Source organism: Streptomyces sp. G-G2, assembly GCF_030063135.1.
Taxonomy (GTDB): domain Bacteria; phylum Actinomycetota; class Actinomycetes; order Streptomycetales; family Streptomycetaceae; genus Streptomyces.
In genome coordinates this window covers 1-56,323 of record NZ_JASISO010000037.1, presented here as the reverse complement: position 1 = coordinate 56,323, position 56,323 = coordinate 1, and the positions used below count along the sequence as shown (strand labels likewise).

The 56,323-nt window shown below is 72.2% G+C and carries 49 protein-coding genes, 1 tRNA gene and 2 pseudogenes (1 of these 52 cut by a window edge); 27 read left to right on the top strand and 25 right to left on the bottom strand.

The genetic code is table 11. The features are described 5' to 3' along the window. Window positions 1-514: the 3' portion of a class I SAM-dependent methyltransferase gene (locus tag QMF80_RS26615; protein WP_283457663.1), read on the top strand. It extends 221 nt beyond the left edge of the window; only the last 514 of its 735 coding nucleotides appear in the window; its start codon lies off the left edge, out of view; the stop codon is at window positions 512-514. Window positions 515-560: 46 nt separating this feature from the next. Here QMF80_RS26615 and QMF80_RS26610 read toward each other — a convergent pair whose 3' ends face one another. The 3 genes from QMF80_RS26610 to QMF80_RS26600 are packed head-to-tail and all read right to left on the bottom strand — an operon-like array spanning window position 561 to window position 3,546. Next, window positions 561-1,541, bottom strand: a complete 981-nt coding sequence (locus QMF80_RS26610; protein WP_283457662.1) for an acyl-CoA dehydrogenase family protein — start codon at window positions 1,539-1,541, stop codon at window positions 561-563. Next, window positions 1,541-2,686: an acyl-CoA dehydrogenase family protein gene (locus tag QMF80_RS26605; RefSeq protein ID WP_283457661.1), complete on the bottom strand. Its 1,146-nt coding sequence runs from the start codon at window positions 2,684-2,686 to the stop codon at window positions 1,541-1,543. Before QMF80_RS26605 ends, QMF80_RS26610 begins: the two co-directional genes overlap by 1 nt. Further along, window positions 2,686-3,546, bottom strand: coding sequence for an enoyl-CoA hydratase (locus tag QMF80_RS26600; RefSeq protein WP_283457660.1), 861 nt, complete (start codon window positions 3,544-3,546; stop codon window positions 2,686-2,688). Before QMF80_RS26600 ends, QMF80_RS26605 begins: the two co-directional genes overlap by 1 nt. A gap of 46 nt (window positions 3,547-3,592) precedes the next feature. Between QMF80_RS26600 and QMF80_RS26595 the strand changes: the two genes are divergently transcribed. The 6 genes from QMF80_RS26595 to QMF80_RS26570 all read left to right on the top strand — a co-directional run bounded on the left by QMF80_RS26595 (window position 3,593) and on the right by QMF80_RS26570 (window position 9,612). Then, entirely contained in the window at window positions 3,593-4,741 is a 1,149-nt protein-coding gene (locus tag QMF80_RS26595) for an acyl-CoA dehydrogenase family protein (protein WP_283457659.1), read from the top strand. Then, on the top strand, window positions 4,738-5,526 hold the full coding sequence (locus tag QMF80_RS26590) for an SDR family oxidoreductase (RefSeq protein ID WP_283457658.1): 789 nt from the start codon (window positions 4,738-4,740) through the stop codon (window positions 5,524-5,526). Before QMF80_RS26595 ends, QMF80_RS26590 begins: the two co-directional genes overlap by 4 nt. A gap of 104 nt (window positions 5,527-5,630) precedes the next feature. Further along, complete coding sequence (locus tag QMF80_RS26585) at window positions 5,631-6,245, top strand: TetR/AcrR family transcriptional regulator (protein WP_283457657.1); 615 nt, start codon at window positions 5,631-5,633, stop codon at window positions 6,243-6,245. A gap of 20 nt (window positions 6,246-6,265) precedes the next feature. Then, window positions 6,266-7,423, top strand: a complete 1,158-nt coding sequence (locus QMF80_RS26580) for an acetyl-CoA C-acetyltransferase (RefSeq protein ID WP_283457655.1) — start codon at window positions 6,266-6,268, stop codon at window positions 7,421-7,423. A gap of 199 nt (window positions 7,424-7,622) precedes the next feature. After that, complete coding sequence (locus QMF80_RS26575) at window positions 7,623-7,829, top strand: cold-shock protein (protein ID WP_283457653.1); 207 nt, start codon at window positions 7,623-7,625, stop codon at window positions 7,827-7,829. 100 nt (window positions 7,830-7,929) lie between these two features. After that, window positions 7,930-9,612 carry a DEAD/DEAH box helicase gene (locus QMF80_RS26570; protein ID WP_283457651.1) on the top strand — a complete coding sequence of 561 codons (1,683 nt, stop codon included), beginning with the start codon at window positions 7,930-7,932 and terminating at the stop codon, window positions 9,610-9,612. Between the two features lie 84 nt (window positions 9,613-9,696). Here the strand turns inward: QMF80_RS26570 and QMF80_RS26565 are convergent, their stop codons facing one another. From QMF80_RS26565 to QMF80_RS26545, 5 genes are read right to left on the bottom strand one after another with little or no spacing between them, the layout of a single operon-like run. Then, window positions 9,697-10,626: a tyrosine-protein phosphatase gene (locus QMF80_RS26565; protein WP_283457648.1), complete on the bottom strand. Its 930-nt coding sequence runs from the start codon at window positions 10,624-10,626 to the stop codon at window positions 9,697-9,699. A gap of 30 nt (window positions 10,627-10,656) precedes the next feature. Then, window positions 10,657-11,706: an NAD(P)H-dependent flavin oxidoreductase gene (locus tag QMF80_RS26560; protein WP_283457686.1), complete on the bottom strand. Its 1,050-nt coding sequence runs from the start codon at window positions 11,704-11,706 to the stop codon at window positions 10,657-10,659. Next, a complete protein-coding gene (locus QMF80_RS26555; protein WP_283457646.1) occupies window positions 11,706-12,476 on the bottom strand; it encodes a CoA-transferase subunit beta in 771 nt (256 codons plus the stop codon). The genes QMF80_RS26560 and QMF80_RS26555 overlap by 1 nt, the downstream gene beginning before the upstream one ends. Continuing rightward, window positions 12,473-13,336 carry a CoA transferase subunit A gene (locus tag QMF80_RS26550; RefSeq protein ID WP_283457644.1) on the bottom strand — a complete coding sequence of 288 codons (864 nt, stop codon included), beginning with the start codon at window positions 13,334-13,336 and terminating at the stop codon, window positions 12,473-12,475. Before QMF80_RS26550 ends, QMF80_RS26555 begins: the two co-directional genes overlap by 4 nt. Continuing rightward, window positions 13,336-14,082, bottom strand: a complete 747-nt coding sequence (locus QMF80_RS26545) for an enoyl-CoA hydratase family protein (protein ID WP_283457642.1) — start codon at window positions 14,080-14,082, stop codon at window positions 13,336-13,338. Before QMF80_RS26545 ends, QMF80_RS26550 begins: the two co-directional genes overlap by 1 nt. A gap of 56 nt (window positions 14,083-14,138) precedes the next feature. Here QMF80_RS26545 and QMF80_RS26540 point away from each other — a divergent pair, with 56 nt between their 5' ends. Beyond that, window positions 14,139-14,903 carry an SDR family oxidoreductase gene (locus QMF80_RS26540; RefSeq protein ID WP_283457641.1) on the top strand — a complete coding sequence of 255 codons (765 nt, stop codon included), beginning with the start codon at window positions 14,139-14,141 and terminating at the stop codon, window positions 14,901-14,903. A gap of 1 nt (window position 14,904) precedes the next feature. Then, window positions 14,905-15,813, top strand: a complete 909-nt coding sequence (locus QMF80_RS26535; RefSeq protein ID WP_283457639.1) for an SDR family oxidoreductase — start codon at window positions 14,905-14,907, stop codon at window positions 15,811-15,813. Between the two features lie 368 nt (window positions 15,814-16,181). On the opposite strand, the gene QMF80_RS26530 is transcribed toward QMF80_RS26535, so the two are convergent. Then, the gene (locus QMF80_RS26530) at window positions 16,182-16,640 is read right to left on the bottom strand and encodes a helix-turn-helix domain-containing protein (RefSeq protein ID WP_283457637.1); all 459 of its coding nucleotides are present in this window, start codon (window positions 16,638-16,640) and stop codon (window positions 16,182-16,184) included. Window positions 16,641-17,662: 1,022 nt separating this feature from the next. Between QMF80_RS26530 and QMF80_RS26525 the strand changes: the two genes are divergently transcribed. Further along, window positions 17,663-18,679: a ferredoxin--NADP reductase gene (locus tag QMF80_RS26525; protein ID WP_283457635.1), complete on the top strand. Its 1,017-nt coding sequence runs from the start codon at window positions 17,663-17,665 to the stop codon at window positions 18,677-18,679. 126 nt (window positions 18,680-18,805) lie between these two features. Here QMF80_RS26525 and QMF80_RS26520 read toward each other — a convergent pair whose 3' ends face one another. After that, a complete protein-coding gene (locus QMF80_RS26520; RefSeq protein ID WP_283457632.1) occupies window positions 18,806-19,693 on the bottom strand; it encodes an IclR family transcriptional regulator in 888 nt (295 codons plus the stop codon). Window positions 19,694-20,017: 324 nt separating this feature from the next. On the opposite strand from QMF80_RS26520, the pseudogene QMF80_RS26515 reads away from it, so the two are divergent. Then, window positions 20,018-20,125: pseudogene (locus QMF80_RS26515) on the top strand (hypothetical protein); the annotation flags it as partial. Window positions 20,126-20,247: 122 nt separating this feature from the next. Here QMF80_RS26515 and QMF80_RS26510 read toward each other — a convergent pair. Then, entirely contained in the window at window positions 20,248-20,421 is a 174-nt protein-coding gene (locus tag QMF80_RS26510) for a hypothetical protein (protein WP_283457631.1), read from the bottom strand. On the opposite strand from QMF80_RS26510, the gene QMF80_RS26505 reads away from it, so the two are divergent. Further along, on the top strand, window positions 20,420-21,052 hold the full coding sequence (locus QMF80_RS26505; protein ID WP_283457629.1) for an FAD-binding protein: 633 nt from the start codon (window positions 20,420-20,422) through the stop codon (window positions 21,050-21,052). The genes QMF80_RS26510 and QMF80_RS26505 overlap by 2 nt on opposite strands. A 53-nt stretch (window positions 21,053-21,105) precedes the next feature. After that, window positions 21,106-21,294 carry a hypothetical protein gene (locus QMF80_RS26500; protein ID WP_283457628.1) on the top strand — a complete coding sequence of 63 codons (189 nt, stop codon included), beginning with the start codon at window positions 21,106-21,108 and terminating at the stop codon, window positions 21,292-21,294. A gap of 59 nt (window positions 21,295-21,353) precedes the next feature. Here the strand turns inward: QMF80_RS26500 and QMF80_RS26495 are convergent, their stop codons facing one another. After that, window positions 21,354-22,265: a hypothetical protein gene (locus QMF80_RS26495; RefSeq protein WP_283457626.1), complete on the bottom strand. Its 912-nt coding sequence runs from the start codon at window positions 22,263-22,265 to the stop codon at window positions 21,354-21,356. Between the two features lie 218 nt (window positions 22,266-22,483). Here QMF80_RS26495 and QMF80_RS26490 point away from each other — a divergent pair, with 218 nt between their 5' ends. The 7 genes from QMF80_RS26490 (at window position 22,484) to QMF80_RS26460 (ending at window position 31,404) form a co-directional block, all read left to right on the top strand. Next, a complete protein-coding gene (locus tag QMF80_RS26490) occupies window positions 22,484-23,254 on the top strand; it encodes a S1 family peptidase (protein WP_283457624.1) in 771 nt (256 codons plus the stop codon). 235 nt (window positions 23,255-23,489) lie between these two features. Continuing rightward, entirely contained in the window at window positions 23,490-24,146 is a 657-nt protein-coding gene (locus tag QMF80_RS26485; protein ID WP_283457622.1) for a response regulator, read from the top strand. A gap of 52 nt (window positions 24,147-24,198) precedes the next feature. Beyond that, window positions 24,199-25,395, top strand: coding sequence for a sensor histidine kinase (locus tag QMF80_RS26480; RefSeq protein ID WP_283457620.1), 1,197 nt, complete (start codon window positions 24,199-24,201; stop codon window positions 25,393-25,395). 11 nt (window positions 25,396-25,406) lie between these two features. Continuing rightward, on the top strand, window positions 25,407-25,727 hold the full coding sequence (locus tag QMF80_RS26475; RefSeq protein WP_283457619.1) for a chorismate mutase: 321 nt from the start codon (window positions 25,407-25,409) through the stop codon (window positions 25,725-25,727). Window positions 25,728-25,905: 178 nt separating this feature from the next. Then, window positions 25,906-28,425 (top strand): aminopeptidase N, encoded by a 2,520-nt coding sequence (gene pepN / locus QMF80_RS26470; RefSeq protein WP_283457617.1) that lies wholly within the window; start codon window positions 25,906-25,908, stop codon window positions 28,423-28,425. Between the two features lie 157 nt (window positions 28,426-28,582). Further along, window positions 28,583-29,983 carry a pyridoxal phosphate-dependent decarboxylase family protein gene (locus QMF80_RS26465; RefSeq protein WP_283457685.1) on the top strand — a complete coding sequence of 467 codons (1,401 nt, stop codon included), beginning with the start codon at window positions 28,583-28,585 and terminating at the stop codon, window positions 29,981-29,983. Continuing rightward, window positions 29,980-31,404 carry a lysine N(6)-hydroxylase/L-ornithine N(5)-oxygenase family protein gene (locus tag QMF80_RS26460; protein WP_283457615.1) on the top strand — a complete coding sequence of 475 codons (1,425 nt, stop codon included), beginning with the start codon at window positions 29,980-29,982 and terminating at the stop codon, window positions 31,402-31,404. The genes QMF80_RS26465 and QMF80_RS26460 overlap by 4 nt, the downstream gene beginning before the upstream one ends. A 131-nt stretch (window positions 31,405-31,535) precedes the next feature. On the opposite strand, the gene QMF80_RS26455 is transcribed toward QMF80_RS26460, so the two are convergent. Then, window positions 31,536-33,356 (bottom strand): bifunctional metallophosphatase/5'-nucleotidase, encoded by a 1,821-nt coding sequence (locus QMF80_RS26455; protein ID WP_283457613.1) that lies wholly within the window; start codon window positions 33,354-33,356, stop codon window positions 31,536-31,538. A gap of 153 nt (window positions 33,357-33,509) precedes the next feature. On the opposite strand from QMF80_RS26455, the gene QMF80_RS26450 reads away from it, so the two are divergent. From QMF80_RS26450 to QMF80_RS26435, 4 genes are all read left to right on the top strand, one after another. After that, window positions 33,510-34,241: an SIMPL domain-containing protein gene (locus tag QMF80_RS26450; protein WP_283457611.1), complete on the top strand. Its 732-nt coding sequence runs from the start codon at window positions 33,510-33,512 to the stop codon at window positions 34,239-34,241. A 190-nt stretch (window positions 34,242-34,431) separates the two neighbouring features. Beyond that, complete coding sequence (locus QMF80_RS26445) at window positions 34,432-36,555, top strand: CASTOR/POLLUX-related putative ion channel (RefSeq protein ID WP_283457684.1); 2,124 nt, start codon at window positions 34,432-34,434, stop codon at window positions 36,553-36,555. A 132-nt stretch (window positions 36,556-36,687) separates the two neighbouring features. Then, window positions 36,688-38,115 (top strand): pyruvate kinase, encoded by a 1,428-nt coding sequence (gene pyk, locus QMF80_RS26440; RefSeq protein WP_283457609.1) that lies wholly within the window; start codon window positions 36,688-36,690, stop codon window positions 38,113-38,115. Between the two features lie 547 nt (window positions 38,116-38,662). After that, complete coding sequence (locus QMF80_RS26435) at window positions 38,663-39,274, top strand: TetR/AcrR family transcriptional regulator (protein ID WP_283457607.1); 612 nt, start codon at window positions 38,663-38,665, stop codon at window positions 39,272-39,274. Here the strand turns inward: QMF80_RS26435 and QMF80_RS26430 are convergent. Continuing rightward, entirely contained in the window at window positions 39,271-40,020 is a 750-nt protein-coding gene (locus tag QMF80_RS26430) for a helix-turn-helix domain-containing protein (RefSeq protein WP_283457606.1), read from the bottom strand. The two genes, QMF80_RS26435 and QMF80_RS26430, sit on opposite strands and share 4 nt — an antisense overlap. A 107-nt stretch (window positions 40,021-40,127) precedes the next feature. After that, window positions 40,128-40,202: transfer RNA gene (locus tag QMF80_RS26425), tRNA-Leu, on the bottom strand. Window positions 40,203-40,300: 98 nt separating this feature from the next. On the opposite strand from QMF80_RS26425, the gene QMF80_RS26420 reads away from it, so the two are divergent. After that, window positions 40,301-40,963 carry an ANTAR domain-containing response regulator gene (locus QMF80_RS26420; RefSeq protein WP_283457604.1) on the top strand — a complete coding sequence of 221 codons (663 nt, stop codon included), beginning with the start codon at window positions 40,301-40,303 and terminating at the stop codon, window positions 40,961-40,963. A gap of 52 nt (window positions 40,964-41,015) precedes the next feature. On the opposite strand, the gene QMF80_RS26415 is transcribed toward QMF80_RS26420, so the two are convergent. From QMF80_RS26415 to QMF80_RS26375, 9 genes are all read right to left on the bottom strand, one after another. Then, window positions 41,016-41,732 (bottom strand): ABC transporter ATP-binding protein, encoded by a 717-nt coding sequence (locus tag QMF80_RS26415; protein WP_283457602.1) that lies wholly within the window; start codon window positions 41,730-41,732, stop codon window positions 41,016-41,018. Continuing rightward, window positions 41,729-42,613, bottom strand: a complete 885-nt coding sequence (locus QMF80_RS26410) for an ABC transporter ATP-binding protein (protein ID WP_283457600.1) — start codon at window positions 42,611-42,613, stop codon at window positions 41,729-41,731. The genes QMF80_RS26415 and QMF80_RS26410 overlap by 4 nt, the downstream gene beginning before the upstream one ends. Window positions 42,614-42,616: 3 nt before the next feature. Next, the gene (locus tag QMF80_RS26405) at window positions 42,617-44,437 is read right to left on the bottom strand and encodes a branched-chain amino acid ABC transporter permease (RefSeq protein WP_283457598.1); all 1,821 of its coding nucleotides are present in this window, start codon (window positions 44,435-44,437) and stop codon (window positions 42,617-42,619) included. 5 nt (window positions 44,438-44,442) lie between these two features. After that, complete coding sequence (locus tag QMF80_RS26400) at window positions 44,443-45,372, bottom strand: branched-chain amino acid ABC transporter permease (RefSeq protein ID WP_283457596.1); 930 nt, start codon at window positions 45,370-45,372, stop codon at window positions 44,443-44,445. Window positions 45,373-45,465: 93 nt separating this feature from the next. Then, window positions 45,466-46,701 carry a branched-chain amino acid ABC transporter substrate-binding protein gene (locus QMF80_RS26395; RefSeq protein ID WP_283457594.1) on the bottom strand — a complete coding sequence of 412 codons (1,236 nt, stop codon included), beginning with the start codon at window positions 46,699-46,701 and terminating at the stop codon, window positions 45,466-45,468. A gap of 300 nt (window positions 46,702-47,001) precedes the next feature. Beyond that, the gene (locus QMF80_RS26390; RefSeq protein WP_283457593.1) at window positions 47,002-47,736 is read right to left on the bottom strand and encodes a Tat pathway signal sequence domain protein; all 735 of its coding nucleotides are present in this window, start codon (window positions 47,734-47,736) and stop codon (window positions 47,002-47,004) included. Then, window positions 47,733-48,281 carry a hypothetical protein gene (locus tag QMF80_RS26385; protein WP_283457592.1) on the bottom strand — a complete coding sequence of 183 codons (549 nt, stop codon included), beginning with the start codon at window positions 48,279-48,281 and terminating at the stop codon, window positions 47,733-47,735. Before QMF80_RS26385 ends, QMF80_RS26390 begins: the two co-directional genes overlap by 4 nt. A 39-nt stretch (window positions 48,282-48,320) precedes the next feature. Beyond that, window positions 48,321-48,797, bottom strand: a complete 477-nt coding sequence (locus tag QMF80_RS26380; RefSeq protein WP_283457590.1) for a PaaI family thioesterase — start codon at window positions 48,795-48,797, stop codon at window positions 48,321-48,323. 73 nt (window positions 48,798-48,870) lie between these two features. Continuing rightward, the gene (locus QMF80_RS26375; protein ID WP_283457588.1) at window positions 48,871-51,165 is read right to left on the bottom strand and encodes an FdhF/YdeP family oxidoreductase; all 2,295 of its coding nucleotides are present in this window, start codon (window positions 51,163-51,165) and stop codon (window positions 48,871-48,873) included. Between the two features lie 138 nt (window positions 51,166-51,303). Between QMF80_RS26375 and polA the strand changes: the two genes are divergently transcribed. Then, entirely contained in the window at window positions 51,304-54,024 is a 2,721-nt protein-coding gene (polA, locus tag QMF80_RS26370) for a DNA polymerase I (RefSeq protein ID WP_283457586.1), read from the top strand. 38 nt (window positions 54,025-54,062) lie between these two features. Here polA and QMF80_RS38400 read toward each other — a convergent pair. Further along, window positions 54,063-54,970 (bottom strand): annotated as a pseudogene (locus tag QMF80_RS38400) (DUF4184 family protein). A gap of 287 nt (window positions 54,971-55,257) precedes the next feature. Between QMF80_RS38400 and QMF80_RS26355 the strand changes: the two are divergent. Then, the coding region (locus QMF80_RS26355) for a lytic transglycosylase domain-containing protein (RefSeq protein WP_283457584.1) at window positions 55,258-56,323 on the top strand (1,066 nt) is incomplete at its 3' end.

The window sequence follows — 56,323 nt, the reverse complement described above, 5'->3', positions numbered from 1 at the left end:
TGACGGCATGGCCGCCGAACTCCGGCGCGCGCACCCCGGGATCCCGCTGGTCCGGGGCGACGGGGACCGGCTGCCGCTGGCCACCGGGGCCTTCGACCTGCTCACCTACGCCCAGGCCTGGCACTGGACCGACCCGGCGCGCTCCGTCCCCGAGGCGCGCCGCGTACTGCGGCCCGGCGGGGCGCTCGCCCTGTGGTGGAACGACGCGGACTGCGCCGTTCCCTGGATCGGCGACCAGGACCGGCGGATCGCCGACCTCTTCGACGCCAAGCCCGGCACCGCGCCGCGCGGCCTGCCCGAAGGGCTCGACTTCCGTACCCGCGAGGTCCGTTGGGTCCGGCGGATCCCGGTCGACGCCCACCTCGCGAACCTGGCCAGCCACTCCGCCTTCCTGGTCCTGGGGCCCGGCGCCGAGGAGTTCTTCGCCGCGGAACGTGCGGCGCTGCTCTCCCTGTTCCCCGGCGGCGAGGTGCTGGAGGAGTACGTCGTCACGCTGTGCGTCGCCCGCCTCTGAGCGGCGGATCATGGCGGCCCGCCGGCCGGGGGGCCGGGGCGGTGTTTCACGGGGTCGGGCGGAGGACCTCCGCTCGGCACTCGGCGGGGGTGCCCCAGGCGTCGCGCAGGGGGCGGGCCTTGCGGAGCCAGAGGGAGAGGTCCAGTTCCTCCGTGTAGCCCACCGCCCCGTGCAGCTGGAGCGCGCTCATCGCGGCCCGGTACGCCGCCTCGCCCGCCGACACCTTCGCCGCCGCGATCTCCCCCGGCGCCAGGTCCAGCGCCGCCGCCCACAGCAGGGGGCGCGCGAACTCCAAGCCGATCAGGGTGTCCGCCAGGCGGTGCTTGACGGCCTGGAAGGAGCCGATCGGCGCCCCGAACTGGGTCCGCTGCTTCGCGTACCGCACCGTCCGCGCCAGCAGCGCCTCGCCCACCCCCAGGCTCTGCGCCGCCGTCAGCAGCCGCGCCCACCGCAGCGCCGCCCCGGCCGCGGCCGCCACTGCGGGCCCGGCCGCCAGCAGTTCGCCGCCCGGCGCCGCCCGGGAGAGCCGCCGCGCCGGGTCCAGCGAGGCCAGCGCCTCCCCGGGCCCGTCCGCCAGCCACAGCTCGGCCGCCGCCGACACCGTGAAGACGTGGTCGGCGGCTTCGGCGTCCAGGGCGTACGGTCCCACCCCGGCCAGGGTCAGCGTGGCCAGCTCCCGGCCCCCGGCCAGCCCCGGCACGAAGCGTTTCGCCAGCGCCCGGTCCCCCAGCTCCGCCAGCAGCACCGCCGCCGCCGCCGTCTCCACCAGCGGCCCCGGCGCCGCCGCCCGCCCCAGCTCGACGAAACCCAGCGCCAGTTCGACCGGGAGGGCGCCCAGGCCCTCGTACTCCTGCGGCGCGGCCAGCGCGAACAGCCCGGTGTCCGCGAGCCGCGACCACAGGGCCCGGCCCGGCCCGTACGCCCCGCCGGACCAGGACCGTACGACGGCCGGAACGTCCGAGGCGCTCAGCAGCGCGCGCAGCGTGCGGGCGAAGTCCGACTGCTCGTCGGTCGGCAGGAAGCGCATCAGCGGCGGCCCTTCGGGAGGCCGAGCAGCCGCTCGGCGATGATGTCGCGCTGGATCTCGTTGGTGCCCGCGTAGATCGGCCCGGCCAGGGAGAAGACCCACGGCTCCGCCCACGGCCCGTCCGCCAGCTCGGCGTCGGCGCCCAGCAGGTCCAGCGCGGTCTCGTGCAGGGCGATGTCGTACTCGCTCCAGAACACCTTGTTCAGGCTGGACTCCGCCCCGATCGTCTCGCCCGCCGCGAAGCGGGAGGCGTTCGTCCAGGTGAACAGCTCGTAGGCACGCGCCCCGATCACCGCGTCCGCCACCCGGTCGCGCAGCGCCGTGTCGGCCGGGTCCGCCGTGTCCCGCCACAGCGCGGTCAGCCGGTCGGCCGCCGCCAGGAACCGGCCGGGGGAGCGCAGGGTCAGCCCGCGCTCGTTGCCCGTCGTCGACATCGCGATCCGCCAGCCCTGCCCCGGCTCGCCGATCACGTCCTCGTCCGGTACGAACACCCCGTCCAGGAACAGCTCCGCGAAGGCGGGCTTGCCGTCCAGGCGCCCGATGGGCCGTACGGTCACCCCCGGTGCCCGCAGGTCGAACATCAGGTAGGTCAGCCCCTGGTGGGGCTTCGGGGTGTCCGGCTCGGTGCGGAAGATCCCGAACGCGCGGTCCGCGAAGGCCGCCCGCGAGGACCAGGTCTTCTGCCCCGACAGCAGCCAGCCGCCCTCCGTACGCACCGCGCGGGACGTCAGCGAGGCCAGGTCGGACCCGGACTCCGGCTCGGACCAGGCCTGCGCCCAGATCACCTCGCCGCCGGCCATCGACGGCAGCACCCGGGCCCGCTGCTCGGGGCTCGCGTGGTCGAAGAGGGTGGGGGCGAGCAGGTTGATGCCGTTCTGCGAGACCCGGCCGGGCGCCCCGGCGGCGAAGTACTCCTCCTCGAAGACCAGCCACCTCACGATGTCCGCGCCCCGGCCGCCGTACTCCTCGGGCCAGGACACCACCGACCAGCGGTCGGCGGCCAGGCGGGCCTCCCACTCCCGGTGCGCGGCGAAGCCCTCCGCCGTCTCCAGCGAGGGCAGCGGTGCGGTGGGCACGTGCGCGCGCAGCCAGGCCCGGGCCTCGGCCCGGAACGCGGTGACCTCCTCGGTGTGGGTCAGTTCCATCAGCCGGTCGCCTCCTTCATGGCCGCGATGTTCATTCCGCCGAGGGAGTCGGCGGCGCTCTCGGCGTTGTGCGCGTGCGCCAGGTGGTGCAGGCCGAAGACGGAGTCCATGCCGGAGTGCAGGCCCTGGAGGTCCTCGGCCTGGTTGACGGCCCGCTTGGTCAGGGCCAGTCCGAAGGCGGGCATCTCGGCGATGCGCAGGGCGAGCCGGGCGGTCTCGGCCGCGAGTTCCGCCCGTTCCACGACCCGGTTGACCATGCCGATCTCGTACGCCCGCCCGGCGGGCATCCGGTCGCCCGTGTAGAGGAACTCCTTGGCGATCCGCGGGGGCATCGCCCACGGGTGGGCGAAGTACTCGACCCCGGGGATCCCCATCCGGACGACCGGATCGGCGAAGAAGGCGTCCTCGCTGGCGACGGTCAGGTCGCACACCCAGGCCAGCATCAGCCCGCCCGCCACGCACGCGCCCTGGACGGAGGCGATCACCGGCTTCGGCAGTTCCCGCCAGCGCCTGCACATGCCCAGGTACACCTCGGACTCGCGGGCGAAGCGGGCTTCGGCGCCGCCGCGCCCGGTGTGGTCCCACCAGAGTCCGGCCCGCCGCTCGAAGGGCAGGTGGGCGTCCCGGCCGGGGGTGCCGATGTCGTGGCCCGCGGAGAAGTGGTCGCCCGCGCCGCCCAGGACGACCACCTTGACCTCGGGGTCGTCGGCGGCCCGGTAGAAGGCGGAGTCCAGGGCGTAGGTCATCGCGCTGTTCTGCGCGTTGCGGTAGCGGGGGCGGTTCATCGTCACGTGGGCGAGCGGGCCGCGGCGCTCGTAGAGCACCACCTCGGCCTCGTCGGCGGTGGGGTGGGCGGGCATCCGGACATCCTTCCCTAACAAGTGTTTGGTAGGTTAACGTACCGCCATGAGCAGCGTCGAGGAGTTCCGCACCGAGGTCCGGGAGTGGCTACTGACCCACCTCACCGGCCGGTTCGCGGCCCTCACCGGCCGCGGCGGACCCGATCGGGAGCACGAGGCCTTCGCCGGACGCCTCGCCTGGGAGCAGCACATGGCGGCCCACGGCTGGACCTGTGTCGGCTGGCCCGTCGAGCACGGCGGCCGCGGCGCGAGCACCGGGCAGCAGATCGCCTTCCACGAGGAGTACGCCCTCGCCGACGCCCCCGCCCGGGTCGGCCACATCGGCGAACAGCTCCTCGGCCCCACCCTCATCGCCCACGGCACACAGGAGCAAAAACGCCGCTTCCTGCCGTCCATCCGGGCCGTGACGGAGCTGTGGTGCCAGGGCTACAGCGAGCCCGACGCGGGCTCCGACCTCGCCGCCGTCCGCACCCGCGCCGCCCTGCGCGACGGCGCGTGGCACATCGACGGCCAGAAGACCTGGACCTCCCTGGCGCACGAGGCCCAGTGGTGCTCCGTGCTGGCCCGCACCACCCCCGGCTCCCACCGCCACGCGGGCCTGTCCTACCTCCTGGTCCCCCTGGACCAGCCCGGCGTGGAGGTCCGGCCGATCGTCCAGCTCACCGGCACCTCCGAGTTCAACGAGGTCTTCTTCGACGGGGCCCGCGCGGACCCGGCCCACGTGGTCGGCGCCCCCGGGGGCGGCTGGGCCGTCGCCATGGCCACCCTCGGCTTCGAACGCGGGGTCTCCACCCTGGGCCAGCAGGTCGGCTTCCGCCGCGAACTCGACGCCCTCGTCGGCCTGGCCCGCGCCAACGGCGCCCTCGCCGACCCGCTGCTGCGCGACCGGCTCGTCCGGGCATGGATCGGCCTGGAGGCGCTGCGGGCCGCCGCGCTGCGCCCGGGGGCCGAACCTTCGCTCGCCAAACTGTCCTGGGCCCGCTGGCACCGCGACCTCGGCGAACTCGCCATGGACGTCCGCGGCGCCGCGTCCCTGGTCGCGACCGGGGACGCCGGGGACCCGTACGACCTCGACGACTGGCAGCGGCTCTTCCTCTTCTCCCGCGCCGACACCATCTACGCGGGCTCCGACGAGATCCAGCGCACCCTCATCGCCGAGCGGATCCTCGGCCTTCCCAAGGAGGTCCGGGCATGAACGCCACGGCACCGCGGTACGTCCCCGGACACGGCCTGCTCAAGGACCGCACCGCCCTGATCACCGCCGCGGCCGGAGCCGGGATCGGCGGGGCCACCGCCCGCCGCTTCCTGGAGGAGGGCGCCCGCGTCGTCATCAGCGACGCGCACGCCCGCCGCCTCAAGGAGAGCGAGGAAGCCCTCGGCGCCGAGTTCGGCGCCGACCGGGTCACCTCCCTGCCCTGCGACGTCACCGACGAGGAACAGGTCCGGGCCCTGTTCGACCTCGCCGGACGCACCCACGGCGGCCTCGACGTCGTCGTCAACAATGCGGGCCTCGGCGGCACCGCCGACCTCGTCGACATGAGCGACGCGCAGTGGTCCAAGGTCCTCGACGTCACCCTGAACGGCACCTTCCGCTGCACCCGGGCCGCGCTGCGCGCCTTCAAGGCCTCGGGCGGCGGCGGGGTCGTCGTCAACAACGCCTCCGTCGTCGGCTGGCGGGCCCAGCGCGGCCAGGCCCACTACGCCGCCGCCAAGGCCGGGGTGATGGCCCTGACCCGCTGCGCCGCTTTGGAGGCCGCCGACTTCGGCGTACGGATCAACGCGGTCGCCCCCAGCCTGGCCATGCACCCGCACCTGGTGAAGGTCACCAGCGAGGAGCTGCTCGGCGAACTCACCGCGCGCGAGGCCTACGGGCGCTACGCCGAACCCTGGGAGGTCGCCAACGTCATCGTGTTCCTGGCCAGCGGCTACTCGTCGTACATGACGGGCGAAACCGTCGCGGTCAGCAGCCAGCACGCCTAGGCCGTGTGTGAGGAGTCCCGTCCGGTCCGCGACGAGAGCGCGCCCTCCGGGTGCCCGACGCTCCGCCCCCCACGCGCCCCAGTCGGCTGGTCGACAATGGGCGCGTGCCAACGAACAAGAAGAAGCAGCCGGTGACGGCCTCGCCGGAACGCAGGCAGGAGCTCCTCGCCACCGCCGCCGAGGTCTTCGCCGCCCAGGGTTACAACGCCACCACCGTCCGTAAGATCGCCGACGCCGCCGGGATGCTCGCCGGCAGCCTCTACTACCACTTCGATTCCAAGGAATCGATGCTCGACGAGATCCTCTCCACCTTCCTGAACGAGCTGTGGCAGGGCTACGACACCGTGCTCGACGCCGGGCTCGGCCCCAGGGAGACCATCGAGGCCCTCGTCACCGAGTCCTTCCGGGAGATCGACCGGCACCGCTCCGCCGTCGCGATCTACCAGAAGGAGTCCCGGCACCTCTCCGCCCAGCCCCGCTTCCACTACCTCTCCGACTCGCAGGTCAAGTTCGAGAAGGCGTGGCTGGGGACGCTGGAGCGGGGGGTCGCCGCCCAGGTCTTCCGGGCCGACCTGGACATCCGCCTCACCTACCGCTTCGTGCGCGACACGGTGTGGGTGGCGGCGTCCTGGTACCGCCCGGGCGGCAGGCACAGCCCCGAGGAGATCGCCCGCCAGTACCTCTCGATGGTCCTGGACGGGATCGCGCTCCGCACCTGACCTCTCACCAAGGAGTCCCGATGCCCGAGGCCTACATAGTCGACGCGGTACGCACCCCCGTGGGCCGGCGCAAGGGAGGGCTGTCCGGGGTGCACCCGGCCGACCTCGGCGCGCACGTCCTGAAGGCGCTCATGGAACGTTCCGGGGTGGACCCGGCCGCCGTCGAGGACGTGGTCTTCGGCTGCGTGGACGCCGTGGGGCCGCAGGCCGGGGACATCGCCCGGACCGCGTGGCTGGCCGCCGGGCTCCCCGAGGAGGTCCCCGGGGTCACCGTCGACCGCCAGTGCGGCTCCTCGCAGCAGGCCGTCCACTTCGCCGCGCAGGGGGTCCTCTCCGGCACCCAGGACCTGGTGGTCGCGGGCGGCGCCCAGAACATGTCGATGATCCCGATCGCCTTCGCCTCCCGGCAGGCGGCCGAACCCCTCGGCCTCACCGAAGGCCCCTACGCGGGCTCGGCGGGCTGGCGTGCCCGCTACGGCGACGCCCCCGTCAACCAGTTCCACGGGGCCCAGCTGATCGCCGAGAAGTGGGGGATCAGCCGTCTGGACATGGAGGAGTTCGCGCTCCGCTCGCACCGGCGGGCGCTCCGCGCGATCGACGAGGGCCGCTTCGAGCGGGAGACCGTCGCCTACGGGGACGTCCGCACCGACGAGGGCCCGCGCCGGGACACCACCCTGGAGAAGATGGCGGGACTGAGGCCCGTCATGGAAGGGGGCACCATCACCGCGGCCGTCTCCTCCCAGGTCTCCGACGGCGCCGCCGCGATGCTGATCGCCTCCGAGCGGGCCGTCCAGGAGCACGGCCTGACCCCCCGGGCCCGCATCCACCACCTGTCGGTGCGCGGCGAGGACCCGATCCGGATGCTGTCCGCCCCGATCCCGGCGACGGCCCACGCCCTGACGAAGACCGGGATGTCCCTGGCCGACATCGACCTCGTGGAGATCAACGAGGCCTTCGCGCCGGTCGTCCTCGCCTGGCTGAAGGAGACCGGGGCCGACCCCGACCGGGTGAACGTGAACGGCGGAGCCATCGCCCTGGGACACCCGCTGGGGGCCACCGGGGTGAAGCTGATGACCACCCTGCTGCACGAGTTGGAGCGCACCGGAGGCCGCTACGGCCTGCAGACCATGTGCGAGGGCGGGGGGCAGGCGAACGTGACGATCATCGAACGCCTCTGATCATCCGGAGCACGCCACAGCGACGGGGATCACACGCTCTCGGCCAAGATCCCCGGCCGTCGTGTGGTACGTTGAAGACGTTGCAGTTGTGGTACCCATGAACTTTATGTGCGCCTGACGGGATTGCTTCCGCAGGCGCTTATTTTGTTTCCGGCATCTTCCGGATGGGGCCCTTGCCACCTATTCAGGAGATTTAAAAATGGCACTTGGCACCGTGAAGTGGTTCAACTCGGAAAAGGGCTTCGGCTTCATCGAGCAGGACGGCGGCGGCCCGGACGTCTTCGCGCACTACTCGAACATCGCCACCCAGGGCTTCCGTGAGCTCCAGGAGGGCCAGCGCGTGTCCTTCGAGGTCACCCAGGGTCAGAAGGGCCCGCAGGCCGAGAACATCCTGCCTGCTAACTGACGCTCTTCGCACGGCCGGGGTCCGCACCGCGAGGTGCGGGCCCCGGCTTGTGTGTTGCTCCGTCGCTTGTTTTTTGCCGGTTCCAGGAGGGCCTTCCCGCATGACCAGCTCCAGCTCCGCACGTCCCAGCCGCCGTCCCGTCAGGGGTCGGGGTGCTGCCCAGGGACGTCCGAAGGCTGGCGGCGGCCGGCCCAAGGGCGGTTCCGCCCAGCCCGCCCGGCCGCAGGAATTCTCCATGCCGGACCCGATCACCCCGGCCCTCCCCCCGGTCGCCGCCTTCGCGGACCTCGACATGCCCGCCGCGCTGCTGAAGACCCTCGCCGCGCAGGGCGTCACCGAGCCGTTCCCGATCCAGGCAGCCACCCTCCCGAACTCCCTCGCGGGCCGTGACCTCCTCGGCCGCGGCCGCACCGGCTCCGGCAAGACCCTCGCCTTCGGCCTGGCCCTGCTGGCCCGCACGGCCGGTCGCCGCGCCCAGCCGAAGGCCCCGCTGGCCCTGGTCCTCGTCCCCACCCGCGAGCTGGCCCAGCAGGTGACGGACGCGCTGACGCCGTACGCCACCGCCGTGAACCTGCGCATCGCGACCGTCGTCGGCGGCATGTCGATCAACCGGCAGTCCGGCGCCCTGCGCCGCGGCGCCGAGGTGCTCGTCGCCACCCCCGGCCGTCTGAAGGACCTCATCGAGCGCGGTGACGCGATCCTCGGCCAGGTGTCGATCACGGTCCTGGACGAAGCCGACCAGATGACCGACATGGGCTTCATGCCGCAGGTCACCGCCCTGCTCAAGCAGGTCGAGCCCGGCGGCCAGCGGATGCTGTTCTCCGCGACCCTGGACAAGAACGTCGACAAACTCGTCAAGATGTTCCTCGAAGACCCGGTCTCGCACTCGGTCGACCCGTCCGCGGGCGCGGTCACCACGATGGAACACCACGTCCTGTACGTCATGGACGAGACCGACAAGAAGGCCGTGGTGACGCGTATAGCCGCTCGCGACGGCCGGGTGATCATGTTCGTGGACACCAAGCGCGGTGTCGACCGCATGGTCAAGAAGCTCCTCGCGGACGGTGTCCGCGCCTCCGGTCTGCACGGCGGGCGTTCGCAGCCCCAGCGCAACCGCACCCTCGACTGGTTCAAGACGGGCGAGGTCACCGCGCTGGTCGCCACCAACGTCGCGGCCCGCGGCATCCACATCGACGACCTCGACCTCGTCGTCAACGTGGACCCGCCCACCGACCACAAGGACTACCTGCACCGCGGCGGCCGTACCGCCCGTGCCGGTGAGTCCGGCAGCGTGGTCACCCTCGTCCTGCCCGAGCAGAAGCGCGAGATGACCCAGCTGATGTCGGACGCGGGCATCAACCCCCGCACCGCGCAGATCCGCTCCTCCGACGAGGAACTGGTCCGCCTGACCGGCGCCCGCGTCCCCTCCGGCATCCCCGTGGTGATGGAGGTTCCGCAGCCCACCCCCGCCAAGCCGCGCACCGCTGCCAAGGGCGGCGGCCAGGGCACGCGCCGTCGCTCCGGCGGCCCGCAGGGCGGCGGCTCCGGCGCTCCCTCGGGCGAGCGTCCGCGCCGCGCCCGCGGCGCGGCCCCGGTCTCCGCGGCCTCCGGCGGCTCCGCCTCCGGTGGCCAGGGCCGCCGCGGCGGTGGCGGCTCCGGCGCCCCCGCGGGCGCGTCCGGCCGTACCCGCACCGGTGGCGCCCAGGGCGCAAGCCAGGGCTTCGGCCAGGGCCGTCGCCGCGCGACCGGCGGCGGAGCGGGATCGGGCCGTCCCAGCGCCTGATCCCTCCCCACGGTCATCCGTACGCAATGACGCCGGGCAGCGCACATCGCGCCGCCCGGCGTCGTCGTACCCGGGGCCGGGTGCCTACGGGCGGACCAGCTTCGCCTGGAGCTTCGCCAGGGTCCGCACGTCCAGGCCGAGGCCGTTGGCCAGATAGCCGTAGAAGCTGCCGTAGTCGGCCTCCATCCGCGCCGTCGCCGCGTCCAGGTAGTCCTGCCGGACCTCCTGGAGCGGGATCAGCAGGTCCGGGTTCTGCATCCGCCCGGACTGCTTGAGCCCCGCGCGCACCTGGGCGTCGTACGCCGCGCGGAAGGTGTTCGACGCCAGGTAGTCCTGCTCGGCCGTGCCCTGCGGCACCGCCAGCGCCCGCAGCAGGACGTAACTCATCCAGCCGGTACGGTCCTTGCCGGACGTGCAGTGGTACAGCACTGGCCCCTGCGCGCCGTCCGCGATCTCCCGCAGGGTCGTCGCGAACTGCGCCCGGTTCTCGGGGCTGGTGACGAAGGTGCGGTAGATGTCGCGCATGTAGGCCTCGGCGCGGCCGCCGCCCAGGATCCGCTCCTGCTGGACCGGGTCGCCCGTGGCGATCGCGCCCACCAGCGTCCCGTACAGGCCCAGGTCGCTGACCGGGCGGGCGGTGGACGTCAGCCCGGCGGGCAGCCGGTCCGCGCCGTCGTACTGGAGCTCCATCGGGATGCGGAAGTCGATGACCTTCGTGAGGCCCAGACCGGCGACCGCGGTGAGGTCGGGCGCGGTCAGCTTGCTCAGTGCGTCGGAACGGTAGACGAGCCCCTGACGGACCTGACCGCCGAGCAGGGTGCGGTAGCCGCCGATGTCGCGGACGTTGACCGCGCCCTGCAGGGGGATCCGGCGGATCGACTGCGCCTGGGCGTGGTGCCGGGCGGTGGCGGCGGGAGCCGTCGGAACGGCGTACGCGGACACGGGAAGGGCGCCCACGGCGAGCGCGGAGAGAAGCACTCCGGTCGCCGCGACGCGGAAGCGGGCACGGCTCATCTGTACGACTCCTGAAAGGGAGAAGGGGGATCACCCTGCGGGAGGCAGGGTGCGGAGCACGTTCTGTGCCTCGGCCATGACGCGGCTGACGAGTTCCGCACAGGACGGAAGGTCCTCGATCACGCCCGCGACCTGGCCGGATGCCATGACGCCGAGGTCCGTACGGCCCTCGACCATGGACGCCCTGAGGAGCATGGGGGTGTTGGCGGCGAGCAGGACCTGGCTCCAGGACAGGTCCTTTCCGTGCTTCATCGCGAGACCGTCACGGACCATCTGCGGCCAGCTCAGGCCCGAGATCCGGCGGAAGGCGGACGCGTGCCGGACCGCCTTGGCCAGCGCCCGGGCCCGGCCCGCCCGCTCCAGGGAGACCACCAGCTCGCTGCGCAGCATCCGGTGCGGCAGCCCGTCCACGGCCGTCGTCACGGTGACGTCCTTGACCCCCGCCGCCAGATAGCGCGCCTTGACCGCGTCCGGCACCGTCGAGTCCGAGGTCAGCAGGAACCGGGTGCCCATCGCGATGCCCGCCGCCCCGAAGGCGAGGGCCGCCACCAGGCCCCGCCCGTCGTGGAACCCGCCCGCCGCGATCACCGGGATGTCCACCGCGTCCACGACCTGCGGCAGCAGGACGGTCGTGGCCACGTCCCCGGTGTGCCCGCCGCCCTCCCCGCCCTGCACGATCACCGCGTCCGCACCCCAGGCCGCGACCTTCTCCGCGTGACGGCGCGCCCCGATCGACGGGATCACCACCACACCCGCGTCCTTGAGCCGGGCGATCAGTTCCTTGGACGGGGCGAGGGCGAAGGACGCGACCCGGACCCCCTCGTCGATGATCAGCTGGGCCCGCTCGGCCGCGTCCCCCGCGTCCGCTCGCAGGTTGACCCCGAAGGGGGCCCGGGTACGGGACTTGACCTCGTGGACCGCCGCCCGCAGCTGGTCCACGGTCATGGTCGCGGAGGCCAGGATGCCCAGCGCCCCCGCGTTGGCGGCGGCCGACACCAGGCGCGGGCCCGCGACCCAGCCCATGCCCGTCTGGACGATGGGGTGCTCGATGCCGATCAGCTTGGTCAGGGCGGTCTCCATCACGCGGGCACCTCGCGCAGCCGGGTCGCGCGCGGATCCAGGTCCTCCCGGATCAGGCGCAGTTCGGCCGGGGTCGGCTCGCGGGTGGACGCGCGTTCCGCCGCGTCGATGCCGCCGAGGTCGAAGCCGGTGGCCGCGCGGACCTCCTCCACCGTCACCCCCGGGTGCAGGGAGGCGATCCGCATCGACCGGTCCGGGGTCTCGAAGTCGAACACCCCGAGGTTGGTCACCACCCGGGGGATGCGGTGGTAGCGGGTCGCGGACGGGCCCGCCGCGGCCGCCCGGTCGTACCCCACGCCCGACACCATGTCCACGCGCTCCACGAACACCCGCGAGGAATGCTTCGGGATCCAGTAACTCACCGGATTGTTCAGGGTGTTGACGGGCGCGCCGCGCACCCCCAGCAACTGGCGGGCGGGCTGCTCCCAGTCGCCGATGCAGGAGATGTTCTGGTTCCCGAACCGGTCGATCTGGCTCGCGCCCATCATCACGTGCCGCTTGCCGCCGGTGACCATGGTCAGGTGCCTGTGGTACGGGAGCCAGCCCTCGGTGGCGCCGTCCGGACCCACCAGGAACGCCTCGCCGTTGGTCAGCAGCAGGTCGGGGGAGAAGGTGCGGCGGGCCAGCCGGGCCCCGATCGAGGGGATCAGCCCCATCGGGCTCGCCAGCACCTCGCCGTTGTCCCGCCAGGCCTCGGCGCAGGCGATCACGCAGTAGTCGGCGCGGGTCGCGGCGCCGGTCGCCGCCCCGGCGGTGGTCGCTGTGGTCACTTCTGCTCCTCGTGCCAGGCCTCGACGGCGGACTGGTAGGCCTTCTCGTTGCCGGACAGGAAGCGGGCGGTGAACTCCGCCCAGACCGCCGGGTCGGCGGCGGCGGTCGCGTACGCCTTCTGGAACGGCTCGTCGCGCTCGTAGTCGGGGGCGCAGGTGGTGAAGTGCGCGCCGTGCGGGGTCTCCACCACCCCGGTGACCGAGTGGCGGCCCACGAGCAGGGTCTGCGGGGCCGCGTCCCGGGTCAGCTCGGCGGTCTCGACGAGCCGCTCGCACGACACGTACGCCGTATCGGCGGCCTCGCAGAAGAGGTCGTCGAAGTACGGGTCGGGGCCCAGGTACTGGCCGTTGCCGAGGCGGTCGGCGCGGTTCAGGTGGACGAGCGCCGCATCCATGCGCAGGGCGGGGGCGGCGACGAACTCCTCGCCGTCGGCGTAGGGGGAGGTGACCGTGCGCAGCTCCGGGTTGACCCGCATCACGTCGGAGCCCAGGCCCGCGCGGACGGGCAGGAACGGCAGCCGGTTCGCGGCGGCGGTCAGGCCCCACATGAACATGGCCTCGTCGATCTCGGTGAGTGCGAAGGCACCGCGCTCGCGGGCCGCCCGGAAGTGCGGCTCCAGGGGGATGGAGTCCAGGGTGGTGAAGGCCGCGACCAGCTTGCGGATCTTCCCGGCGGCGGCCAGCAGACCGACGTCGGGGCCGCCGTAGGAGATCACCGTGAGATCGGTGATCTCGGACCGGAGCAGCGCTCTGACCAGGGCCATCGGCTTGCGCCGCGAACCCCACCCGCCGATCCCGATCGTCATCCCGCTGCGCAGCCGCCCGACCACCTCTTCGGGAGTCATGGTCTTGTCGCTCATCAGCGCTCCTCGCCTGCGAAGGTGTCGCGGACCCGGTCGGCCACCCCGCTGAGATTGGCCTCGAAGGTGAAGCCCTGCTCGAAGCGGTAGCTGCGCCGCACGTCCACGGGGTCGATGCCGTTGATCGCCGCCTTGGCCAGGCGGATCAGATAGCCGTCCTTGAGCGCGATCTCGGCCGCCAGCTCCAGGGCCGCCGCGCGCAGCCGCTCCGGCTGGACCACCTGCCACACCGAGCCGTGCGCGTGCAGCTCGGCGGCCGTCGCGGTGCGCGAGGTGTAGTACAGGGCGCGCATCAGGTGCTGGGGGACCAGCCGGGACAGGTGGGTGGCCGCGCCGAGCGCGCCGCGGTCCAGCTCCGGCAGCCCGAAGGTGGCGTCGTCGGCGGCGACGATGACGTCGGCGTTGCCGACCAGGCCGATGCCGCCGCCCAGGCAGAACCCGTGCACGGCGGCGACGACGGGGACCTCGCATTCGTACACGGCCGCGAAGGCCTCGTAGCAGCCGTGGTTGGCGCCGATGAGCGCGCCGTGCCCCGTGTCGCGCTGCATCTCCTTGATGTCGACGCCCGCGTTGAACCCCCGGCCCTCGGCGGCCAGGACCACGCAGCGGACGGCGGGGTCGCGCCCGGCCGCGCGCAGGGCGTCGGCCAGGTCGTACCAGCCCTGTACGGGAAGGGCGTTGACGGGCGGGAAGTCGACTGTGACGAGTGCGATGCCCTTGCCCGGGCTGGAGGTGGAGACACCCATGAGCGGATCAGCTACCTTTCCACCAAACATTTGTTAGGTGAGGAAGGTAGCAGCCTATGGAGCTGGACGGGAGGGTCGTCGTCGTCACCGGCGGCACCCGCGGCGTCGGCGCCGGGATCGCCCGCGCGTTCCTCGGGGCCGGGGCGCGGGTCGTCGTATGCGCCCGCCGCCCACCGGACGAGCCGGTCGAGGAGGACGGGCGGGTGGCGGAGTTCGGGCCCCTCGACCTGCGGAACCCGGCGGCGGTGGGGGAGTTCTTCGCTGCGGTCGCCCGCCGGTACGGGCGCCTGGACTGCCTGGTCAACAACGCGGGCGGCACCCCCTACCGGCTGCTCGGCGAGGGCGAGGCCGAACGGCACGCGCGCGTCGTCGAGCTCAACCTGGTCGCCCCGATGACCGCCTCGCTCGCCGCGTACCCGTGGCTGCGGGAGGCGGGCGGCTCCGTCGTCATGATCGGCAGCGTCAGCGGCACCCGGCCCTCCCCGGGCACCGCCGCCTACGGGGCCGCCAAGGCCGGGCTGGAGAACCTGGCCCGCTCGATGGCCGTCGAATGGGCGCCCGAGGTCCGGGTCAACACCCTGGTGCTGGGCATGGTCCGCACCGAGCTCTCGCACCTGCACTACGGGAACGACGGCGGGATCGCCGCCGTCGGCGCCACCGTCCCGCTCGGGCGGCTGGCCGAACCCGCCGACGTGGGCGCGGCGGCGGTCTTCCTGGCCTCCGCCCGGGCCGCCTACGTCAGCGGCGCGAGCCTGCTGCTGCACGGGGGCGGCGAACGCCCCGCCTTCCTGGACGCCGCGAACGTCAACAAGGAGAACTGACATGGGAATCGCCGAAGACCGGGTAGTGGTCGTGACGGGTGCGGGCCGGGGGCTGGGCCGGGCCCACGCCCTGGCCTTCGCGGCGGAGGGCGCGCGGATCGTCGTCAACGACCTCGGGGTCGGCCTCGACGGCCTGCCCGAGCCGCAGGGGCCGGCTGCCCACGTGGTGGCGGAGATCCGGGCGCTGGGCGGTGAGGCGGTGGCCCACGGCGGGGACATCGCCACGACGGAGGGCGCGTCCTCGCTGGTCGAGTGCGCCCTCGACAGCTTCGGGCGGCTGGACACCCTGGTCAACAACGCCGGTTTCCTGCGGGACCGGATGCTCGTGAACCTGGGCGAGGACGAGTGGGACGCGGTCATGCGGGTCCACCTCAAGGGCCACTTCCTGCCGCTGCGGCACGCGGCGGCGCACTGGCGGGCGGAGTCGAAGGCCGGCCGGGAGGCGGCGGCCCGGGTCATCAACACCTCGTCGGGGGCCGGTCTGCTGGGCTCGGTGGGCCAGGGGAACTACAGCGCCGCGAAGGCGGGGATCCTCGGGCTGACGCTGGTCGCGGCGGCGGAGATGGGCCGGTACGGGGTCCAGGTCAACGCGATCGCCCCGGCGGCGCGGACGCGGATGACGGAGGCGACGTTCGCGGAGACGATGGCGGCGCCGGGGGAGGGGGACTTCGACGCGATGGCGCCGGAGAACGTCTCGCCGCTGGTGGTCTGGCTCGGTGCGGACGCGTCCGCGGGGGTGAGCGGGCGGGTCTTCGAGGTCGAGGGCGGCCGGATCACCGTCATGGAGGGCTGGCGGCCGGGCCCGACCGTGTCGCGCGGTGCGCGGTGGGCCCCGGCGGAGGCGGGGGAGGCGGTGGCGGGGCTGCTGGCGACGTCGGAGCCGCCGCGACCGGTGTACGGGGCGAGGTGAGACGGGGCTCCGCCGGGGCCCCGGGCTCCGCCCCGGGCCTTGCCCCGGGCTCCGCCCCGGGCCTTGCCCAGAGCCCCGGGCCCGCGCCCCGGGCATCGAGCGTCGGCGGGGTGGTCCACGGGGGTGGGTGTCCGGTGGCGGTGGGTGTGCCTCCGGCGGTGGGTGGGGCCTCCGGCGGGGGGGGGGGGGGGGGGGGGGGGGGGGGGGGGGGGGGGGGGGGTGGATCAGCGGGCGTGGGGTCGCGGGGGCTGAGGTGGCCGGGGTGGATCAGCGGGCGTGGGGTCGCGGGGGCTGAGGTGGCGGGCGCGGATCGGCGGGGGGATCGGCTGGATCGGTGGGGTGGGCGCCTCCGGTGGGGGCGGTCGGGGTTAGGCCTCGGAGCGGGCTACGGATCTCAGGAGGGCGAAGTCCGCGATCTCGTAGTACCGGTTCGACCGGGTACCGGGCGGGAGGGCGGTCAGGACTCCCTCGGCGCGCAGGGAGGCCAGCGCCTTCTCGACCGTGGTCCGGCCGAGCCCGAGGGCGTCGGCCAGGTCGGCCTGACTGGGGCCGGAAACGGTCAGGGCCCCCTCCGGGACCTTGTGGATACCGGACCTGGTCCACCTGATGCGGCCGGCCCCGTGCGGGTTCGTACGGGACTCGGCCAGGTACTCCAGCAGCCGGGCCACCCCGGTGACGGGGTCCGACTTGGACGCCGCGTACACCGACTCGACGGTCATGGCACGGTCGTTGGCCAGCTGCGCGAGCAGGAGCGCGAGCGAGGTCTCCTGCTCGATCAGCAGGGCGAGGGTCCGGGACGTGAGGCCCACGGTGGCGCACGTCGTCATGAAGGTGAGGTGCGGCCCGGGTGGCACGGAGTCACGGCCCCGGGCCGCCTTCCCCTGCCCGTCACATGGCCGAGGTCGCCGAGGACCGCTCCCCGAGTCCACAGCCGTGTCGTTCCGTGCGGCGTCGTTTCCTTGGCGACTCCGTGGACGATGATGTGGATCCACTCCCGGCCGTACGCGGCTACCCGGCCGCGCTCACCTCCCCCCACCCGGGCGGCGGAGGTGAGCATCCCCACCCCGGAGGGCGAAAGGCCCAGGGACGTGAGGTAGGCGGCAGTTGCACCGTGCGCCCAACCGGCCCAACCGGCCCAACCGGCCCTGCCGGCCCTGCCGGTGAGGTCGGCAAGGCCGGTGACATCTGTGATCTCGACGACCTCGGTCACCGGACCCCGTCCCCCTGACGGGAACCAGCCGGGGGGAGTCCGGGGCCGGGGGCTTCGGGACGGACCGGAGCGATGACCGGGGTGGGCGGCTGCGGCGGTACCTCGACGAGGGTCTTGACGACCGGGGCGAGGGCGCCCATGAGAGCGGCGAGGGCGCCGATGACGACCGCGACTTCGGAATGGTCTCTTACGCTCGGCCCATGGAGCACGGACCCTGGCGAGGGGCCGAACCCGGCGCTGGCGAGCAGCGTACGCCAGGGGGATGTTCGGCTCCCAATGAAGCTCCGCCCGGAGGGAATTGCTCCACAGGGCCACTTCGAAGCCGCGCGGAAAAGGAGCGGCGGCCCCGCCCCCGAGGGGGTGGGGCCGCCGTCGCGCATGCTTGGTGAGCGAGGGCTCCTCCGGGGGAGCCGCCCCCGGAGAAGACCACGAAACGCTGGGCGAGACCATTTCCGAAGCCGTGCCAGCTGGAGACAGAGCACACCGCGAGGAGAGAGCGGAATCCCCTCAGGGAGGGGAAGTGCCCCGCGGGGACGCTGAAACCCCTACCAGGAGGGATTGTGCTGCGCACCGATCCGGCTGGTCCCCTCTCTTGGGGGTTCTGGACATCCTGGGGGCGGCGGGCCGGGGCGGGGCGCGGTGCGGGTGCGGGTGCGGGTGCGGGTGCGGGTGGTGGAGCGGATCCAGGAGACCCCGGACGCGGTCTCCCTGGTCCTGGACGCGCAACTCCCGTACCGCCTCGGTCAGTTCCTCACCCTCCAGGTGCCCGGGGGTGGCGCGCGCTGCTACTCCCTGGCCGGGTCCCCGCACACCGGGGACCCGCTGCGGATCACGGTCAAGAAGGTGCCCGGCGGGACCGGCTCGGGGTGGGTCTGCGAGCGGCTCGCGCCCGGGGACGAGATCCTCGTACTCCCGCCCGCGGGCACCTTCACCCCGGCCGACCTGGACCGGGAGCTGCTGCTGGTCGCGGGCGGCAGCGGGATCACCCCGCTGCTGTCCATCGCCAAGTCCGCGCTGGCGGTGGGCCGGGGGCGGATCACCCTGCTGTACGCGAACCGGGGCCCGGACGCGGTGATCCACGCCGGGGAGCTGCGGGCGCTGGCCGAGGCACACCCCGGCCGGTTCACGGTGGTCCACTGGCTGGAGAGCCTCCAGGGGCTCCCGACGGCGGACCGGCTGGGGCCGCTGGTGGCCCCGTACCCGGCGGCCGAGGCCTACCTGTGCGGGCCCGCGCCGCTGATGGACGCGGCGGAGACGGCCCTGCGCGCGCGGGGCGGGGCGCTGGGGCGCGGGATCCACCGGGAGCGGTACTTCTCGCTCTCGGGGGACGTGTTCGCGCCGCCCCCCGACGCCACGGGGGCGGGCGCGGGGTGCGTCACGGCCGAGGTGGAGCTCGACGGGTTCACCCACACCGTGGCCTGGGCCGCGGACGCCCCGCTGCTGGACGCGCTGCTCGGGGCGGGCGTGCGGGCGCCGTACTCCTGCCGCGAAGGTGCTTGCAGCGCCTGCTGCTGCCGGGTGGTGGACGGCGAGGTGACGATGGTCCGCAACGAGATCCTGGACGCGGACGACCTGGCCGCGGGCTACGTACTCGCCTGCCAGGCGCTGCCGCTGGGCCCGCCCGGGACCCGGATCCGGATCAGCTACGCGGGATGAGCGCCGCGGCCGCTGAACCGGCGGCCCGGACGCGGGACGGGACCGGACGCGGGACGGGACCGGACCCGGCCCCCTGGCGGGGGGTCGGCTCCGGTCCCGTCCCTTGCGATGGGGTATTACTACCCACTACATCCACTCGCTGAACCGCAGCCATCCCATCATGTTGTCCATCGCCCGCTCGGGGACCTCCGGGCGCGGACGCGGGGGCGGCGCCGAGCGGCCCGCGCGCCCGGGACCGTACAACTCACGCCACACCGAGCGCGCGCACGCCAGCACCAGCGGAGCCAGCCGGTCCGGCTCGCGGTCCCCCCGGCGCGCGCCCGCCGGGGACGGCCCGGACACCGACACCGACACCGCCGCGATCGCCCGTCCCGCGCCCCGCAGCGGCGCGGCCACGCACGAGATCCCCCGGAAGTTCTCCTCCCGGTCGTGCGCCACCCCGCGCTCGCGGACCGCCGCCAGCTCCGAGCGCAGCGCGAGCGGCCGCACCAGGGTCCGCGCGGTCCGCGGCCGCAGCCCCAGGGCCAGTACGTGCTCCAGCGCGCCCGGATCGCCGAAGGCGAGGAGCGCCTTGCCGCTGGCCGTGCAGTACGCGGGCATCCGGCCGCCGACCCGGGAGGGCACCGCCCCGGACTCGGAGCCGCCGATCCGCTCCAGGCACACCACGTCGGCGCCGTCGAGCACCGACAGGTGCACCACCTGCCCGGTCCGTTCGTGCAGCTCGTGCAGCAGCGCCACGGCGGCCCGGCGCAGCCGGTTGTGGTGCGAGGCGAGCGCGCCCAGCTCCAGCATCCGCATGCCCATGCGGTAGTCCCGGCCCTCCCGGTCCAGCCAGCGCAGCCCCACCAGCTGGTCGAGGATGCGGTGCGCGGAGGAGCGCGGGATGCCGGAGCGGCGCACCACCTCGGTGAGCGAGAGCCGTGGCTCGGCACCCTCGAAGGCGCCCAGGACGGACGCCGCCTTCTCCAGCAGCGACAGCGGTGCGGGCTCGGTCTCCCTGACCTGGTCAAGCACGAGGAACCCCCTGCGTGAGGCGTTGGGGCGACCCTGCCACGGGCCTCCGGACGGGGGGAAGGACCCGGAAGCAGGTATTTCATTCAGTAATACTTCGACTCGTCGTATCCGGGCTTCCCGCTCAGTGGGAAGAGCCCGTTCCGCGCCCGTGGCCCCGGGCGTACGTTCCTCGCCAACGAGCCCGATCCGCACCGGATCCCGTCAGCACCCGATCCGCACCGGATCCCGTCAGAGAAGGGGACACCATGAGCGACGAAGAGGTCCTCGCAGCGGTCCGCGACCTCGGCCCCCGCGCTCCGCGAGCGCGCCGCCGAGGCCGAGACCCTGCGGAAGGTCCCCGAAGCGAGCATCAAGGAACTCGAAGCCACCGGCTTCTTCCGGCTCCTCCAGCCCCGCGCCTACGGCGGCCTCGCCGCGAACCCCGCCGTCTTCTACGCCGCCGTCAAGGAGATAGCCAAGGCCTGCGGCTCCACCGGCTGGGTCTCCTCCGTCGTCGGCGTCCACCCCTGGCACGTCGCCCTCTACGACCCCCGCGCCCAGGAAGAGGTCTGGGGTCAGGACCGCACCGCCCGGATCTGCTCCTCGTACGCCCCCACCAGCACGGTCGTCCCCACCGACGGCGGGTTCACCGTCAGCGGCCGCTGGCACTTCTCCTCCGGCTGCGACCACGCCGACTGGGCCCTGCTCGGCGGCCTCGTCACCGACGCCGACGGCAGGCCCGTGGACATGCGGACCTTCCTGATCCCCCGCTCCCGGTACCGGATCGACGAGGTCTGGGACACCGTCGGCCTGCGCGGATCCGGCTCCAACGACATCGTCGCCGAGAACGTCCTCGTCCCCGAGCACCGCGCGCTCAGCTTCGGCCCGGTCACCGCCCTCCAGGTCCCCGGCCAGCCCTTCCCCAAGCGGTGGCTGGAGAGCGGCTTCGTGAAGAAGGCCGCCACGGTGGAGGAGCTGGCCCGGCTGATCTCCGCGCCCGCCCTGCCCGCCGCGATCGGCCGCTTCAACGGCTTCGCCCGGGCGGGCGTGGACGAGGACTTCGGACGCGGCGAGAGCGTCTACGACCGCTACTACGGCGACCCGACCCTGGCGAACCCGAACCTCGCGCCGATCGAGAAGGGCCCCTTCTACGCCGTCCCGGTGCATCCCGGGGACATCGGCACCAAGGGCGGCCTGGTCACGGACGGGGACGGCCGGGTACTGCGCGAGGACGGCGCGCCCGTCACGGGGCTCTACGCCGCCGGGAACTGCTCGGCGGCGGTGATGGGGGAGACCTACCCGGGGCCGGGAGCGACCATCGGGCCCGCCATGGCCTTCGCCTGGGCGGCGGTCAACGCCATTGCCGCGCAGGTGAGGTGAGGGCGGCCCCGGAGCAGGGTGTTCCGCCCGTCGCGGCCGGGCACACCGGGCGCATGAGTACGAACACCATCATCCTGCTGGGTGTGCTGGCCTCGTTCGTCGCCTTCTTCGTGTTCGACTGGCTGGTGTACGGGGGTGCGGGCGGCGGCTCGCGCCGGGGAGCGGGGTACGGCGACGACGGCGACGGCGACGGCTGCGGGGGAGCCGATGACGGCGACGGCTGCGGCTGCTCGGAGGCGTGAGGCCCGGAGCGGGGTGTTCCGGAGCGGCCCTTCCGGAGCGGGGTGTTCCGGGGCGCGGCTCAGGTGTCGCAGTCCAGCACGCTGCGGCACAGCCCGCAGCGGGCCCGGAGCGGTCCGCGTACCGGGACGCGCAGCCGCTGCCCGCACACCGGGCAGAGGAAACTCACCCGCGCCGCGCCGCCGGGGCCGCCCTCGAAGCGGTACGCCGCCCCGTTCCCGCCTCCGCTCTCGGGCCCGGACCCGGCCCCGGCGCGCCGGTCCTTCGCGTAGCGCCGTCGCTCCAGCGGGCCCGCGCCGGAGAGGGGGGCCCGGCGCCAGTCCCGGCGGGCCCGCTCGCTCCCGCGCACGTAGGCCTCGTACGCCTGGGGGCTGGTGAACCAGGTGGAGAGGTCCTCGCCGAGCAGCGCCCCGCGCTTGGCGAGGACGTACCCGAACTCCTCCGGGGTCAGGTAGCCGAGCTTCTGGTGGGTGAGCGCGTCCTCGCGGTAGGCGTCCAGCAGCAGCCAGCCCGCCCCGAGGTAGGCGGCGGCGGTGTCGGTGAGGATCTCGTTCTCGGCGGTCGTGGGGAAGCCGAGGTCCAGCCGGTGCAGCAGGACATGGGTGACCTCGTGCGCCAGGGCGGCGGCCAGATCGCGGCGGTGGGTGCGGAAGCGGTCGCTCACCTCGATGAAGTACTCGGGCCCGGCGGCCAGTTCGACGCTGGCCGCGTGTTCCATCGGTCGGAAGTTGATGATCATCCGGGCGTCCGGGAGCCGTAGCTGGTGGACCATCGCCGAGGCCACCCGCTGGGCGCCGAGGTGCAGGTCGTCCCCGTCGGGGAAGGCCGCGTCGGCGGGGGCGAAGCTCTGGGCGAAGGCGCGGACGCCCTCGCCCGGCAGGCGGCGGTGCAGCGCGGTGAGCGCGGCGCGGACCGTGGCCAGGTGCGGGAAGCCGTGCTCGACGCGGCTGCCCCGGCCGCCGTGGTGTGTCATGCGTCATCCCTCCGGGTGCGCGTTCGGGTCCGGGCCCGCGCGGGCGTCCGCGTGACCTTGGCCGGATCGGCCTCCTTGTGCCCGCGCGCCCACAGATGTGACATGGACGTGTCATTTCTGGATCCGTCACGTCCGTCGTCCCCGCGACGGCGTGCGCGACGCACCCACGCACCGCCCCACCCCCCACGAAAGGCAGTGTGCCGACTGTGTTGCACCGAATGAACACCTCCCGCCTGATCCGCCGTTCCCTCGCCGCCGCCGCGGTCACCCTCGCGGCCGTCAGCCTCCAGCCCGGCTCCGCCAGCGCCTCCCCGTCCCCCGTCGTCGGCGGAACCCGCGCCACCCAGGGCGAGTTCCCCTTCATGGTCCGCCTCTCCATGGGCTGCGGCGGCGCCCTCTACACCCAGCAGATCGTGCTCACCGCCGCCCACTGCGTGGACGGGTCCGGCAACAACACCTCCATCACCGCGACCGGCGGAGTCGTCGACCTCAACAGCGCCAGCGCCGTCAAGGTCAAGTCCACCAAGGTCCTCCAGGCCCCCGGCTATAACGGCAAGGGCAAGGACTGGGCCCTGATCAAGCTCGCCAAGCCCATCAACCAGCCCACCCTCAAGATCGCCGACACCACCCAGTTCAACAACGGCACCTTCACCGTCGCGGGCTGGGGCGCCACCCGTGAGGGCGGCGGCCAGCAGCGCTACCTGATGAAGGCCACCGTCCCCTTCGTCTCCGACGCCGCCTGCCAAACCGCGTACGGCAGCGACCTCACCCCCGGCGACGAGATATGCGCGGGCTTCGACCAGGGAGGCGTCGACACCTGCCAGGGCGACTCCGGCGGCCCCATGTTCCGCCGCGACGACGCCGGAGCCTGGATCCAGGTCGGCATCGTGAGCTGGGGCCAGGGCTGCGCCGAGCCCGGCTACCCCGGCGTCTACAGCGAGGTGTCCACCTTCGCCAACGCCATCCGCACCGCCGCCGCGGGACTGTGACCGCCCCGTAGCACCCCGCTCCTCGTCCTTCCGGCCCCGCGGGACGCGGCCGGAAGGACGAGGCCCCCGGCCGCCCGCGCCCGTAGGGTCGAAGGCGGTACCGCAGGCCCGGCACAGCACCGCCCCGGCACCACGTACTCCTCCCGGGGGTCCGCCGCGCGGTTGCGGTCCGCCACGCGCCCCGGTCCCATGGGAGGAGTCCATCGGCGACGGGCGACAGTGGGGCAGGCAGCGCATGGCGATCAGCGTGGTCATCGCGGACGACCAGGACATGGTCAGGGCCGGATTCCGGATGATCCTGGAGAGCCAGCCCGACATCGAGGTCCTCGCCGACGTCGTCGACGGCGAGGCCGCCCTCCTGGCCGTGGAAGAGCACCGGCCCGACGTCCTGCTCCTCGACATCCGCATGCCCCGCCTCGACGGCCTCGAAGTCACCCGGCGGCTCTCCGGCCGCGAGACACCCCACATCGTCATCGTGACCACCTTCGACCTCGACGAGTACGTCCACGCGGCGCTCCACGGCGGAGCGTCGGGCTTCCTCCTCAAGGACGCGAGTCCAGCCATGCTGGTTGAAGCGGTCCGCGCGGCGGCCGTAGGGGACTCCCTCGTCTCACCCGCCATCACCGTGCGCCTGCTGCGCGAGATGGCCACCCGCGCCCCGGCCGCCGCGGCGGCCCGCCGCCCCGCCGAACCGCTCACGGAGCGCGAGGTGGACGTCGTACGCTGCCTCGCGCGCGGGATGACGAACGCCGAGATCGCCGCCCAGCTGTACGTCTCCCTCTCCACCGTCAAGACGCACCTGGCCAACGTCCAGACCAAGCTCGGCGCCCGCAACCGGGTGGAGATCGCCGCCTGGGCCTGGGAGAGCGGCCTGGCCGCGAGCACGAAGTGAGCGCCCCGCCGCCGACCGCCCCCGGCCCCCGGCCGGCCGCCGGGGGCGGCGGATGAGTCCGCTCGCCAGCTGGTCGCGGCGCCATCCCCGGGCCACCGGCCGGATCCGGGTCGCCCTCACCTTCCTCCTGCTCGGGCTCGTCAGCTTCGAAGGCGTGGTCCTGGCCCGGCAGCCCACGCTCCCGCACGCCGTCGTCTGGGTCTCCGGCATCCTCGTCTGCCTCAGCGCCGCGCCCTGGCCCCGCCTCGGCCTGATCACCCGCGCCTGGTTCGCCGCCGCCGTCACCTGGAGCGCGACCAGCCTGCTGATCTTCGTCAACCACCCCGTCGTCGTCTGGGGCGGCGGCGAGGCCATCGCGCTCCTCGTGCTGCTCAGCGGCGTACTCCTGCGCGCCCCCGCCCGGACCGCCGCCGTCCTCGGGCCCGTCCTCGGCCTCGGCTGCATGGCCGTACCCGTCCGCGACTCCGACCCCGGCCGCTTCACCCTCCTCTTCTCCGTCCTCGCCGTCGTCGTCACCGCCTACTCGCTCCTGCTGCGCCTCCAGGACGTCCAGCGCCGCCGCGAACTGCGCGCCGTCCGCACCGCCGAACGCCTGGAACTGGCCCGCGAACTCCACGACCTCGTCGCCCACCACGTCACCGGCATCGTCGTCGAGGCCCGCGCCGCCCACTTCACCGGCGTCAGCGCCGACCGCGCCGCCGAGATCTTCGGCCGCATCGAAACCGCGGGCGACGAGGCCCTCGGCTCCATGCGCCGGCTCGTCCGCGTGCTCCGCGAGGACGACTCCGGCCCCGGCACCGCCCCCGTCGCCGGGATCGAGGACATCCGCGGCCTCACCGCCCGCTTCTCCGTGACCGGCCCGCCCGTCGTCCTCTACGTCGAAGAGGGCCTCGCCGACGTCCTCCCCGGCGACGTCGCCGCCACCGCCCACCGCATCGTCCTCGAAGCCCTCACCAACATCGGCAAGCACGCGGCCACCGCCACCGCCGTCCGCATCGGCCTGCGCACCGTCCCCACCGGCCTGGAAGTCCGAGTCGCCGACGACGGAGGCCACCCCGCCCGGCTCTCCGAGCAGGCCCGCGGCGGCGGTTACGGCCTCGCCGGAATGACCGAACGCACCGAGGCCATGGGCGGCACCCTCAGCGCGGGCCCCGCCCCCGAGGGCGGCTGGCTCGTCACCGCGATCCTGCCCTTCACCAGCCGTCTCACTGTCCGACCGGCCGATGAACCGGCCCCGCCCGCCACGTAAACTCGCCGACCATGACGAACAGCGACATCGACGAGACCGTCCGCGCCGAACTGTCCCGGCTGAGGGACAGCATCGACAACATCGACGCGGCCGTGGTCCACATGCTCGCCGAACGCTTCAAGTGCACCCAGCAGGTCGGCTTCCTCAAGGCCAAGCACCAGCTGCCCCCGGCCGACCCGACCCGCGAGGCCAGCCAGATCGCCCGGCTCCGCCAGCTCGCCGAGAACGCCAAGCTCGACCCCGCCTTCGCCGAGAAGCTCCTCACCTTCATCATCGCCGAGGTCATCCGCCACCACGAGACGATCGCCGCCGCCGAAGACGGCGAGGAGTAGGCCCCCCGGAGCCGGCCGGAGCCGCCGGGCGGAGCCGGGCTCCCGGAGCCCCGGCCCCCCGCGCGGAGCCGCCGGAGCTCCCGGGCCCCCCGCGCGGAGCCGGCCCAAGGACCCAGCAGCCGCCGCGAGCATCCGGGGGACCCTGTGGCCCGCGCCGCCGCTTTGGCAGCATGGGCCCATGCCCGCACTGACGCGCAACGAAGCGCAGACCCGAGCCGCACTCCTCGACGTCCACCACTACGCCGTCACCCTCGACCTCACCCAGGGCGACGACACCTTCGACTCCACCACCGTCATCCGCTTCGCGGCCCGCGCCGCCGGAGACACCTTCGTGGAACTGAAGCCGGACGCGCTGCGCTCCGCCCTGCTCGACGGCACCCCCCTCGACCCCGCCGCGCTCACCGACGGGCGGCTCCCCCTCACCGGCCTCACCGAAGGCCCCCACGAGCTGCGCGTCGAGGCCCGCATGCGGTACTCCCGCACCGGCGAGGGCCTGCACCGCTTCACCGACCCCGCCGACGGGGAGACGTACGTCTACACCCAGCTGTTCCTGGACGACGTACAGCGCGTCCTCGCCGCCTTCGACCAGCCCGACCTCAAGGCCGTCTTCGAATTCACCGTCACCGCCCCCGCCCACTGGACCGTCATCGCCAACGGCACCACCGAGCGCACCGGGCGGCGCGACACCGACGGCGCCGGGATCTGGAAGTCCGCGCCCACGCCCGTCATCTCCACCTACCTCGCCGCCATCGCCGCGGGCCCCTGGCACACCATCCGCACCGAACACGCCGGGCTGCCCTTCGCCCTGCACTGCCGCCGCTCCCTCGGCCCCCACATGGACGCCGACGCCGACGAGATCCTCGGCATCACCACCGACTGCTACGACCGCTACCACGAGAAGTTCACCGAGCCCTACCCCTTCGACTCCTACGACCAGGCCTTCGTCCCCGAGTTCAACGCGGGCGCCATGGAGAACCCCGGCCTCGTCACCTTCCGCGACGAATACATCTACCGCTCCGCCGTCACCGACACCGAACGCCAGTGGCGCGCCGTGGTCATCGCCCACGAAATGGCCCACATGTGGTTCGGCGACCTCGTCACCCTGCGCTGGTGGGACGACATCTGGCTGAACGAGTCCTTCGCCGAATACATGGGCTACCAGATCCTTACCGAAGCCACCCGCTTCACCGGCGCCTGGACCGACTTCGGCCTCGCCCGCAAAGCCTGGGGCTACGACGCCGACCAGCGGCCCTCCACCCACCCCGTCGCCCCCGACGCCGACGCCGTCCCCGACACCGCCTCCGCCCTCCTCAACTTCGACGGCATCTCCTACGCCAAGGGCGCCTCCGCCCTGCGCCAACTCGTCGCCTGGCTCGGCGAGAAGGACTTCCTCGCCGGGGTCAACACCCACATCGAACGCCACAAGTTCGCCAACGCCTCCCTCGCCGACTTCGTGGACTCCCTCGCCGCCCACACCGAACGCGACGTCCACACCTGGGCCGACACCTGGCTGCGCACCACAGGCATCGACACCCTCACCCCCCGCATCGAGGACGCCCCCGACGGCGCCCCCGAAGGCTGGACCCTCACCGTCGACCGCCGGGGCAGCCGCCCCCACCATATCACCGTCGGCGCCTACGACGACGTACCCGGCGAACCCGGCATCCTCGAACCCCGCGAACTCCTCGCACTCGACCTCCCCACCACCGAGGTCATCTCCGGCACCGGCCCCCGCCCCGCCCTCGTCCTCCTCAACGACGGCGACCTCACCTACGCCAAGGTCCGCCTCGACCCCGGCTCCTGGGACACCGCCCGGCGCGCCCTCGCCGGCCTGCCCGGCGCCCTCACCCGCAGCATCGTCTGGAACGCCGCCCGCGACATGGTCCGCGACGGCGAACTCCCGCCCGCCGCCTACCTCGAAGCCGCCGCCGAACACCTCCCCGCCGAAGGCGACCTCGCCATCGTCCAGAGCGTCCTCGGCTTCGCCCGCAACCACATCGCCGACCGCTACCTCCCCGCCGAGGAGCGCACCGCCGCCCTCACCACCCTCACCCACCTCACCCGCGCCCTCATCCGGCGCACCGAGGACGGCGGGGAACCCGGACTGCGCCTCGCCGCCGTCCGCACCTTCATCGACAGCGCCACCCAGCCCGACGCCATCGCCGCCTGGCTCACCGACGGCACCGTCGGCGGCGGACCCGAACTCGACCCCGAACTGCGCTGGCGCGTCCTCGCCCGCCTCGCCGTCCTCGGCGCCGTCGACGAGCAGACCATCGACGCCGCCCTCACCGCCGACCCCAGCGCCACCGGAGAGGAAGGCGCCGCCCGCTGCCGCGCCGCCCTCCCCGACGCCGACACCAAGCAGGCCGCCTGGGACCGCATGTTCCACGACGACACCCTGTCCAACTACCTGTTCTCGGCCACCGCCCAGGGCTTCTGGCAGCCCGAACAGACCGAACTCCTGCGCGCCTACGTCCCCCGCTTCTACCCCGACGCCACCGCGCTCACGGGCCGCCGCGGCCCCGCCATCGCCGCCGCCGCGGGCGCCCACGCCTTCCCCGTCCACGCCATCGACCAGGAAAACCTCCAGGCCGGACGGGCCTGCCTCGACGAAGGCGAACTCATCCCGGTGTTCCGGCGCAGGCTCACCGACCAGCTCGACGACCTCGCCCGCGCCCTGCGCGTGCGCAACGGCTGAAAACAACCCACCGGACAAACCCCGGCGGTTACCCCATTCGGGTCTGATCGTTGTGCTGGGCGGGGGCCCGGCGGGGCCGCGCCCCGCGCCCCGCCCAGCTTCCGTGAGGACCCGCGTGCAGAGCCGCCCGACAGCACCGTCCGCCGCCCCGCCCCCGCTGCCCCCCGCGCCCGCCCTCGCGGGCGGCAGCGGGGCCGCCGACGCGCTCCGGCCCCTCCTCGACACCGTCCTCGACGCCCTCACCACCGGGGCCGCCGCCCGTGGCGGCCCCCTCCCGGCGGGCGGCCCCGATGCCGTCGCCGCCCGGGTCCGCGCCGCACTGGGCGACGTACTGCCCCCGCACGGCCACGGCGACCACGAAGCCCTGCGCACCCTCGTCCACGCCCTCGCCGCGGGCGCCGCCGACCCCGCCGACCCGCTCTGCGCGGCCCACCTGCACTGCCCGCCGCTGGCCGTCGCGGCCGCCGCCGACCTCGCCGCCAGCGCCCTCAACGCCTCCCTCGACTCCTGGGACCAGGCCCCCGCCGCCTCCGAGATCGAAGCCCTCCTCACCCGGACCCTGGCCGCCGAGCTGTACGACACCCCGCACCCCGACGCCCTGGTCACCACCGGCGGCACCGAAGCCAACCAGCTCGCCCTGCTGCTGGCCCGCGAACGCGCCCGCGAACACCACGGCGGCCCCCTGGCGGTGTTCCACGGAGCCAACGCCCACCACTCCGTCCCCCGCTCGGCCTGGCTCCTCGGCCTCCCCCCGGCCACCGCCGTCCCCACCCCCACCGGCACCCTCCACCCCGCCGACCTCGACGCCGCCCTCACCCACGCCCGCCGCACCCACCCCGGGCCCCTCCTGGTCACCGCCACCGCCGGTACCACCGACGCCGGACTCATCGACCCCCTCGACGACCTCGCCGACCTCTGCGAACGGCACGGCGCCGACCTCCACATCGACGCCGCCTACGGCGGCCTCCTCGCCCTCAGCCCCCGCCACCGGCATCTCCTGCACGGCCTCGACCGCGCCCGCTCCCTCACCCTCGACCTGCACAAACTCGGCTGGCAGCCCGTCGCCGCAGGCCTCCTCGCCGTCCCCGACACGGCCCTGCTGGCCCCCCTCGCCCACCAGGCCGACTACCTCAACGCCACCGACGACACCGAAGCGGGACTCCCCGACCTCCTCGGCCGCTCCCTGCGCACCACCCGCCGCCCCGACGCCCTCAAGATCGCCGTCACCCTGCGCTCCCTCGGCCGCGACGGCCTCGCCCGGCTCATCGACCGCACCTGCGCCGCCGCCCAGCACCTCGCCGAACTCATCGACGCCCACCCCGGCTTCGAACTCCACGCACCCCCCGTCATCAGCACCGTCCTCTTCCGCCCCGTCCCCCCCGACGACACCCGGCTCGCCGGGTCCCGCCGCGCCCTCCTCCTCGACGGCCGCGCCGTCCTCGGCCGCGCCACCGCCGACGGCCGCCTCTGGCTCAAGGCCACCCTGCTCAACCCCCACACCACCACAGGGGACCTCGCCACCCTCCTGACCCTCCTGGAAGGCAGCACCCAGCGATGACCCCGATGTCCGCCCCACTCGAAGCACCCCACGACCTCGTCGGAATCGGCATCGGCCCCTTCAACCTCTCCCTCGCCGCCCTCGCCCACGGCCTCCAGCAGCACGAATACTCCGGAGGCGGCCTCTCCACCGCCTTCTACGACCAGCGCCGCGACTTCCAGTGGCACCCCGGCCTCCTCATCGACGGCGCCACCCTCCAGGTCCCCTTCCTGGCGGACCTCGTCACCCTCGCCGACCCCGCGAGCCCCTGGACGTTCCTGAACTACCTCAAGCACAAGGAACGCCTCTACCCCTTCTACTTCGCCGAGCGCTTCCACATCCAGCGCGCCGAGTACGACGCCTACTGCCGCTGGGTCGCCGGCCAGCTCCCCGGCCTCCACTTCGGCCACCAGGTCGACGCCGTCCGCTGGAACCCCGAACGTGAGCTCTTCGAGGTCGACTTCACCCAGCTCGACGCCGACGGCGAAGCCGAGGCCCTCGGCCGTACCTACACCCGCAACCTCGTCCTCGGCATCGGCACCGCCCCCTTCGTGCCCGAACCCCTGCGGCCCCTCGCCGAAGCCCCCACCGTCCCCGTCATCCACTCCGCCGAATACCTCGACAACCGGCAGCGGATCCTCGGCGCCGAACACGTCACCGTCATCGGCTCCGGCCAGTCCGGCGCCGAGGTCTTCCTCGACCTGCTGCGCGCCCGCCCCGCCGGACGCGAACGCCTCACCTGGCTGGCCCGCACCCCCTCCTTCGCCCCCATGGAGTACTCCAAGCTCGGCCTGGAACACTTCACCCCCGACTACACCCGCTACTTCCACGACCTCCCCGAGCCCGTGCGCGACAAGCTCATGCCCGCCCAGTGGCAGCTCCACAAGGGCATCGACGCCGACACCATCGCCGCCATCCACGAAGAGCTGTACCGGCGCACCCTCGACGGCGGCTGGCCCGACGCCGTCCTCACCCCCGGGGTCAGCGTCCGTACCGCCGGACGCGTCGCCACCACCAAGGTCGAACTCCACCTCGAACACATCCAGCAGGGCACCCGCTCCCGGCTCACCACCGACGCCGTCGTCCTCGCCACCGGCTACCGCGAACGCCCCCTCGGCCAGCTCCTCGCCGGACTCGACCCCTACATGCGCAAGGACTCCTCCGGCCGCCCCCGCATCGACGACCGCTACCGGATGAAGCTCGACCCCACCGTCACCGGCAGCATCTACGTCCAGAACGGCGAGCGGCACACCCACGGCGTCGGCGCCCCCGACCTCGGCCTCGCCGCCTGGCGCAGCGCCACCATCCTCAACACCCTCACCGGCAAGGACCCCTACCCGCAGCCCGCCCGCACCGCCTTCACCACCTTCGGGCTCGAACAGCGCGAGGCCGCCCGCCCCCGGGTCCCCGGGTCCCTGCTCCCGCTCGTCGAACACCCCTGAGACCCCGGCCGGCCGCCGCGCACGCGGGAGCCCCGGCCGCCGCGCACGCGGGAGCCCCGGCCGCCACGCACGCCGGAGCCCCGGCCCGCCGACGGGCGGCGGACCGGGGCTCCGGGACCTCGGGCGACGTACTAGAACACCGGCACCCCGGCCCGGGTCAGGCGCCAGTCCACCGTCGCGAACTGAGCCGGATCCACCGTCCCCTTCGCCTTCACCCACTGGATGATGGTGTTCCGGATCTCCTCCGAGTTCGCCCACAACTGCTTGGCCTTCGGCACGTGCGGGAAGTTGCCGCCGCCCGAAGCCCGGTAGTTGTTCACCGCCAGCACGAACCGCGCCGCCGGATCGACCGGCTTGCCCTGGAACGACAGCCCCGTGATCCGCGACCCCGCGGGCTGCGCGATGTCGATGTCGTAGGTCAGGCCGTACACCGCGTCGTAGTTGTAGTCCGGGATGCTCTCCGCGTTCGTCAGCTTCGCGAGATCCACCGGATCACCCGGCGCCGTCCGCGCGTAGTACCGCGCCGAGAACTCCAGGTACTCCTTCAACTGCGCACCCGTCAGCAGCCGCGCCTCAAGGGTGTTCTCGAACGGGTACAGACCCGCCGCGTCCTTGATCGTCACCTGGCCCGCCGGGATCGCCGCCGTCCGCGAGAAGCACGAGGCCTGCGACACGACCGGCAGCGCCGCCCACTCCGTCCCCGCCAGCGCCGTCCTGACCGTCTCCGCCTGCACGTGGCTGATCAGATCGATGATCGCCACGTCCTTGAACGGACCGTCCGCGGAGGACATCGCCTGCGTCGAGGTCCCGATCACCTGGTTGACGTACGACACCACCTTGCGGTGCTCGTCCGACAACAGCCGGACGATCTTCGGGTCCTCGGCCACCGCGTTGGAGTTCAGCACCCGCGCCGCGACCTTCGCCACCGACCAGCGACCCTTCGCCCAAGTCAGCTCGAAATCGAACAGGGTCAGCCGCTGACCCCACTTGAGCGGCTCCGACAGCACCACGTCCTTGCCGGTCGCCTTGTTCCTCACCCGGTACTCCGGGATCTCCGTGTGCGCGTGACCCACCAGGATCGCGTCGATCCCCGGCACCTGCTCGGCCACCAGACCCGCCGCGTTCTCGATGTACGGCAGCTGGTCCCCGTAACTCGACGTACCGCTCGACCCCGAATGCGCCGACACGATCACCACGTCCGCGCCCATCGACCGCAGCCTCGGCACGTACTTCGCCGCCTGCTCCTCCAGCCCCGGGAACGTCATCTTGCCCTGCACGTTCGCCTTGTCCCAGATCGCGATCCCCGGATTCGTCAGACCCAGCACCGCCACCTTCACGTCCGGACCGTGCGGCGTACACAACCGGTGCATGCTGTACGGCGCGAACGCGGGCTTCAGCGTCCGCGCGTCCAGCGCGTTCGCCCCCAACAACGGGAAATCGACCTGCTCCTCGAACTTCCGCAGCACCGGAATGCCGTAATTGAACTCGTGGTTGCCCAGCGCCGCCGCGTCATAACCGATCGCGTTCATCGCCTGCGCCATCGGATGCACCGGACCCCGGCGCGCCGTGATCGGATCCACCTTGGCGTAGTAGTACGACAACTGGGTGCCCTGGATCGTGTCACCCGCGTCGATCAGCAGCGTATTGCGCCGCCCCTTCTCCGCCCGGACCTGGTTCACCAGCGTGGAGATCTTCGCGAGGCCGACATCGTTGTGCGCCTTGTCGTCGAACTCCTTGTCCGTGAAGTAGTCCCAGTTGAAGACGTTCCCGTGCAGGTCCGTGGTCCCCATCACCGTGAACGCGTACGTACGCGGCGGCCGCGCCCCCTGCGCGGCCTCCTGCCCGGACGCCGGTGCGGCGGCCGAAGCCGGGGTACTCGCGGTCCCCGTCAACGCGACCGCCGCACCCGTCGCGGCCGTGCTCCCCAGAAACATCCTGCGGTCGAACGCCATGCCATCTCCCCTTGTGAGGCGTGAACAACGCGCGTAGATAACGGCGTGGACAACGCGCGTAGATTCTGACCCGCCGAGCACCGAGGACAACACCCCTGCCAGGTTTCGATCCGATGACCACCCCCGGACGCACACAAGTGCGACAGTGAAACCATGGCCGACGACACGAACACCCAGACCTTCCAGACACCCCCCACCGCCCAGCCGTACGGGACGCCCGACGTCCCCCGCGTCGCCGTACGCGGCGAAGCCCGCATCGAGGTCGACCCCGAGATCGCCCGCATCGGAATCTCCGTCAACGCCCGCGGCACCGACCGCCGCAGCGCCCTCGAAGACCTCACCCGCCGCAACAACGCCGTCCTCGACCTGGTCAAGAGCTACGGCGAAGCCGTCGAAAAACTCGAAACCGGCGCCTTCTCCATCACCCCCGAACTCGCCCGCCAAGGCCGCGGCGAACGCGTCCGCGCCTACCACGGACGAGTCCTCATCACCGCCGAACTCGCCGACTTCACCGCACTCGGCGAACTCACCACCCGCCTCGCCGACCTCGAACTGACCAGCGTCGACGGACCCTGGTGGGCGCTGCGCCCCGAATCCCCCGCACACGGCCAAGCCCGCCGCCAAGCCGTACTCGAAGCCGTCAAGCGCGCCCGCGAATACGCCGAAGCCCTCGGCGCGCGCCTCGCCGCCCTCGTCGAACTCGCCGACCTCGGCGCCGAGGACGCGGGCCCCCGCCTCATGGCCGCCCCCGCGGGCGCCATGCGCTCCATGGCCTTCGGCGGCGCCCCCGACGGCCCCGCCCCCGCACTCGACCTCGAACCCCAGCGCCAGACCGTCTACGCCCAGGTCAACGCCCGCTTCACCATGACCCCGCCGCAACTCTGAACCACCGACCCCGCCCACACGCCCCCCACACCCCGCCCTCCCCGCGGCGCGGCCCGCCCGAAAGGATGAACCCGCCCCCGACTACGGCACGTCCCGGCGCCGCGACCAGCAACCTGGCGGCGCGGGAAGCGCCGTACGAGGACAGGGGTGGGCCGACATGGGACGACCGACGAAACCACGGCCGGTGTCCATGCGAGACCGGGCGCGCTACCGGTTCGACCGCACCCTCGCCCGCAGCACCGGCACCCTCATGGCCTGGCTCGTACTCACCTGCCTCGCCGTCGTCGTCCCCGTCAGCACCCTGCTCGTCTGGACCGACCCCGGCTCACCACGGTCACTGTCCGGCCGCCTCACCGCCGCCTGGCGGACCAGCGCCGAAACCCTGCGCCTCGGCGCGGCCACCGGCACACCACTGCGCATGGCGCTCGCCGCCCTCCTCGGCCTCGTCGCGCTGCTCTGCGTATCGACCCTCGTCGGCGTCATCACCACCGGCCTCGCCGACCGGCTCGCCGAACTCAGCCGCGGCCGCTCCACCGTCCTGGAGCACGGACACGTCGTCATCCTCGGCTGGTCCGACCAGGTCACCACCATCGTCAGCGAACTGATCGAAGCCCAGGCCGCCCACCGGCCCCGCGCCATCGTCCTGCTCGCCGACCAGGACAAGACCCAGATGGAACAGACCCTGGCCACCCGCGTCGGCCCCGCCGGACGCACCCGCCTCATCTGCCGCAGCGGCCCGGCCGACGACCCCGACGTCCTCGCCCTGACCAGCCCGCACACGGCGAGCACCGTCCTGGTACTGCCCTCCGCCGAACCCACCGCCGACGCCGAGGTACTGCGCACCCTGCTGGCCCTGCGCGCGGTCCTGACCCGCGGAGCGGAGCCCGGACCCGACAGGGCGACAGGAACGCCCCGACCGACCCGGCCGGAGCCCACGGCCGGAACGCAGGGGCCGGTCGGAACGCAGGGGCGGCGGCCCGGAGCGCCGGGCTTGGCCGGAGCGCCGGGCTTGGCCGGAACCGAGGGGCGGGCCGGGGTACACGGGCCGCCCGTCCTGGCCGCCGTACGCGACGACCGCTACCGCGCACCCGCCCGGCTCGCGGCGGGCCCGCACGGCACGATCCTGGAAACCGACACCGTCACCGCCCGGCTCATCGCCCAGTGCGTCGGCCGCCCCGGCCTCTCCCTCGTCCTGCGCGACCTGCTCGACTTCGCGGGCGACGAATTCCACTTCGCCGACGCCACCCCCTTCCACCACGGCCCCTTCGGCGCGACCCTGCTCGCCCACACCAACGCCCGCCCCGTCGGAATCCTCACCCCCGAGGGACACACCCTGCTCAACCCGCCCACCGACACCCCCGTCGTCCCCGGGACCCGGCTCATCGTCCTCACCCGCGACGAGGACACCGCCCACGCCCAGGACTGCCGACTCCTCGTCGACCGGACGGCGATCGCCACCACCCCGCCCCCGCCCGAACCCCCTCCCCGCCTACTCCTGCTGGGCTGGAACCGCCGCGCCCCCCTCGTCATCAGCCAACTCCGCGACACCGCCCGCCCGGGCTCCGTCCTCGACGTCATCACCGACCGGACCGGGACCGTACCCACCCCCCGGACCCCCGGCACCGAACCGCACACCGCCACACCCGAAGACGACCGGCCCACCGCCCCGCTGGACATCCGCTACCGCTCCGCCCCCCTGTCCCGCCCCGAAACCCTGCTCGGCCTCAACCTCACCCCCTACGACGGACTCATCGTCCTCGGCCCCGACCAGGGCCCCGGCCCCGACCGCCCCGACGACTGGACCCTCGTCACCCTCCTCTCCCTGCGCCTGCTCGAAGAACACACCGGACGTGAACTGCGCGTCGTCACCGAACTCACCGACGACCGCAACCGACCCCTCGCACCCGTCAACCCCGGCTCCGACGTCATCGTCAGCGGAAAGCTCACGGGACTGCTCATGGCCCAGATCGCACAGAACCGCCACCTGGCAGCGGTATTCGACGAACTCCTCTCCGCCGACGGCTCCACGATCTGCCTCCGCCCGTCCGGGACGTACATCCGCCCGGGCCGCGAGGCCACCTTCGCCACCGTCGTGGCCGCCGCCCGCGACCGGGGCGAATACGCCATCGGGTACCGCCGCCACGACGAGCGGACCACGCCCCCGCACCACGGGATCCGGCTCAACCCCCACAAGAGTGAACGCCGCGCGTGGAACGCCGAGGACCAGGTCGTCGTCCTCACCACCGAACCGGTCGGACCCACCCGCCAGGACACCGGGGAACACCCGCCGGAACGAGCCGACACCAGGTCATAGCCCCGCCCCGGAGTGCTCATCAGAGCACCCCTATGCACATTCAACAGTTGTCAACAAGCTTTCGCCCAAAGGTTGTTGAGTGGACACCCGGAGCCAATTCTCTACTCCCCGGTAGGGGCATACGCTCACTCCATGCGCCGAGCGAAAATCGTATGTACCCTGGGCCCCGCCACCGACTCATACGACCAGATCAAAGCCCTGGTCGAAGCCGGAATGGACATCGCCCGCTTCAACCTCAGCCACGGCACCTACGCCGAACACGAGGAGCGCTACCACCGCGTGCGCAAGGCCTCCGACGAAACCGGCCGCAGCGTCGGAATCCTCGCCGACCTTCAAGGTCCGAAGATTCGCCTCGGCCGCTTCCGCGAAGGACCCGTACTCCTTGAACGCGGAGACGAGTTCACCATCACCGTCGAAGAACACGAAGGCGACCGCCACACCTGCGGCACCACCTACGACGGCCTGGCCCACGACGTCACCACCGGCGAACGCATCCTCGTCGACGACGGCCGCGTCACCCTCGAAGTCACCGGCGTCGACGGCCCCCGCGTCCGCACCCTCGTCATCGAAGGCGGAATGGTCTCCGACCACAAGGGACTCAACCTCCCCGGCGTCGCCGTCTCCGTCCCCGCCCTCTCCGAAAAGGACATCGACGACCTCCGCTGGGCCCTGCGCATCGGCGCCGACGTCATCGCCCTCTCCTTCGTCCGCAGCGGACGCGACATCGAAGACGTCCACCGCATCATGGACGAAGAAGGCCGCCGCCTCCCCGTCATCGCCAAGATCGAAAAGCCCCAGGCCGTAGAAAACATCGACAGCATCGTCGCCGCCTTCGACGGCATCATGGTCGCCCGCGGCGACCTCGGCGTCGAAATGCCCCTGGAACAGGTCCCGATCGTCCAGAAGCGCGCGGTGAAGCTCGCCAAGCGCAACGCCAAGCCCGTCATCGTCGCGACCCAGATGCTCGACTCGATGATCGACAACTCCCGCCCCACCCGCGCCGAAGCCTCCGACGTCGCCAACGCCGTCATCGACGGAACCGACGCCGTCATGCTCTCCGGCGAGACCAGCGTCGGCAAATACCCCGTCGAGACGGTCCGCACCATGGCCCGCATCGTCGAGGCCGCCGAAGAGGACATCCTCGCCAAGGGCCTCCCCGCGCTGAACGAGCACAACAAGCCCCGCACCCAGGGAGGCGCCGTCGCCCGGGCCGCCGCCGAAATGGGTGACTTCCTCGGCGCCAAATTCCTCGTCGCCTTCACCCAGAGCGGAGACACCGTCCGCAGGCTCTCCCGTTACCGCTCACCCATCCCCCTCCTCGCCTTCACTCCCGACCCGGCGACCCGTTCACAGCTCAACCTCACCTGGGGCGTCGAAACCTTCCTCGGCCCCCACGTCGACTCCACCGACGCGATGGTCGCCCAGGTCGAGGAAGAACTCCTGCGCATCGGCCGCTGCGTACCCGGAGACGTCGTCGTCATCACCGCCGGATCGCCCCCCGGCGTCACCGGATCCACCAACCTGGTCCGCATCCACCACATCGGCGACGCGGTCCGCTGACCCCCGGAGCTACGGCTGGAGAACCGCACGTGCTCCACGTATAAGACGCACCGCGTCGGGCGCTCCGACCCGGCCCTCACCCTCGCCGGAGAGGCGCCCACCCGACGCGGTCACGGACACCGGGCCCCGAACCCCACCGGGGCTCCGCCCCCAGCCGAACTCCGGAGAGAACACCAGCGCCAGCGGTCCGCGCCCGATCCCCCCGGCCCCCGGCACAGCCGACACCACCCCCGCGAAAGCCCCCTCGGCCGCCGTGTCGGCCGCCCTGTCCGCCCCCCGCCGCCACAGCGGCCCCCGCGGCACACGCGCCCGGCCCCCCAGCACCGCCGACCACGCCTCCGGCGTCAACGGCTCGGGAAAGTTCGGGATCCGCACCCCGCCCGGATCGCACTCCACGTACTCCGCGTGCTCGACGTACTCCTCACGCCCGACGTACTCCTCGTAACCTTCGCGCTCTCCATACCCATGCTCACGCATAGCTCAGCCCCCGGTTTCTATCGAAACGCTACGCAGCGTTTCGATTAACGGTAGCGGCTATCGTGAAGCCGTGTCAACCAATCCCGCACCCCGGACCGGCGGCCGCCTCCGCAACGAGGAAGCCCACCACTCCGTCCTCGAAGCCACCGCCGCACTCCTCGCCGAGAACGGCTACGGCGCCCTCACCATCGAAGGCGTAGCCAAGCGCGCCCACGTCGCCAAAAGCACCGTCTACCGCTGGTGGAAGTCCAAACCTGAACTCGTCATGGACGCCTACACCCACGGAAGGACCACCGGCACCGGCACCGGCACACCCGACACGGGCACCCTCGCCGGAGACCTCACGACGCTCCTGTCCCACCTCTACGCCGTCGGCGACGACCCCGTCCGCACCCGCGCCCTCACCGGCCTGATGGCCGAAGCACAGCTCGACCCCGCCTCCGCCGCCCCGTTCCGCGCCTGGGCCCAAGAGTGGCGCGACCTCGTCACCACGGTCCTCGCCCGCGCCGTGACCCGCGAGGAACTCCCCGCCGCCACCGACCTCGACCACGCGGCCGACCTGGTCCTCGGCCCGTTCTGGTACCGCCTGCTCACCGCCCACGCCCCCCTGACGCCCGCCGACGCGGAAACCCACGCCGCGACGGTCCTCCGGGGCCTCGCGGCCGCCCGGCCCGTCGGCTAGTACTTCGGCCCGATGTGGGCGTCTATCAGGGCGACGGACTCCTTGCGCGCGACGGACACGTTGAAGGGGTCACTGCCCCGCGCCAGCACGGTCCACCGCACGCCGAGCGCGGTGAGGGTGTCCGTGCAGAGGCGGCGGATGTCGTCGGACTTGTTAGTGAAGAAGTACCGGGGGTACTCGTAGCGCTTCCCGTTGCGCACCGTCCAGTTGATGGTCCGGCACCCGTCGGAGTGAATGAGCCCCCGCACGAACTCCCAGGGGTGCGCGTCGACGATCTCCTGCTGCCAGGCCTCAAGGGTGATGCGGCGCTCGTGTTTCTTGCCGGGGCCGTGCTGCGGGAACAGGCACGTCCAGTGGCGTCCGTAGCTGGTGACGGCCACGCAGCCCTGCCGCTGGAGTAGGTAGACCTTGTCGTCGGGTCGTACGGCCGTGATGGCCGCGCGGCACTGCTGAATGAGGCCGGGCCATGCGTCCGCGCAGGCAATGCGGAGGTAGTGCCCACCGCGGGGATGGGGGCTGATGCAGCCGTCACCGAGGTAGAGGCCCAGGAGGTATGAGTACGAGGCGCCGTTCGTCGGTGCGGAACACGGTGTGGCTTGGGTGAGCAGGCGGGGGAGCGGCTCGACGCGCGATTGCCAGGAGCGGATCGCGGACCGGGATATGCCGGTCTCTTTGCTGACGGAGTTCAGGCTCCGGCCCTGGGACACGAGGAGGAGGGCGCGCTGACGAACGGCGATGGCGTACATGGAGCCGAGGCTGGTACAGACGGGCCGTCGTGACTGGCGGTCCGGCCCGATTCGCTCATTTGAGCTAACGTTTGCGAACTTCGCGCGACCATGGAATCCAAGGAAAGTGCCCCAGGTGGGATTCGAACCCACACTGTCCGCTGTTTGAGAGCGGCCTCTCTAACCAGTTGGAGTACTGGGGCCTAAGAAACAAAGGACTCAATGAGCCCTGCGCGAGACCACCTTACAGGAGGTAGGTAGGCTCAGGGGAGCTGTTATGCCCCGCAACGAGGAGCCCCCCGTGACCGCCGAGCACGAGTCGTCGCCCACGCCCGTCGACGCCGACCAGTCGCATGTCCCGCCGCTGACGACCCGTGTCGTCATCGCCGAGGACGAGGCGCTCATCCGGCTCGACCTGAAAGAGATGCTGGAGGAAGAGGGCTACGCCGTCGTCGGCGAGGCGGGCGACGGGCAGAAGGCCGTCGAGCTCGCCCGTGAGCACCGGCCCGACCTCGTCATCCTGGACGTGAAGATGCCCGTCCTGGACGGCATCTCGGCGGCCGAGATGATCGCCGCGGAGTCCATCGCGCCCGTCCTGATGCTCACGGCGTTCTCCCAGCGGGACCTCGTCGAGCGGGCCCGGGACGCCGGAGCCATGGCTTACCTGGTCAAGCCGTTCAGCAAGAGCGACGTGGTCCCGGCCATCGAGATGGCCGTATCCCGCTTCGCCGAGCTGAAGGCGCTGGAGAAGGAGGTCGCCGACCTCTCCCTCCGGCTGGAGACCCGCAAGCTCGTGGACCGGGCGAAGAGCATCCTGCAGACGCAGTACGGCCTGACCGAGCCCGCCGCCTTCCGGTGGATCCAGAAGACCTCCATGGACCGCCGCATGTCCATGCAGCAGGTCGCCGAGGCGGTCATCGAGGACGCCGAGGAGAAGAAGAACGCCGCCGCGGGCAAGGAGTAGTACCCCGCGGCAGGACGCCGCTCAGACGGCCGACCAGGTCGACCGGTCCGGGTCAGTCCTCGCCGAGGTACGCCTTGCGGACGTCCTCGTTCACGAGCAGCTCGCGCCCCGGGCCCGACAGGACGATCTTGCCGATCTCCATCACGTGACCCTGGTCGGCCAGCGACAGCGCGGCCTGCGCGTTCTGTTCGACCAGCAGGATCGTGGTGCCGTCCGCCTTGAGTTCGGCGATGGTCGCCATGATCTTCTGCATCATGATCGGCGAGAGGCCCATGGACGGCTCGTCGAGCATCAGCAGTTTCGGCCGGCACATGAGCGCGCGGCCCATCGCCAGCATCTGCTGCTCGCCGCCCGACAGGGTGCCGGCGGCCTGCTTCCGGCGCTCTCCCAGGATCGGGAACAGCTCGTAGGCGCGCTGGACGTCCTTCTGGATGCCTTCCTTGTCCTTGCTCAGGAACGCACCGAGGAGCAGGTTGTCCTCGATCGTCATGCGCGGGAAGATGTGCCGCCCCTCGGGGGAGTGGGCGAGCCCGAGCGCGACGATGTCGTGCGCGGGCGTCTTCTTGAGGGACTTGCCCTGGAACTTGATCTGGCCGCCGCGCGGTTTGATCAGGCCGGAGAGGGTGCGCAGCGTGGTGGTCTTGCCCGCGCCGTTGGTGCCGATCAGGGTGACGATCTGTCCTGCTTCGACGCTGAACGAGATGCCTTTGACGGCTTCGATCTTGCCGTAGGCGACCCGGAGGTCCTCGACCTCGAGGAGTGCGGTCACTTGGCTTCTCCGTCCGTGCTGGTGGTGCTGTGCGCCTCGGCGGCCTCGACCTCCGCGATTTCTTCGGCGCCGGGGGCGCCTTCGAAGGGTTCGCCGAGGTAGGCGGCGATGACGCGGTCATCGCTCTGGACCTCGGCGGCGGTGCCTTCGATGAGCTTCTCGCCCTGGACGAGGCAGGCGACGCGGTCGCAGAGGTTGAAGATGAAGCGCATGTCGTGCTCGATGACGAGCACGGCGACGCCGCGGTCCCGGATGGCGAAGATCAGCTCTTCGGTGGCGCGGGTTTCCTGCGGGTTCATGCCTGCGGTGGGTTCGTCGAGGAGGACGAGTCCGGGGTCGCTGGCGAGGGCGCGGGCGATCTCCAGTTTGCGCTGCTCGCCGTACGGCAGGTTGCGTGCGAGGTGTTCGGCCTTGTGGGCGAGGCCGATGAACTCCAGGAGTTCGAGGGACTTCTCGCGGCTGGCTGCCTCTTCGCGGTGGAAGGCGGGCAGGCGCAGGAGTGAGGACCACAGTCCTTGCTTGGTGCGGGTGTGGCGGCCGACCAGGACGTTTTCGAGCACCGTCATGTTGTTGAACAGTCGGATGTTCTGGAAGGTGCGGGCGATGCCGGCTGCGGTGACCTTGTACGACTTGGGGGGCAGGACCGTGCCTTTGTACCGGACTTCGCCCTCGGTGGGGATGTAGAGGCCGGTCAGGCAGTTGAAGAAGGTGGTCTTGCCGGCGCCGTTGGGGCCGATGAGGCCGACGATCTCGCCGCTTTTGACGGTGAGGTCGACGTTCTTGACGGCGGTGAGGCCGCCGAAGCGCATCGTGACGCCCCGTGCGTCGAGGACGGTTTCCGCCGTGCTCGCGGCGGGGGTTTCGGTGGTGGTGGTCGTCATGGGTCAGACCCCTGCCTTGCCGAGGACCGTGGGCGCTTCCATGTCCTGGTGGAGTTCGAGCTGGTTGCGCCGGTTGGGGATGATGCCTTCGGGGCGCAGACGCATCAGGACGATGAGTGCGATGCCGAAGACGAGGAGCTGGTACTCGTCCATGCCCTGGAGCTTGTTGGGGATCAGGAAGAGCAGTGAGCCGCCGATGAGGGGTCCGGAGATGGTTCCCATGCCGCCGAGGACGACGGCGGCGAGGAGGAACGCGGAGTTCGGCGGGACGGTGTTGGCGAAGACGTACTGCTCGGGTGTCACGGTGTAGGAGACGTGGGCCTGTACGGCGCCGGCCAGGCCGGCCAGGGTGGCGCCGAGGGCGAAGGCGATGAGTTTGACGCGGAATCCGTTGATGCCCATGGCTTCGGCGGCGGTCTCGTCTTCGCGGATGGCGACCCAGGCGCGTCCGATGCGGGATTCCGAGCTGCGGCGGAAGACCATCACCACGATGAGGGTGATGAGCAGCATCAGCAGGAAGTAGTTGGCGAAGCGGCCGATGGTGAATCCCGCGACGGTGTGTTCGGCTCCGAAGTCGAAGCCGAACATGTCCACGTTGGGGATCGAGGAGATGCCGTTGGGGCCGTTGGTGACGTCGGGGCCGGAGACGCCGTCGAGGTTGTTCATCGAGATCCGGAAGATCTCACCGAAGCCGAGCGTGACGATGGCGAGGTAGTCGCCGCGCAGGCGCAGGGTGGGGGCGCCGATGAGGACGCCGAAGACCATGGAGGCGCCGGCGCCGATGAGGAGCGCGGCCCAGAAGGGCAGGTGTACGCCGAAGGGCGAGTTGGGTGAGCCGGAGACCAGGGCGGCGGTGTAGGCGCCGACGCCGAGGAAGGCGACGTATCCGAGGTCGAGGAGTCCGGTGAGGCCGACGACGATGTTGAGGCCCAGGGCGACGGTGGCGAAGATGAGGATGTTGACGCCGAGGGTCGCGTACTGGTCGTCGGTCTGGGTGAAGGGGAAGGCCGCGGCGGCGACGAAGGCTCCGATGAGGGAGACGTTGCGGTGCCGGCCGGTGATGGCTGAGAAGCGGGCGATGAGCCCGGCTTTGTTGAGGGCGGCGAATCCGAAGGCCGCGGTGATCAGGAAGCCGATGAAGAGTTCCTGGTACGGGGTGGTGATGCCGAAGGTGAAGATGCCGAGGCCGATGCCGAGGAGTACGGCGATCAGCAGGATCTCCAGGTAGGAGGGCAGGGCCGGGGTGGGGCGGACCGGTCCGCTGGCGAGGGAGGCTTTGACGGTGGCCCACTGCTGGGAGGCGTTGTGCTTGAACTGCTCCCAGCTGGTGTCCTCGGGGTCCGGTGCTTCCGGGACGGGCCGCTCGAAGGGCAGGGCGAGGGCGCCGAGGAGGGCGAGGAGGCTGACGGCGGCGAGGAAGAAGCCGCCGGGTTCCAGGTTCACGATGCCGCCGAGTTCGACGATGATCGCGATGATCGTGAACCAGGCGGTGGCGAAGGCCGCGAGTGCGGAGAGTTTGACCGCCGCGTCGGCGCCCGCCGGGGTGAGCCAGCCGAGGCCCTTGACGCCGTATGACGAGAGGCCGAAGAGGGCGGTCAGGAGGCCGGTGACGAGGACGAGCCACTGCAGGCCCGCGGGGGAGCCGTAGTAGGTGAGGTCGCCGGGGAACTTGGCGGTCCAGGTCCAGGAGAGGAAGGCGGAGACGGCGGTGAGGCCGCCGCCGACCGTGGCGAGGGCGCGGCCAGCCTTCTCCGGGAGGGGGACGAATCCCCGGGCGCCGGTGGCGGTCTGGGTCTGCGGGGTGTCCGCGGTATTGGTCGTCATGGTTGTCACGCCCTGTCGGCCACGCGCTGGCCCAGCAGGCCCTGAGGCCGGAAGAGGAGCACGAGGATGAGGAGTACGAACGCCCAGGTGTTGCCCCAGGTCTGACCGCCCAGCTGCTGGAAGCCGGGGATGTCGGCGATGTAGGCGGTGGCCATGGTTTCGGCGAGGCCGAGGACGAGGCCGCCGATCATGGCGCCGTAGATGTTGCCGATGCCGCCGAGGACGGCTGCCGTGAAGGCCTTGAGGCCGAGCAGGAAGCCCATCCGGTAGTTGATCTCGCCGTACTTGAGGCCGTAGGCGACGGCTCCGACGGCGGCGAACACGGCGCCGAGGGCGAACGCGACCGTGATGATGCGGTCGGTGTTGATGCCCATGAGTTTGGCGGTGTCGGGGTCCTGCGCGGTCGCCTGCATGCCGCGGCCGGTGCGGGTCTTGAGGACGAAGTAGCCGAGGAACGCCATGGAGATGGGGGCGGCGATCAGCAGGAAGACGTCTCCGGTCTGGATGGTGACGCTGCCGAGGTGGAAGGGTCCGCCCGCGATCTCGGGGAAGACGATGGAGGACTTCGCATCCGGGTACCAGGCCCAGACCGCCTGCTGGAGGGCGAGCGAGAGGCCGATGGCGGTGATGAGCGGGGCGAGCCGGGGAGCACTTCTCAGGGGTCGGTAGGCGAAGCGTTCCGCGCCGACAGCGATGAGGGTGGCCACGATCACGGCGCCGATGAGCATGAGGGGCAGCGCGATCCACATGGTGGTGCCCGAGGGGAGGATCGTCCAGACGGTGAAGGCGCCGAAGCCTCCGGTCATGAAGATCTCGCCGTGCGCGAAGTTGATGAGCTGGACAATGCCATAGACCATCGTGTAGCCGATGGCGACGAGCCCGTACATGGATCCCAGTAGCAGGCCGTTGACCAGCTGTTGCGGCAGTTCGTGCACCGCAGGTCCTCCGAGTCTTTCGACGGATGTGACACCGCGCGGGGCGCTTGTGGTGCGCGCCCCGCGCGGCAGGAGTGAGATGGTGCGGGTTGGCTACTTGGCGGGGTAGGTGCCCGACTCGACGGCCTTGAAGTCCGGGCCGTCGACCTTGTAGACGGTCAGCTGCTTGTTGGTGGCGTCACCGAACTCGTCGAAGGAGACCTTGCCGGTCACTCCGTCGAAGGCGACGCCCTGGACGGCTTCGAGGACCTTGGCGCGGGCGCCGTCGGGGAGCTTGCCGCTGTTGCCGTCGACGGTCTTCTTGACGGCTTCGATGATCGCCCAGGCGGAGTCGTACGAGTAGCCGCCGTACGCCGCGTACGGGTCCTTGAACCCGGCCTTCTTGTAGTTCGCGATGAACTCCGTGGCGGACGGGAGGGTCTCGACGGGGGCGCCGACGGAGGTGGCCATGTCGCCCGCGGCGGCGGGGCCGGCGAGGTCGACGAACTTCTTGTCGTAGATGCCGTCACCACCGATGAGGGGGATGTTGGCGCCCGCGGCCTTGATCTGCTTGCTGAGCGGGCCCGCGGCGGGGTACTCGCCGCCGTAGTAGACGACGTCGGCGCCGGAGCTCTTGACCTGGGTCACGATCGCCGAGAAGTCCTTGGACTCGGGGTCGATGTGGCCCTCGCCGGCGACGGCGCCGCCGAGCTTGGTGAACTCGCCCTTGAAGGTGGCGGCCAGGCCGGCGCCGTAGGTCTTCTTGTCATCAATGATGAAGACCTTCTTCTTGCCACCCTTGTTGAAGAGGTACTGCGCCGCGAACGGGCCCTGGATGGCGTCCGTGGTGGCGGTGCGGAAGTAGCTCTTGTAGGTGCGGACCTTCTGGCCGGTGGCCCAGTTCGGTCCCTGGGTGAGGGACGGGCTGGTGTTCGCCGGGGAGATCTGGGCGAGCTTGGCGTCGTCGAAGACCTTCTGCATGGACTCGGACACCGAGGAGTTCAGCGGGCCGACCACGCCGAGGACGTTCTTGTCGGCGACGAGCTTGGTGGCGTTCTGCTGTCCGGAGGACGGCTGGGCCTGGTCGTCGAGCGACTCGAGCTTGAAGGTGACGCCCTTGACGTACTTCTTCTCGTTGGCCGTCTTGATGGCGAGGTCCACCGAGTTGCGGATGCCGAGGCCCAGGGCGGACAGGTCACCGGACAGCGGCGCGTCGACGCCGATGGTGACCGTGACGTCGCCGCCGCCGGAGGAGTCGGAGCCCTTGTCGTCGCGAGAGCCACAGGCGGTGAGAGTGAGAGCGCCCGCGGCGAGGGCGGCGGTCACGGCGATGAGCGAACGATGACGCACGATCAGTCCTTTCCTGGCGCCGCGTCCCCCCTGGGACGCGTCGAGTCGAACGCGGGGAACCGAACTGAAGGGCATCCGGCGGTCGCGGTAACTGGCCGTGACTCTAAGCCGCTCGTCGAAGGATATGGAGGGCTCAGGCCAATGATGTGACTCTCTTGTTATGCCACGGCGTAATGCATAGCGGATCTCTAGGGGTGGAACGGGGGAATTCCGGCCGGTTCGTCTTGTCCGCATGTTGAGATGGCGCAGCACTGTCGGGCGGTTTAAGTCCTTACAGGCCAGGTCTCTCAGGGGTTTTGGTCATGACGGGGGTGGCGGGCTCACATCTCGGCCTTCGGGACAGGCCCTGGTCAGAGCGGTGGAAAGATCCATGGCATATCGGTCACCGAGGATGTAACTGTGATCCTCTTTCTGGAATCCATTACTCAGGGTTACTTCCAGAAAAGGGAGCCCGGCATTCCGTGCTACATGCACACAGTCCGCCACCTGAATCTCCACAACTGCCTCACGGACTTCTCCCACGGCTACGACGAGGGGTGAGGGTGGCCGTACGGTCACCGTCAGTGCCCGGGACGGCTGGCCGATCCGCTCGATCGTGACCGTCGGCCCGGACGAGATCCGCGCACGCACAGTGAACGCGAAGACGCTGCCCGGCGAGGGGGTAGCGAGGGCTTCCCCGTAGCTCAGGGACAGCGTCTGGGACGGGGCGGCCGGGCGCGGCGCCGCCGCGGGCGCGGGCGGCCGGGGGCGGACGGAGTACAGGTAGCCGCCGCAGGCGCCCAGGACCACCGTCCCGGCGAGGAGCGCCGCCGCGAGGCGGTGGCGGGCGTAGCGGGCCTCCGCGCGGCGCAGCAGGGCGCGCAGTGGGCCCGTGGGGGCGGCGGGGCCGCCGGGGCGGGTGAGGCCGCTGGGGTCGCCGGTGCCGGGGGCCGGACGCGCGTCGGGGGCCGGCCCGGGGCCCGTGTGGTCGTCGGGCTCGTCGTCGCCCGAGGTGCCCTCGCCCGGTTCGACCGGGCCGATGCCGCTGCCGCTCATTGCCAGGGACCGCCGGTGGGGGTGCCGGAGCGGTAGCGCTCGGCGCAGCGGCTCCGTGCCTCGCGTGCGGTGAGGCGGTGGGCGGCGTCCGGTCCGGCGGCGGGGCCCTGGGCCCGGCGCTCGGTGCGGGCGTCGGCGAGTACGGCGCGCAGGATCTCGTTCTGGCCGCCGGAGAGGCCCATGGACTGGTAGTCGAGGCCGACGGGGTCGTGGCCACCATGGCCGCCGTCGGGTGGGCCGCCGTCCGGTGTGGGGTCGGGTGTGCCGTCGGGTGCGCCGCCGTCCGGTGGGCCGGTGCGCTCGTCGGCGGGCTCGTCGGCGTCGAGGAGGACCCCGGCCCAGTGCGTGATCAGGCTGGTGCAGAGGTCTTCGGGGGCGGTGGTCCGCGGCGCCGGGGCGGCGGTGGGCGCGTGGGCCGCCGTACGGGTTCCGGGGGCGGCCGGGCCCGCTCCGGGCGCGGGGCCGGAGCAGCCGGGGAGCGCGGCGGCCATGAGTGCCGCGGCGCACGCTGCCTGGGCGCCCCGTGGCGCCGGTCCCGATCCCATGCGGGAACGCTAGACCGGCGCCGGGGTGAGGGCAACGGGTCAGTCGTTACGGGGCTGTTGCGGGTTGGCGTCGCGCAGGAGGCAGGTGAGGCGGGCGGTGCACACGCGCCGGCCCTCCTCGTCGGTGATGACGATCTCGAAGGTGGTGGTGCTGCGGCCCTTGTGGACGGGGGTGGCGGTGCCGGTGACCAGGCCCGACCGGGCGCCGCGGTGGTGGGTGCAGTTGAGGTCCACGCCGACGGCGACCTTGCTGATGCCTCCGTGCATCATGGCGCCGACGGAGCCGAGGGTCTCGGCGAGTACGGCGGAGGCGCCGCCGTGCAGGAGCCCGTAGGGCTGGGTGTTGCCCTTGACGGGCATGGTGCCCACCACGCGGTCGGCCGAGGCCTCCAGGATGCGGATGTCCATGCGTTCGCCGAGGTCGCCCGCCGAGAACAGGGCGGGCAGGTCGACGCCCAGTGCCGTGTACTCGTCGAGGACTTCCTGCGGGAACTTCACGGTGTGCTGCTCGCCCATGGGCCGACTCCGTTCGTGTGCCAACGTTCGTGTGTCAACGTTCGTTAACCATCTTGTCCGAAGGGCCGTTCTATCAGGCCGGTTCGAAGCGGACGACGACGGACTTGCTCGCGGGGGTGTTGCTGGTGTCCGCCGTGGAGTCGAGGGGGACCAGCACATTGGTCTCGGGGTAGTAGGCGGCGGCGCAGCCGCGCGCGGTCGGGTAGTGCACGATGCGGAAGCCGGGCGCGCGGCGCTCGACACCGTCCTTCCACTCGCTGACGATGTCGGCGTACGAGCCGTCGGCGAGCCCGAGCTCGGCGGCGTCGGCGGGGTTGACCATGACCACACGGCGACCGCCGGTGATGCCGCGGTAACGGTCGTCGAGGCCGTAGATGGTGGTGTTGTACTGGTCGTGGCTGCGCAGGGTCTGCAGCAGCAGGCGGCCCTCGGGAACGCGCGGGTACTCGACGGGGGCGGCGGTGAAGTTCGCCTTGCCGGTCTTCGTGGGGAAGCGGCGTTCGTCGCGGGGGGCGTGCGGCAGCTGGAAGCCGCCGGGGCGGGCGACGCGGGCGTTGAAGTCCTCGAAGCCGGGGACCACGCGGGAGATCCGGTCGCGGATGGCGGCGTAGTCCCGCTCGAACTCCTCCCAGGGGGTGGCGGAGGCCGGGCCGAGGACGGCGCGGGCGAGGCGGGCCACGATGGCGGGCTCGGAGAGCAGGTGCGGGGAGGCGGGGGCGAGGTTGCCGCGCGAGGTGTGGACCATGCCCATGGAGTCCTCGACGGTCACGACCTGCTTGCCGCTCGCCTGGACGTCCTTGTCGGTACGTCCCAGCGTGGGCAGGATCAGGGCGCGCCGCCCGGTGACCGCGTGGGAGCGGTTGAGCTTGGTGGAGACGTGGACGGTGAGGGAGGCGCGGCGGATCGCGGCCTCGGTGACCTCGGTGTCGGGGGTGGCGCCGACGAAGTTGCCGCCCATGGCGAAGAGCACCGTGGCCTTGCCGTCGCGCAGGGCCTGGATGGAGCGGACCACGTCGTAGCCGTGGTGGCGTGGCGAGGTGATCCCGAATTCCTTGTCGAGGGCGTCGAGGAAGGCGGGCGCGGGGCGTTCGAAGATGCCCATGGTGCGGTCGCCCTGGACGTTGGAGTGGCCGCGGACGGGACACACTCCGGCGCCGGGGCGGCCGATGTTGCCGCGCAGCAGGAGGAGGTTGACGACCTCGCGGATGGTGGCGACGGAGTGCTTGTGCTGGGTGAGGCCCATGGCCCAGCAGACGATGGTGCGCTCCGAGGCCAGGACCATGGCCAGGGCGCGCTCGATCTCGGGGCGGGTGAGGCCGGTGGCGGTGAGGGTCTCGGCCCAGTCGGTTTCCCTGGCGGCGGCCGCGAAGTCCTCGTAACCGTGGGTGTGTTCACGGATGAAGGCCTCGTCGGTGGCGCCCGGCTCCGCGCCGGAGGCGCTGTCGGACGCTTCCAGGACGAGTTTGTTGAGGAGCCGGAAGAGGGCCTGGTCGCCGCCGATGCGGATCTGGAGGAAGAGGTCGTTGAGGGCGGTGCCCTTGAGCATGCCGAGCGGGGTCTGCGGGTTCTTGAACCGCTCCATCCCGGCCTCGGGCAGCGGGTTCACCGAAATGATCTTCGCCCCGGCGGACTTGGCCTTCTCCAGGGCGGAGAGCATGCGCGGGTGGTTGGTGCCCGGGTTCTGTCCGGCGACGATGATCAGGTCGGCCTGGTGGAGGTCTTCGAGGGAGACGCTGCCCTTGCCGATGCCGATGGTCTCGTTCAGCGCGGAGCCCGAGGACTCGTGGCACATGTTGGAGCAGTCGGGCAGGTTGTTGGTGCCGTACTCGCGGGCGAACAGCTGGAAGAGGAACGCGGCCTCGTTGCTGGTGCGGCCCGAGGTGTAGAAGAGGGCCTCGTCGGGGGAGTCCAGCGCGCGCAGTTCCTCGGCGATGATCTCGAAGGCCCGCTCCCAGCTGACCGCCTCGTACCGGTCGCCGCCCTCGGGGAGCAGCATCGGCTGGGTGATGCGGCCCTGCTGGCCGAGCCAGTAGCCGCTGCGGGCGGCGAGGTCGACGAGCGGGTGGGCGGCGAAGAACTCGGGGGTGACCCGGCGCAGGGTGGCCTCCTCGGCCACGGCCTTGGCGCCGTTCTCGCAGAACTCGGCGGTGTGCCGGTGGTCGCCCTCGGGCCAGGCGCAGCCGGGGCAGTCGAAGCCGTTCTTCTGGTTGACCTTGAGCAGGGTCCGCGCGGTGCGCGCGACGCCCATCTGCCGCTGGGCCATCTTCAGGGTGTGGCCGATGGCGGGCAGGCCCGCGGCCGCGTGCTTCGGGGGCGCGACCTGCGGCGCGTCCTGCACCGGGTCACCTGCGGGCGGTTTGGCGGCCATGTCGCTCCCCTTCGAGCATCGCAGCGACGCTGCTGCGGATGTGCGCGTACACCTGCGATCCTGTCACGGCCCGCCGACATCGTCGGCGCCGCGATGGGCCGTCCTGAATTGTCGGTGGGGCCGCCTAGGATCAAAGGCGTGGCAGATTCAGCATCGAAGAAGACCGACCAGCCGACCGCGGCGGACCGCCCCCGCCTGATGCTCATGGACGGGCACTCCCTGGCGTACCGGGCGTTCTTCGCGCTGCCCGCGGAGAATTTCACGACCGCGAGCGGCCAGCCGACGAACGCCGTCTACGGCTTCGCGTCGATGCTGGCGAACACGCTGCGCGACGAGGCGCCCACGCACTTCGCGGTGGCCTTCGACGTCTCGCGCAAGACCTGGCGTTCGACGGAGTTCCCCGAGTACAAGGCGAACCGTTCCAAGACCCCCGACGAGTTCAAGGGGCAGGTCGAGCTGATCGGCGAGCTGCTCGACACGATGAGCGTGCCGCGGTTCGCGGTCGACGGCTTCGAGGCCGACGACGTGATCGCCACGCTCGCGACCCAGGCCGAGGCCCTCGGTTTCGACGTCCTGATCGTCACCGGTGACCGGGACTCCTTCCAGCTGGTCTCCGAGCGGACCACCGTGCTCTACCCGACCAAGGGGGTCTCGGAGCTGACCCGCTTCACCCCGGAGAAGGTCGAGGAGAAGTACGGCCTCACCCCCCAGCAGTACCCGGACTTCGCGGCGCTGCGCGGAGACCCGTCGGACAACCTTCCGGGCATCCCGGGCGTCGGCGAGAAGACCGCCGCGAAGTGGATCAACCAGTTCGGTTCGTTCGCGGAGCTGGTGGAGCGCGCCGACGAGGTCAAGGGCAAGGCCGGGCAGAACTTCCGCGACCACCTGGACGCGGTCAAGCTCAACCGGGTCCTGACCGAGATGGTCCGCGACGTCGAGCTGCCCAGGACCCCCGCCGACCTGGCGCGCGCCCCCTACGACCGGTCCGCGATGACGGGCGTGCTGGACGTACTGGAGATCCGCAACGCCTCGCTGCGCGAGCGGCTCCTCGCGGTGGACCCGGGCGCGGCCGAGGAGGCGGCCCCGGCCCCGGCGGCCGGGGTGGAGCTGGACGCCTCCGTGCTGGGCGCGGGCGAGCTGGCGCCGTGGCTGGAGAGCCACGCGGGCGGCCCGCTGGGCATCACGACCGTCGACAGCTGGACGCTGGGCGCGGGCCGGATCACCGAGGTGGCGCTGGCCGCGGCGGGCGGCGCGGCCGCCTGGTTCGAGCCCTCGACCCTGGACGAGGCCGACGAGCGCGCGTTCGTCGCCTGGGCCGCCGACCCGGGCCGCCCCAAGACCGTGCACAACGCGAAGGCCCTGATGCGGGTCTTCCCGGAGCACGGCTGGAGCCTGTCGGGCATCGCCATGGACACCGCCCTCGCCGCCTACCTGGTCAAGCCGGGCCGACGGTCCTTCGCGCTGGACGTGCTGTCCAACGAGTACCTGCACCGCGAGCTGACCCCTGCCGCGGCCGACGGACAGCTCGCCTTCGGCGCCGACGACACCGCCGAGGCGGAAGCCCTCATGGCGCAGGCCCGCGCCGTCCTCGACCTGGGCGAGGCCTTCACCGGCCGGCTCGCCGAGGTCGGCGCGACCGGGCTGCTGCACGACATGGAGCTGCCCACCTCCGAGCTGCTGGCCCGGATGGAGCGCCACGGCATCGCCGCGGACCGCGAGCACCTCGAAGCGATGGAGCAGCAGTTCGCGGGCGCGGTGCAGCAGGCGGTGAAGGAGGCGCACGCGGCCGTGGGCCACGAGTTCAACCTCGGCTCCCCCAAGCAGCTCCAGGAGGTGTTCTTCGGCGAGCTGGACCTGCCGAAGACGAAGAAGACCAAGACCGGTTACACCACGGACGCGGACGCGCTGGCCTGGCTGGCCACCCAGACCGAGCACGACCTGCCCGTGATCATGCTGCGCCACCGTGAGCAGGCCAAGCTGCGCGTCACCGTGGAGGGCCTGGTCAAGTCCATCGCCGCCGACGGCCGGGTGCACACCAGCTTCAGCCAGACCGTCGCCGCGACCGGACGCCTGTCCTCCACCGACCCGAACCTGCAGAACGTGCCGGTGCGCACCGACGAGGGCCGCGCGATCCGCCGCGGGTTCGTCGTCGGCGAGGGCTTCGAGTCCCTGATGACGGCCGACTACAGCCAGATCGAGCTGCGCGTCATGGCCCACCTCTCCGAGGACGCGGGCCTGATCGAGGCCTTCGCGACCGGCGAGGACCTGCACACCACGGTCGCCTCCCAGGTGTTCGGTGTGGAGCGGTCCGCCGTCGACGCCGAAATGCGCCGCAAGATCAAGGCGATGTCGTACGGCCTGGCCTACGGGCTGTCCGCCTTCGGCCTCGCCCAGCAGCTCAACATCGAGCCCGCCGAGGCCCGCGGCCTGATGGAGACCTTCTTCGAGCGGTTCGGCGGGGTACGGGACTACCTCCAGCGCGTGGTCGAGGAGGCCCGCGCCACCGGATACACCGAGACCGTCCTCGGCCGCCGCCGCTATCTGCCCGACCTCAACAGCGACAACCGCCAGCGCCGCGAGGCCGCCGAGCGGATGGCGCTGAACGCCCCGATCCAGGGCACCGCCGCCGACATCGTCAAGGTCGCGATGCTGCGCGTGGACCGGGCGCTCACCGAGGCCGGGCTCACCACGCGGATGCTGCTCCAGGTCCACGACGAAATCGTGCTGGAGGTCGCCCCCGGCGAGCGCGAGGCGGTCGAGGAACTGGTGCGCCGCGAGATGGCCGCCGCCGTCGACCTGCGGGCCGCGCTGGACGTGTCCGTGGGCGTGGGCGCCGACTGGGAGTCCGCCGCGCACTGACGCACGAGCGCCCGAGCGGGCCCGTACGCCCGTCCCCGCTACGAGGTGGGGGCGGGCGTCCGCGTTCCCGCGCGGTCGCGGTCGTGGGCGCGGTCACCGGTACGGGCCCGGTCCTGGCGGTCCGTACGGCCCCGGCCGCCGTGGTGGCGCAGGCGCACCAGGAGCCCGTACAGCAGCAGCGCCACGGCGAGCCCGCCGCCCGCCCCGAAACAGACGGTGGGGACCATGTCGAGCGGGCTGCGGATCCGGTCGAAGTACGTGAAGAACCGCGCGACCCGCGGCGCCACCCCGCCGCCTCCGCAGACCAGCGCCAGGGCGACCGCGCCCCAGCGGTCCACCCGCCCCAGCACCGGCACGGACGGCGGCGGGGGAGATCCGGCAGCCGCCGCAGGGCGCTCACCGTGAACCACCCGAGGGTCACGACGGCCACCGCCGAACTGCCGTACTGGAGCCAGGTGTAGAGGGGCAGCCCGAAAGCGAACGGACGGCCCAGGTCCGGCAGCATCCGCATGCCCCACCGGTCCATGTGCGTGAAGCTGTCCCACACGATGTGCGTGAGCGAGCCGAGCACCGCGCACAGGTAGAACCGCAGCGCGAGACGGGCGAGCCCGGCGGGCCCGCGCCCGCGCCAGTCGTCACCGCGGACGAAGGCATGGACCCGGCCCCGCCGGCGCCGGGGCAGCAGGGCGATCAGGGGCTCCCGCAGCAGCAGCCAGCAGGAGACGAGCGCGGCGGTCAGGGCGGCGTCGACGGTGAGGATCCCCGGCAGCGAATGCGCGAAGTCCCCGTAGCCCATGACGCCTTGGACGACCGCGTCCGCGAAGTAGAAGGTGTCGGGCGCGAAGGACCCCAGCACCAGGGCGGAGGCGACCAGCGGTCCCCGTGCGCGGCCGGTCCGGCGGATCGCCGGAAGGACGGCGGCCGCGTGGCTGAGTGTGAACGGCATGGCGCCTCGCTTTTTTACTTCGGTCCAATGTGCCCCGAACGGCCGGGACAGTATGCGTGACCTGCGCAAGACGTGCGGAAATGGTGAATTCCGGGGCCGGGTTGATGCAGTGTGAAGGGAGTTGACGTACCGTCGCGCGGACGTCTAGGGGAGGGGCCCGTCCCATGTCGGCTCGATCAAAGGCTCGGTCAATGGCTCGGTCCACGTCTCGGCCCACGGTGCGGTCGTCGGTGCGGTCATCGGCCCGTTTCGGCCACGGCTGGCTCCGGGGAGGTCTGGCCGTACTGGTGTCCGCTCTGGTGGCGGGCGCCGTGACGGGTTCGCAGGCGCCGGGCGTGCTGGTCGTGGCCGACGCCGGGACCGAGGTGCGCAGCGCGCAGCCGCCGGCCGCCCCGTCGCAGGGCTCCGCGGCGGGCGGCGATTCCGCGTACTTCACCGAACTCCCGCCCCTGGTCAGCCCCGAGCCGCCCGCGGCGTTGCAGCCCGAGGAAGGGGCCGGGCCCGCGCCGGCCCCCGCCTCAACCCCGGTGTCCGAACTCGCGGTCACCGGCCCCGGCGAGGGCGCGCAGGGCATACCGGCGAGCGTACTGGCGGCCTACCTCGGCGCGGAGAAGAAGATCGCGGCGAGCGACCCCGGGTGCGGGCTGCGCTGGCAGCTGCTCGCGGCGATCGGCAAGGTCGAGTCCGGGCAGGCGCGCGGCGGACAGGTGGACGCCGCGGGCAGGACACTGCGCCCGATCCTGGGGCCCGTACTCGACGGCAACGGTTTCGCGAACATCTCCGACACCGACGGCGGGGCGTACGACGGGGACGCGGCCTACGACCGGGCGGTGGGCCCGATGCAGTTCATCCCGTCGACCTGGGCGTCCTGGGGCCAGGACGCGAACGGCGACGGGCGGCGCGACCCGAACAACGTGCACGACGCGGCGCTCGCCGCCGGGCGCTACCTGTGCGCGGGCAGCCGCGACCTGCGGGTGGGCGCGGACCTGGACCGCGCGGTCCTGTCCTACAACTACTCCGGCGCGTACTTGGCGACGGTGCGGTCCTGGTACGCGTACTACCTGAAGGGCGCGCACGAGGTGCCCGACGGTACGGGCCCCGGCGCGGGGGCGGGGACCGGCGACAGCAACGGCAACGGCAACGGCAACGGCTCCGGCTCCGGTACGGGTGGAACGGTGACCCCGCCGCCCGCGAAGCCGAAGCCCACGCCCACGCCGAAGCCGAGCCCGACGCCCACACAGAGCCCGACGCCCACACAGAGCCCGACGCCCACACCGAGCCCGACTCCTACGCCTACCCCGACGCCGACCCCTACTCCCACCCCGACGCCGAGTCCCACGCCGACCCCGACCC

Excerpts from the sequence above, each read along its gene's own strand:
- QMF80_RS26610 (WP_283457662.1), bottom strand. The coding sequence starts at position 1,541 with ATGCGCTTCCTGCCGACCGACGAGCAGTCGGACTTCGCCCGCACGCTG.
- QMF80_RS26605 (WP_283457661.1), bottom strand. The coding sequence starts at position 2,686 with ATGGAACTGACCCACACCGAGGAGGTCACCGCGTTCCGGGCCGAGGCC.
- QMF80_RS26600 (WP_283457660.1), bottom strand. The coding sequence starts at position 3,546 with ATGCCCGCCCACCCCACCGCCGACGAGGCCGAGGTGGTGCTCTACGAG.
- QMF80_RS26595 (WP_283457659.1), top strand. The coding sequence starts at position 3,593 with ATGAGCAGCGTCGAGGAGTTCCGCACCGAGGTCCGGGAGTGGCTACTG.
- QMF80_RS26590 (WP_283457658.1), top strand. The coding sequence starts at position 4,738 with ATGAACGCCACGGCACCGCGGTACGTCCCCGGACACGGCCTGCTCAAG.
- QMF80_RS26580 (WP_283457655.1), top strand. The coding sequence starts at position 6,266 with ATGCCCGAGGCCTACATAGTCGACGCGGTACGCACCCCCGTGGGCCGG.
- QMF80_RS26575 (WP_283457653.1), top strand. The coding sequence starts at position 7,623 with ATGGCACTTGGCACCGTGAAGTGGTTCAACTCGGAAAAGGGCTTCGGC.
- QMF80_RS26570 (WP_283457651.1), top strand. The coding sequence starts at position 7,930 with ATGACCAGCTCCAGCTCCGCACGTCCCAGCCGCCGTCCCGTCAGGGGT.
- QMF80_RS26565 (WP_283457648.1), bottom strand. The coding sequence starts at position 10,626 with ATGAGCCGTGCCCGCTTCCGCGTCGCGGCGACCGGAGTGCTTCTCTCC.
- QMF80_RS26560 (WP_283457686.1), bottom strand. The coding sequence starts at position 11,706 with ATGGAGACCGCCCTGACCAAGCTGATCGGCATCGAGCACCCCATCGTC.
- QMF80_RS26550 (WP_283457644.1), bottom strand. The coding sequence starts at position 13,336 with ATGAGCGACAAGACCATGACTCCCGAAGAGGTGGTCGGGCGGCTGCGC.
- QMF80_RS26545 (WP_283457642.1), bottom strand. The coding sequence starts at position 14,082 with ATGGGTGTCTCCACCTCCAGCCCGGGCAAGGGCATCGCACTCGTCACA.
- QMF80_RS26540 (WP_283457641.1), top strand. The coding sequence starts at position 14,139 with ATGGAGCTGGACGGGAGGGTCGTCGTCGTCACCGGCGGCACCCGCGGC.
- QMF80_RS26535 (WP_283457639.1), top strand. The coding sequence starts at position 14,905 with ATGGGAATCGCCGAAGACCGGGTAGTGGTCGTGACGGGTGCGGGCCGG.
- QMF80_RS26530 (WP_283457637.1), bottom strand. The coding sequence starts at position 16,640 with ATGACGACGTGCGCCACCGTGGGCCTCACGTCCCGGACCCTCGCCCTG.
- QMF80_RS26505 (WP_283457629.1), top strand. The coding sequence starts at position 20,420 with ATGCGGACCTTCCTGATCCCCCGCTCCCGGTACCGGATCGACGAGGTC.
- QMF80_RS26510 (WP_283457631.1), bottom strand. The coding sequence starts at position 20,421 with ATGTCCACGGGCCTGCCGTCGGCGTCGGTGACGAGGCCGCCGAGCAGG.
- QMF80_RS26500 (WP_283457628.1), top strand. The coding sequence starts at position 21,106 with ATGAGTACGAACACCATCATCCTGCTGGGTGTGCTGGCCTCGTTCGTC.
- QMF80_RS26495 (WP_283457626.1), bottom strand. The coding sequence starts at position 22,265 with ATGACACACCACGGCGGCCGGGGCAGCCGCGTCGAGCACGGCTTCCCG.
- QMF80_RS26490 (WP_283457624.1), top strand. The coding sequence starts at position 22,484 with ATGAACACCTCCCGCCTGATCCGCCGTTCCCTCGCCGCCGCCGCGGTC.
- QMF80_RS26485 (WP_283457622.1), top strand. The coding sequence starts at position 23,490 with ATGGCGATCAGCGTGGTCATCGCGGACGACCAGGACATGGTCAGGGCC.
- QMF80_RS26480 (WP_283457620.1), top strand. The coding sequence starts at position 24,199 with ATGAGTCCGCTCGCCAGCTGGTCGCGGCGCCATCCCCGGGCCACCGGC.
- QMF80_RS26475 (WP_283457619.1), top strand. The coding sequence starts at position 25,407 with ATGACGAACAGCGACATCGACGAGACCGTCCGCGCCGAACTGTCCCGG.
- pepN (WP_283457617.1), top strand. The coding sequence starts at position 25,906 with ATGCCCGCACTGACGCGCAACGAAGCGCAGACCCGAGCCGCACTCCTC.
- QMF80_RS26460 (WP_283457615.1), top strand. The coding sequence starts at position 29,980 with ATGACCCCGATGTCCGCCCCACTCGAAGCACCCCACGACCTCGTCGGA.
- QMF80_RS26455 (WP_283457613.1), bottom strand. The coding sequence starts at position 33,356 with ATGGCGTTCGACCGCAGGATGTTTCTGGGGAGCACGGCCGCGACGGGT.
- QMF80_RS26450 (WP_283457611.1), top strand. The coding sequence starts at position 33,510 with ATGGCCGACGACACGAACACCCAGACCTTCCAGACACCCCCCACCGCC.
- QMF80_RS26445 (WP_283457684.1), top strand. The coding sequence starts at position 34,432 with ATGCGAGACCGGGCGCGCTACCGGTTCGACCGCACCCTCGCCCGCAGC.
- pyk (WP_283457609.1), top strand. The coding sequence starts at position 36,688 with ATGCGCCGAGCGAAAATCGTATGTACCCTGGGCCCCGCCACCGACTCA.
- QMF80_RS26430 (WP_283457606.1), bottom strand. The coding sequence starts at position 40,020 with ATGTACGCCATCGCCGTTCGTCAGCGCGCCCTCCTCCTCGTGTCCCAG.
- QMF80_RS26410 (WP_283457600.1), bottom strand. The coding sequence starts at position 42,613 with ATGACGACCACCACCACCGAAACCCCCGCCGCGAGCACGGCGGAAACC.
- QMF80_RS26405 (WP_283457598.1), bottom strand. The coding sequence starts at position 44,437 with ATGACGACCAATACCGCGGACACCCCGCAGACCCAGACCGCCACCGGC.
- QMF80_RS26390 (WP_283457593.1), bottom strand. The coding sequence starts at position 47,736 with ATGAGCGGCAGCGGCATCGGCCCGGTCGAACCGGGCGAGGGCACCTCG.
- QMF80_RS26385 (WP_283457592.1), bottom strand. The coding sequence starts at position 48,281 with ATGGGATCGGGACCGGCGCCACGGGGCGCCCAGGCAGCGTGCGCCGCG.
- QMF80_RS26380 (WP_283457590.1), bottom strand. The coding sequence starts at position 48,797 with ATGGGCGAGCAGCACACCGTGAAGTTCCCGCAGGAAGTCCTCGACGAG.
- QMF80_RS26375 (WP_283457588.1), bottom strand. The coding sequence starts at position 51,165 with ATGGCCGCCAAACCGCCCGCAGGTGACCCGGTGCAGGACGCGCCGCAG.